The 56,880-nt window shown below is 55.7% G+C and carries 55 protein-coding genes, 1 pseudogene and 1 riboswitch (1 of these 57 running past the window's edge); of the genes and pseudogenes, 28 read left to right on the top strand and 28 right to left on the bottom strand.

Annotation, left to right across the window (positions count from 1 at the left end; all coding sequences use genetic code 11):
• The first annotated feature begins 118 nt into the window (after positions 1-118).
• The 3 genes from EYR88_RS15335 to EYR88_RS15325 all read left to right on the top strand — a co-directional run bounded on the left by EYR88_RS15335 (position 119) and on the right by EYR88_RS15325 (position 1,264).
• Positions 119-376, top strand: a complete 258-nt coding sequence (locus tag EYR88_RS15335; protein ID WP_131090628.1) for a hypothetical protein — start codon at positions 119-121, stop codon at positions 374-376.
• A 295-nt stretch (positions 377-671) separates the two neighbouring features.
• On the top strand, positions 672-968 hold the full coding sequence (locus EYR88_RS15330) for a hypothetical protein (RefSeq protein WP_131090627.1): 297 nt from the start codon (positions 672-674) through the stop codon (positions 966-968).
• Positions 965-1,264: a hypothetical protein gene (locus EYR88_RS15325; protein ID WP_131090626.1), complete on the top strand. Its 300-nt coding sequence runs from the start codon at positions 965-967 to the stop codon at positions 1,262-1,264. The genes EYR88_RS15330 and EYR88_RS15325 overlap by 4 nt, the downstream gene beginning before the upstream one ends.
• A gap of 16 nt (positions 1,265-1,280) precedes the next feature.
• Here EYR88_RS15325 and EYR88_RS15320 read toward each other — a convergent pair.
• Positions 1,281-2,051, bottom strand: a pseudogene (locus EYR88_RS15320) (ISL3 family transposase); the annotation flags it as partial.
• A 6-nt stretch (positions 2,052-2,057) separates the two neighbouring features.
• Positions 2,058-3,365 carry an ISL3 family transposase gene (locus EYR88_RS15315; RefSeq protein WP_131090625.1) on the bottom strand — a complete coding sequence of 436 codons (1,308 nt, stop codon included), beginning with the start codon at positions 3,363-3,365 and terminating at the stop codon, positions 2,058-2,060.
• 248 nt (positions 3,366-3,613) lie between these two features.
• On the opposite strand from EYR88_RS15315, the gene EYR88_RS15310 reads away from it, so the two are divergent.
• The 4 genes from EYR88_RS15310 (at position 3,614) to EYR88_RS15300 (ending at position 6,689) form a co-directional block, all read left to right on the top strand.
• Positions 3,614-4,027: a hypothetical protein gene (locus tag EYR88_RS15310; protein WP_131090624.1), complete on the top strand. Its 414-nt coding sequence runs from the start codon at positions 3,614-3,616 to the stop codon at positions 4,025-4,027.
• Between the two features lie 181 nt (positions 4,028-4,208).
• Positions 4,209-4,358 (top strand): hypothetical protein, encoded by a 150-nt coding sequence (locus EYR88_RS16105; RefSeq protein WP_165477399.1) that lies wholly within the window; start codon positions 4,209-4,211, stop codon positions 4,356-4,358.
• Between the two features lie 832 nt (positions 4,359-5,190).
• Positions 5,191-5,871, top strand: a complete 681-nt coding sequence (locus EYR88_RS15305; RefSeq protein WP_131090623.1) for a DUF4956 domain-containing protein — start codon at positions 5,191-5,193, stop codon at positions 5,869-5,871.
• Entirely contained in the window at positions 5,871-6,689 is an 819-nt protein-coding gene (locus EYR88_RS15300) for a polyphosphate polymerase domain-containing protein (RefSeq protein ID WP_131090622.1), read from the top strand. The genes EYR88_RS15305 and EYR88_RS15300 overlap by 1 nt, the downstream gene beginning before the upstream one ends.
• 15 nt (positions 6,690-6,704) lie before the next feature.
• On the opposite strand, the gene EYR88_RS15295 is transcribed toward EYR88_RS15300, so the two are convergent.
• From EYR88_RS15295 to EYR88_RS15280, 4 genes are all read right to left on the bottom strand, one after another.
• A complete protein-coding gene (locus EYR88_RS15295; RefSeq protein ID WP_131090621.1) occupies positions 6,705-7,373 on the bottom strand; it encodes a response regulator transcription factor in 669 nt (222 codons plus the stop codon).
• Positions 7,370-8,818 (bottom strand): HAMP domain-containing sensor histidine kinase, encoded by a 1,449-nt coding sequence (locus EYR88_RS15290; RefSeq protein ID WP_242632614.1) that lies wholly within the window; start codon positions 8,816-8,818, stop codon positions 7,370-7,372. Before EYR88_RS15290 ends, EYR88_RS15295 begins: the two co-directional genes overlap by 4 nt.
• Positions 8,811-9,263 carry a hypothetical protein gene (locus EYR88_RS16100; protein ID WP_165477398.1) on the bottom strand — a complete coding sequence of 151 codons (453 nt, stop codon included), beginning with the start codon at positions 9,261-9,263 and terminating at the stop codon, positions 8,811-8,813. The genes EYR88_RS15290 and EYR88_RS16100 overlap by 8 nt, the downstream gene beginning before the upstream one ends.
• Positions 9,264-9,332: 69 nt before the next feature.
• The gene (locus EYR88_RS15280) at positions 9,333-9,818 is read right to left on the bottom strand and encodes an Lrp/AsnC family transcriptional regulator (protein ID WP_242632613.1); all 486 of its coding nucleotides are present in this window, start codon (positions 9,816-9,818) and stop codon (positions 9,333-9,335) included.
• Positions 9,819-9,922: 104 nt separating this feature from the next.
• On the opposite strand from EYR88_RS15280, the gene kynU reads away from it, so the two are divergent.
• From kynU to EYR88_RS15265, 3 genes are all read left to right on the top strand, one after another.
• The gene (kynU, locus tag EYR88_RS15275; RefSeq protein ID WP_131090619.1) at positions 9,923-11,203 is read left to right on the top strand and encodes a kynureninase; all 1,281 of its coding nucleotides are present in this window, start codon (positions 9,923-9,925) and stop codon (positions 11,201-11,203) included.
• Between the two features lie 125 nt (positions 11,204-11,328).
• The gene (locus EYR88_RS15270) at positions 11,329-12,711 is read left to right on the top strand and encodes an amino acid permease (protein ID WP_131090618.1); all 1,383 of its coding nucleotides are present in this window, start codon (positions 11,329-11,331) and stop codon (positions 12,709-12,711) included.
• Between the two features lie 150 nt (positions 12,712-12,861).
• Positions 12,862-13,485, top strand: a complete 624-nt coding sequence (locus tag EYR88_RS15265) for a thymidine kinase (protein ID WP_131090617.1) — start codon at positions 12,862-12,864, stop codon at positions 13,483-13,485.
• 151 nt (positions 13,486-13,636) lie between these two features.
• On the opposite strand, the gene EYR88_RS15260 is transcribed toward EYR88_RS15265, so the two are convergent.
• Entirely contained in the window at positions 13,637-14,170 is a 534-nt protein-coding gene (locus EYR88_RS15260) for a TetR family transcriptional regulator (protein ID WP_131090616.1), read from the bottom strand.
• A 40-nt stretch (positions 14,171-14,210) separates the two neighbouring features.
• The gene (locus EYR88_RS15255) at positions 14,211-14,957 is read right to left on the bottom strand and encodes a gamma-glutamyl-gamma-aminobutyrate hydrolase family protein (protein ID WP_165477396.1); all 747 of its coding nucleotides are present in this window, start codon (positions 14,955-14,957) and stop codon (positions 14,211-14,213) included.
• A gap of 377 nt (positions 14,958-15,334) precedes the next feature.
• Between EYR88_RS15255 and EYR88_RS15250 the strand changes: the two genes are divergently transcribed.
• Genes EYR88_RS15250 through EYR88_RS15240 form a run of 3 tightly spaced genes read left to right on the top strand, consistent with a single transcriptional unit; the run spans position 15,335 to position 18,116 of the window.
• The gene (locus EYR88_RS15250; RefSeq protein WP_131090614.1) at positions 15,335-16,573 is read left to right on the top strand and encodes an ammonium transporter; all 1,239 of its coding nucleotides are present in this window, start codon (positions 15,335-15,337) and stop codon (positions 16,571-16,573) included.
• A 24-nt stretch (positions 16,574-16,597) separates the two neighbouring features.
• Positions 16,598-16,945, top strand: a complete 348-nt coding sequence (locus EYR88_RS15245) for a P-II family nitrogen regulator (RefSeq protein WP_131090613.1) — start codon at positions 16,598-16,600, stop codon at positions 16,943-16,945.
• Positions 16,946-16,985: 40 nt separating this feature from the next.
• The gene (locus EYR88_RS15240) at positions 16,986-18,116 is read left to right on the top strand and encodes a tyramine oxidase subunit B (protein WP_131090612.1); all 1,131 of its coding nucleotides are present in this window, start codon (positions 16,986-16,988) and stop codon (positions 18,114-18,116) included.
• 437 nt (positions 18,117-18,553) lie between these two features.
• On the opposite strand, the gene EYR88_RS15235 is transcribed toward EYR88_RS15240, so the two are convergent.
• The 3 genes from EYR88_RS15235 to EYR88_RS15225 all read right to left on the bottom strand — a co-directional run bounded on the left by EYR88_RS15235 (position 18,554) and on the right by EYR88_RS15225 (position 22,047).
• Positions 18,554-19,057: a hypothetical protein gene (locus EYR88_RS15235; RefSeq protein ID WP_131090611.1), complete on the bottom strand. Its 504-nt coding sequence runs from the start codon at positions 19,055-19,057 to the stop codon at positions 18,554-18,556.
• A 551-nt stretch (positions 19,058-19,608) separates the two neighbouring features.
• On the bottom strand, positions 19,609-20,838 hold the full coding sequence (locus EYR88_RS15230; RefSeq protein ID WP_278184791.1) for an allantoate amidohydrolase: 1,230 nt from the start codon (positions 20,836-20,838) through the stop codon (positions 19,609-19,611).
• 42 nt (positions 20,839-20,880) lie between these two features.
• Positions 20,881-22,047, bottom strand: a complete 1,167-nt coding sequence (locus EYR88_RS15225; RefSeq protein WP_061952768.1) for an FAD-dependent oxidoreductase — start codon at positions 22,045-22,047, stop codon at positions 20,881-20,883.
• A 117-nt stretch (positions 22,048-22,164) separates the two neighbouring features.
• Here EYR88_RS15225 and EYR88_RS15220 point away from each other — a divergent pair, with 117 nt between their 5' ends.
• A complete protein-coding gene (locus tag EYR88_RS15220; protein ID WP_061952770.1) occupies positions 22,165-23,040 on the top strand; it encodes a LysR family transcriptional regulator in 876 nt (291 codons plus the stop codon).
• Between the two features lie 54 nt (positions 23,041-23,094).
• Complete coding sequence (locus tag EYR88_RS15215; protein WP_131090610.1) at positions 23,095-23,658, top strand: hypothetical protein; 564 nt, start codon at positions 23,095-23,097, stop codon at positions 23,656-23,658.
• Between the two features lie 84 nt (positions 23,659-23,742).
• Here EYR88_RS15215 and EYR88_RS15210 read toward each other — a convergent pair whose 3' ends face one another.
• The 3 genes from EYR88_RS15210 to xylA are packed head-to-tail and all read right to left on the bottom strand — an operon-like array spanning position 23,743 to position 27,674.
• Positions 23,743-25,011, bottom strand: a complete 1,269-nt coding sequence (locus EYR88_RS15210; protein WP_131090609.1) for an FAD-binding protein — start codon at positions 25,009-25,011, stop codon at positions 23,743-23,745.
• 9 nt (positions 25,012-25,020) lie between these two features.
• Positions 25,021-26,448, bottom strand: a complete 1,428-nt coding sequence (xylB, locus tag EYR88_RS15205) for a xylulokinase (protein WP_131090608.1) — start codon at positions 26,446-26,448, stop codon at positions 25,021-25,023.
• Positions 26,449-26,486: 38 nt separating this feature from the next.
• Complete coding sequence (gene xylA, locus EYR88_RS15200) at positions 26,487-27,674, bottom strand: xylose isomerase (protein WP_131090607.1); 1,188 nt, start codon at positions 27,672-27,674, stop codon at positions 26,487-26,489.
• A 132-nt stretch (positions 27,675-27,806) separates the two neighbouring features.
• Here xylA and EYR88_RS15195 point away from each other — a divergent pair, with 132 nt between their 5' ends.
• Complete coding sequence (locus EYR88_RS15195) at positions 27,807-29,042, top strand: ROK family transcriptional regulator (RefSeq protein WP_131090606.1); 1,236 nt, start codon at positions 27,807-27,809, stop codon at positions 29,040-29,042.
• Here the strand turns inward: EYR88_RS15195 and EYR88_RS15190 are convergent.
• Both EYR88_RS15190 and EYR88_RS15185 read right to left on the bottom strand, forming a co-directional pair.
• Entirely contained in the window at positions 29,039-29,836 is a 798-nt protein-coding gene (locus EYR88_RS15190; RefSeq protein WP_131090605.1) for a MerR family transcriptional regulator, read from the bottom strand. The genes EYR88_RS15195 and EYR88_RS15190 overlap by 4 nt on opposite strands.
• A 505-nt stretch (positions 29,837-30,341) precedes the next feature.
• Positions 30,342-31,361 carry a hypothetical protein gene (locus EYR88_RS15185; protein ID WP_131090604.1) on the bottom strand — a complete coding sequence of 340 codons (1,020 nt, stop codon included), beginning with the start codon at positions 31,359-31,361 and terminating at the stop codon, positions 30,342-30,344.
• A 432-nt stretch (positions 31,362-31,793) separates the two neighbouring features.
• On the opposite strand from EYR88_RS15185, the gene EYR88_RS15180 reads away from it, so the two are divergent.
• From EYR88_RS15180 to EYR88_RS16430, 5 genes are all read left to right on the top strand, one after another.
• Positions 31,794-32,447, top strand: coding sequence for a Pr6Pr family membrane protein (locus EYR88_RS15180; RefSeq protein ID WP_131090603.1), 654 nt, complete (start codon positions 31,794-31,796; stop codon positions 32,445-32,447).
• Between the two features lie 155 nt (positions 32,448-32,602).
• Entirely contained in the window at positions 32,603-33,892 is a 1,290-nt protein-coding gene (locus EYR88_RS15175; RefSeq protein WP_131090602.1) for an adenylosuccinate synthase, read from the top strand.
• A 169-nt stretch (positions 33,893-34,061) separates the two neighbouring features.
• Positions 34,062-34,610, top strand: coding sequence for a hypothetical protein (locus EYR88_RS15170; RefSeq protein WP_131090601.1), 549 nt, complete (start codon positions 34,062-34,064; stop codon positions 34,608-34,610).
• A gap of 140 nt (positions 34,611-34,750) precedes the next feature.
• Entirely contained in the window at positions 34,751-35,269 is a 519-nt protein-coding gene (locus EYR88_RS15165; RefSeq protein ID WP_131090600.1) for a hypothetical protein, read from the top strand.
• Between the two features lie 132 nt (positions 35,270-35,401).
• Positions 35,402-36,382: a TIGR00730 family Rossman fold protein gene (locus EYR88_RS16430; protein WP_131090598.1), complete on the top strand. Its 981-nt coding sequence runs from the start codon at positions 35,402-35,404 to the stop codon at positions 36,380-36,382.
• 93 nt (positions 36,383-36,475) lie between these two features.
• Here the strand turns inward: EYR88_RS16430 and EYR88_RS15150 are convergent, their stop codons facing one another.
• Positions 36,476-38,005 (bottom strand): sodium:solute symporter, encoded by a 1,530-nt coding sequence (locus EYR88_RS15150; protein WP_131090597.1) that lies wholly within the window; start codon positions 38,003-38,005, stop codon positions 36,476-36,478.
• A 359-nt stretch (positions 38,006-38,364) separates the two neighbouring features.
• Here EYR88_RS15150 and EYR88_RS15145 point away from each other — a divergent pair, with 359 nt between their 5' ends.
• From EYR88_RS15145 to EYR88_RS15135, 3 genes are all read left to right on the top strand, one after another.
• On the top strand, positions 38,365-40,020 hold the full coding sequence (locus tag EYR88_RS15145; RefSeq protein ID WP_131090596.1) for a thiamine pyrophosphate-dependent enzyme: 1,656 nt from the start codon (positions 38,365-38,367) through the stop codon (positions 40,018-40,020).
• Between the two features lie 616 nt (positions 40,021-40,636).
• Complete coding sequence (locus EYR88_RS15140; RefSeq protein ID WP_131090595.1) at positions 40,637-41,041, top strand: hypothetical protein; 405 nt, start codon at positions 40,637-40,639, stop codon at positions 41,039-41,041.
• A 114-nt stretch (positions 41,042-41,155) separates the two neighbouring features.
• Positions 41,156-41,587, top strand: a complete 432-nt coding sequence (locus tag EYR88_RS15135) for an SRPBCC family protein (protein WP_131090594.1) — start codon at positions 41,156-41,158, stop codon at positions 41,585-41,587.
• Between the two features lie 23 nt (positions 41,588-41,610).
• On the opposite strand, the gene EYR88_RS16095 is transcribed toward EYR88_RS15135, so the two are convergent.
• The 9 genes from EYR88_RS16095 to EYR88_RS15090 form a co-directional block, all read right to left on the bottom strand.
• On the bottom strand, positions 41,611-42,207 hold the full coding sequence (locus EYR88_RS16095) for a polysaccharide deacetylase family protein (protein ID WP_165477395.1): 597 nt from the start codon (positions 42,205-42,207) through the stop codon (positions 41,611-41,613).
• A gap of 286 nt (positions 42,208-42,493) precedes the next feature.
• Entirely contained in the window at positions 42,494-43,798 is a 1,305-nt protein-coding gene (locus EYR88_RS15125) for an MFS transporter (protein ID WP_131090592.1), read from the bottom strand.
• 125 nt (positions 43,799-43,923) lie between these two features.
• On the bottom strand, positions 43,924-44,202 hold the full coding sequence (locus EYR88_RS15120; protein ID WP_131090591.1) for an HPr family phosphocarrier protein: 279 nt from the start codon (positions 44,200-44,202) through the stop codon (positions 43,924-43,926).
• A 52-nt stretch (positions 44,203-44,254) separates the two neighbouring features.
• Entirely contained in the window at positions 44,255-45,937 is a 1,683-nt protein-coding gene (gene ptsP, locus EYR88_RS15115; RefSeq protein ID WP_131090590.1) for a phosphoenolpyruvate--protein phosphotransferase, read from the bottom strand.
• Positions 45,934-47,940, bottom strand: a complete 2,007-nt coding sequence (locus EYR88_RS15110) for a fructose-specific PTS transporter subunit EIIC (RefSeq protein WP_131090589.1) — start codon at positions 47,938-47,940, stop codon at positions 45,934-45,936. Before EYR88_RS15110 ends, ptsP begins: the two co-directional genes overlap by 4 nt.
• Complete coding sequence (locus EYR88_RS15105) at positions 47,937-48,917, bottom strand: 1-phosphofructokinase family hexose kinase (protein WP_131090588.1); 981 nt, start codon at positions 48,915-48,917, stop codon at positions 47,937-47,939. Before EYR88_RS15105 ends, EYR88_RS15110 begins: the two co-directional genes overlap by 4 nt.
• Positions 48,914-49,690: a DeoR/GlpR family DNA-binding transcription regulator gene (locus EYR88_RS15100; protein WP_131090587.1), complete on the bottom strand. Its 777-nt coding sequence runs from the start codon at positions 49,688-49,690 to the stop codon at positions 48,914-48,916. Before EYR88_RS15100 ends, EYR88_RS15105 begins: the two co-directional genes overlap by 4 nt.
• Before the next feature lie 343 nt (positions 49,691-50,033).
• Positions 50,034-50,528, bottom strand: coding sequence for a CoA-binding protein (locus EYR88_RS15095; protein WP_131090586.1), 495 nt, complete (start codon positions 50,526-50,528; stop codon positions 50,034-50,036).
• Positions 50,528-51,901, bottom strand: coding sequence for an O-acetylhomoserine aminocarboxypropyltransferase/cysteine synthase family protein (locus tag EYR88_RS15090; RefSeq protein WP_131090585.1), 1,374 nt, complete (start codon positions 51,899-51,901; stop codon positions 50,528-50,530). Before EYR88_RS15090 ends, EYR88_RS15095 begins: the two co-directional genes overlap by 1 nt.
• Before the next feature lie 118 nt (positions 51,902-52,019).
• A riboswitch (SAM riboswitch) is annotated at positions 52,020-52,114 on the bottom strand.
• A gap of 111 nt (positions 52,115-52,225) precedes the next feature.
• Between EYR88_RS15090 and EYR88_RS15085 the strand changes: the two genes are divergently transcribed.
• The 3 genes from EYR88_RS15085 (at position 52,226) to EYR88_RS15075 (ending at position 54,005) form a co-directional block, all read left to right on the top strand.
• Positions 52,226-52,786: a histidine phosphatase family protein gene (locus EYR88_RS15085; protein ID WP_131090584.1), complete on the top strand. Its 561-nt coding sequence runs from the start codon at positions 52,226-52,228 to the stop codon at positions 52,784-52,786.
• A gap of 95 nt (positions 52,787-52,881) precedes the next feature.
• Entirely contained in the window at positions 52,882-53,379 is a 498-nt protein-coding gene (locus EYR88_RS15080; protein WP_131090583.1) for a sigma-70 family RNA polymerase sigma factor, read from the top strand.
• A 71-nt stretch (positions 53,380-53,450) separates the two neighbouring features.
• Complete coding sequence (locus EYR88_RS15075; protein WP_242632623.1) at positions 53,451-54,005, top strand: methylated-DNA--[protein]-cysteine S-methyltransferase; 555 nt, start codon at positions 53,451-53,453, stop codon at positions 54,003-54,005.
• Between the two features lie 14 nt (positions 54,006-54,019).
• On the opposite strand, the gene EYR88_RS15070 is transcribed toward EYR88_RS15075, so the two are convergent.
• The gene (locus tag EYR88_RS15070) at positions 54,020-54,856 is read right to left on the bottom strand and encodes a shikimate dehydrogenase (protein ID WP_131090581.1); all 837 of its coding nucleotides are present in this window, start codon (positions 54,854-54,856) and stop codon (positions 54,020-54,022) included.
• 174 nt (positions 54,857-55,030) lie between these two features.
• On the opposite strand from EYR88_RS15070, the gene EYR88_RS15065 reads away from it, so the two are divergent.
• The gene (locus tag EYR88_RS15065; protein WP_131090580.1) at positions 55,031-56,368 is read left to right on the top strand and encodes an MFS transporter; all 1,338 of its coding nucleotides are present in this window, start codon (positions 55,031-55,033) and stop codon (positions 56,366-56,368) included.
• A 95-nt stretch (positions 56,369-56,463) separates the two neighbouring features.
• Here the strand turns inward: EYR88_RS15065 and katG are convergent, their stop codons facing one another.
• Positions 56,464-56,880, bottom strand: partial view of a catalase/peroxidase HPI gene (gene katG / locus EYR88_RS15060; RefSeq protein ID WP_131090579.1) — the 3' end only. Its footprint extends 1,764 nt past the window's final position; the window shows 417 of its 2,181 coding nt (coding positions 1,765-2,181); its start codon lies beyond the right edge, outside the window; its stop codon occupies positions 56,464-56,466.

The following is a 56,880-nucleotide window of genomic DNA, read 5'->3' as shown; positions in this document are numbered from 1 at the left end:
CTGGTCACGGTGGCCTGTATGTTCGAAGTGCTGTTTTCCAGTGAGGCGTTAGCCGTAGCCGTAACCTATGAGTGAACGGAGATTGCGGATGCGATCACTGGCCTCGAAGGTCTCGCGAATGGCTGCTTCGTTCTATTCCTGGTGGGTTGGCGTGTGGCAAGCAAAAGGTGTCACCATCTCCTTTACCCTTTTTGCATTGATGGCGCTTTCTGGTGGCATGTCCGTTGCCAGCCAAGAGCTCACCACTGGTTCAGTTGACTTGAAGACGGCAGCAAAGGGCGCTCTTGTCGGTGCCCTCTCTGGTGGGCTGGGGTGCCGGCTCCGGGGCTTTCATTGCAACAAAAACGGCTGGAAAGACATTGAACCTAGGCGCTAGGGCGACTATCGGTGCCGGCAGTGGCGCCGCTGAAGGTGCAACATCTAGCACTGTGGAACAACTGGTTAAGAATGATGGCGACTTTAGTCTGAGTGAACTGGGCGGCACAACCCTTGCTGGTGCGCTGCCAGGTGGTATGACAGCGTATAAACCTAAATGATTAGGTAAAGACGTGACTAGAAATTTCACGGGCAAGCTATACCGATCGGGATACACGAAACAGGGCGAGACCCTGTTCCGAGCAGGAGACTCCAAAGGGTTTAGATACGGCGGGTACTGGTCCCATGACCGCCCGGTGGACGAGCTGACGATACGTCATAGCAAAGCAGTTCCGTATCATTGGCCGGGTGACAACGGAGAGCCACTGCCCCGTAATACTCTAGATATTGGTCTCGAAGGTCGCTGGGAGGCGGGAGCCGCAAAATATACCGGCTTGGTGGCGCCACAGAAGGATGCGAAGACAGGTGAACTATTTGAAGGCGGCGGTGGACAAGTACACATCCCTAGACTTTATGGACACCCTGAACGAAAAGAATGGCGCATCAATCAGAAAAAATTAGTCGAAATTAGCGAACCTTGGAACTTGGAATGAACTTAGATAAAAAGTCACATGAAGCCTTCGAGGTGGTTATTGGTGTATTACTTGAGATCAATAAACCCGAGTGGTCGAGATCTTTGAAAGCATTAAAAAAGGGGATAGAAGGTACATCTGATTCTCTTGAGGTTCTGCGCCTAAAGAAGCAGGTGGGCGGACTTGTTCGCGCAGGATGGGGAGGTGTCGACGATATGTCCATTCCATACGACGAGGACAAGGATCAAGCTTTCTTCGCGTCAATTATAATTTTGAGAAAATTTGCTCGAACTAATTTAATGGCTCTTAAAAGTTAAGCGTGGCGCAGGATGCTCAGCACGGCCGTAGCCCCGCCCTATACAAGAGTATCCGCACCCGGTAATGATCATGATTCCGGTACCCTCGACCAATACGTTTCAGGTTCTTCGCCGTCAGATTCGCCGCCTCACTCCTAGCGTTGGTCAACCTCGTACGCACGAACACCAACAGTTCCCTTCGCCAAGCCGTGAGCGTGCGGAATAAGGACTTCGCTTCCACCATTTTCGTGGCCTTCACGGATTTCTCCACCACCGCCCACCGGGCCTGGAACTCATGGACATCCGTGGCATTCAACAACTGCCTGACGTGTTCTTTAATCCCGTAAATCACACCCAGTTCAGGATCGGATTCCAGGATCAACTTCAACCGTTCCACTTGCTTGATGGATAGGTTCTCCAGGTTGCAGGTCAATAATTTCCGATACTTATACGCCGGATCAGACACCCGGCCGCGACGGTCAAAGACTTCGTGGGACCTGCGTCGGCGCACCTGAGTAATCATCAGATTCGCACGCTGGATCACATGGAAATGATCCACGCTGATCTTCGCCCTCGGCAGATTCTCTCGCACCGCTTTACGAAACTCTGATGACATGTCGATAGCAACGTATTGGACGCGTTGACGCCAATACCTTGGCCTGGATTTCAACCACTTCTTCACTGCTGCGCCGCGGCGTCCGTCCACGATGTCCAGGATCTTGCCGGTATCCAGGTCCGTAAACACAATCGACCATGGCTCAATGCGAACGACTTTTCCCCTCCGACCTCGGGCGTAGCGGACTTTGCGGGCTCTTCACAAATGAGGGTGTAAAACCTTCCTAAATCCACCGGTCTCCAACAATGACCGTGCGACATAGTGCGTCAAATTTCGGAACCCCAAAGCGATACCCCGCAAATGCTCCAACCGCCCATTCAACGCCTCAGTAGGACCGTTCGAACAGCCAACATGGTCAAAATACGCCAGAATATCGCTCTTCCTACGCCGCAGAGTTCCACCGACCTTCTTCAACTCCGGCAAACCCTTGGGCACCTTCGTTCCTATCTCCTCAATCAACTGCCCCATAGCCCACCGACCGACTTCTGGTTTCGATTGCCGGTACGCATCAACCATCTTCTGATAAACACTCCACACCAGTTCAACCGGCTCATACTCAGGTTTCTTGAACAACGCTTCAACCTTGGCTTTCTGCTTCTCCGTAGCCAATGACAGCCCGGTAGTCAGGGTCCGCCGGCACTGATACAGCGGATCATCTTTGCGCCCTCGATGACCGTGCTGCACCCGTTGAACCCGCTGCCTTGTCTGGTCCAACGCGTCAGATCCGAGCTTGACCACATGAAAAGGATCCAAAACTTCCACGGCTTGAGGTAGCACTTCAGCGGCAGCGGTTTTGAAGCCTGTGAAACCATCCATCGCGACCACTTCAATACCGTTTTTCCATGCTTCATCGCGTTCAGCAAGCCAGGTCTTAAACACGGCCTTGGAACGGCCGGGAATCATGTCTAATAAACGGGATGCTCCGGTGTCTTCCATGACGGGCGTGAGGTCCACGATGACCGTTACGTATTTATCCCCGTCGCGGGTATGACGCCACACGTGTTCGTCAACGCCAAGGACTTTGACCCCGTCAAAGCGGGTGGAATCATTGATCAGTAACCGTTCACCCTCGGCCAACACCGCGTCATTGGCCGTATTCCACGAAACGCCTAATCCTTCAGCAATCCGTGAGATTGAAAGGTGTTGGTTGACCAGGCCATAGAGCGCCCAACGCAAACCAGTTTTACTGATTTTCTGTCGTGGTGATACAGCTTGGGTGAGGTCTTCACGCCAGACATGGTGGCATTGCGTGCACCGGTACCTGCGGTGACGGATAGCTAGGGCGGTGGGCCGCCAGCTGAACGGTGCGTGCGCGATACGTCTGATGACGGTATCGCGTGGTATTCCTTGGGCTCCGCAGGATTGGCACCATGGGTTTGGGGTGGTGACTTCGCAGAGAATCTCAGCCCTGGCTGAGGTTATGTGTTGAGCGATAGCCGTTAGTCCTAGACTGTCGAGGCCGGTGAAAGTCGTCAGATCCGCTGGGGAATAGATAGAATGGTGCACAGTCGAGGTCTTTCAAGAATCGTTAGTGTGGTAACTTCCATTCTCGTGAAGGCCTCGACTTTTTATTGATTTATGACATGCCTGTGAGCTGTGGTGTTGGGTTTAGGTATCTACACTCTGAATTCGGAAGAGCCTCTTTCGTTGATCGAATATGGGGGAGCTATGGCTTCGACACAAAAATGGTTAGCGTCAATATCGACGGTGCTAGGTTCGTAATTGAACAAACGATAGAGCAGGATGACTGAGCAATGAACGACGAGGATGCGCCAACGACGAAGAAGAAGCTCCAGTTAAATGGACCTGAATCTGAGAGAAACGGAATCCTTGTATCCAGAATCATGCTGGCATCCGCGATTATATCTTCAATTATTGGTGTCGCAGGAATGATACTTATTCCGTTTGACACTGTGCTCGAAAATGTAGGTCGACAAGGCGCTAACATCGGCCCATATGCATTTATCTTATTACCGATTGGTGCATTTATGATCTATAAACAGTTAAGAAAAGGGGTTATAGAGAACAGAGCGAAAAATGACGATGCGAAGACTTCGATCGCAATGCTGAACACGGGAACAGTGTTTGCTTGCTTGTTCGCTTCGCCATTCGTTCTAGGTCAACTTGCTTTCTTGCATGGCTTTGCAGTTGTTGCGGGTCTTTGGTGATTCGTTTTTGCGAACCAAAAGTCACAAATTGAATCTCGTCTGATTTTGCCGGGAACGAATTCGACGTGGACCTGGAGAGCTGTCAATCATACAGGGCGATATACCTGATAATTATCTGAGTAATATGCTCGTGCTTCCACCTTTGAATCGTCTCAGGTTTGTGCCATTTTCTTTTCAAAGAATGGGTAGCAAGCCCACACAGTACACCTCTGAAGTTGAGATCCGCGCAGTGGCCAACGCCTTGGAATGCTTTGACCGGTATAAGTCCGTCTACGCAACCTACGCAGACATGGCACTAAAGCTGAACGTCGGCAAAGAAACCTTGTGGTGATGCGTCATTCCAATGCACTTTGCTAGACCAGCCATTTTCTGTTTGGCGGGTGGGACCGTTCAGCATTGGCCGCGACTGGGTATGTGCACCTCGTAGATACCAAGCTGAAGAGGGGCAGAATCAGGGGCTCTAATCCACTGGACGGAAAGTATTCAGAGTTGCCGAGCGGCCAAATTTCATTGAAGCATTCCTCGAGTACCAATCGGCTCCAAAGATCCATTCGCTGCCAGGGTCAAAGGACGCAGCGAGCTCTTCAGGCGTGGCAAAGCGTTGGGGCAGTCGCTCGATTAGGACCCTGCCACAGTTGGTGGTGTGCACGATAACGTAGTGGTCACTGCTGTATCGGGAAGTTCTGTGGGTACGGTCATCCGAGGCTGGCGAGGCGTACTCGACTTTGCACCTAATATCTTGACGGTCCAAATTATTGAGAAAAAGATTCCCTACTAGATCACCCATGACGAGTATCAAGCACACAACACCAAGGCATGCGCCAACTACCTTAATCCCATGGCCTTTTGCTTCCCAGAATTTGGTCCACCACTTGTGCAGCGATCTGAGCATTTCTAGGACTTTTGTCTTCATGCTTTGCGTTGGCCACCAAATCAATTTTGAGATTGCTACTGCCAGTAAGCCTATCGGTTGGTTTCCATATCATCTGTTGAAAGCCATCAAGGGCCAGTCTGGCTCGACAGACAGTCAACCGAAACATCAGGTCAAGTCTCATTCAGAAATATGAGGGCATTCTCATCCAGTTCTACTTTTGTCTTCATTCTGTTCACCTACAGTTCACCTAGAAGAGATCATCGCCTCACGCTTTTTGAAAGGGATAAGAATGTTGTCTTTCTGGACAGGACTAGCTTCAAACGTCATTGGTATTACCGTGCTGGTGTACTTCGTATACTTCCGCCGCCACTTCCGCCGAGACCTTGTTCTTGCGTACATCGCGTTGAGCATGGGCATCTTTGCGGTCACCTTGCTACTTTCAGGCAGCGGGGCAGGCATGGGACTAGGCCTAGGCCTCTTCGGCATCCTTTCAATCATTCGCCTGCGGTCTGACACCCTGACCCAGGAAGAAGTTGCTTACTACTTCATTTCGCTGGCTATCGGTTTGGTCAACGGACTACACCCAGACCCAGCCTGGCTTGCTCCGTCTGCCACCGCGGCTCTTGTACTGGTGATGTTTGTAGCTGATCACCCGAGCTTTGCCCCGCGCACCGAACGCCAAACCGTCACCTTAGAAAAGGCCTACCCGAAAAAGGCCGAACTACAGGCGGCGCTTGAGCAGCTATTAGATGCCAAGGTTTTGCGCACCGTAGTTATTGAGCTGGATATGGTTCGAGATCTGACCATCGTTGACGTCCGGTTCCGTACTAACGCTGGCGCCTCAGCGAAGACGGCGGACCATCCTGGAAATGCAGAGTCCTTCCCCGGAACTTACGAACTGGCCAAGGGGCAGACGCCGTCCTCGGCTTCCTCCGTACAGAACGGAGCCAAGCAGGAGACGTGGTCCTAATGACTGTGCTTGATAGTCGCAGCCACACAGCAAGGGCAACAACGGCCCGTGCTGCACTGGAAGAAGCCGTTGCCTACCGAGAACCAATCAGCTTGGACGAAGTGGTGTCCGAGGCTGCTTTGCAGACCCGTGTTGATAAGAAATTTCTGCTCACCCCTGAGCAGTTCACCGCTTTGTCAGAGCATCTAGGTGAGAAGTTCAAGATCATGCAGATTGATGGTTTGCGTACCTTCCGGTACGAATCCGTGTACTTCGATACCGAGGACTTTGACCAGTATCGGGCTCACCGCCAAGGGCGGCGCAGGCGTTATAAGGTTCGTTCGCGAACCTACGCTGACACCGGACTGTCGATGTTTGAGATCAAGACCAAGGGCTTGCGCGGGGCAACGGTGAAACATCGGATCCAGCAGGATCTGGATCAGGCCGGAGCGCTGACCGAAGATAACCTGCAGTTCCTGGAATTCGTGCTGGAGAGCGAATACGGTCAGCAAGTCCCTGAACTGCAACCGGTGCTGGACAGTTCTTATACCCGGGCGACCTTCGTGAACCCGGTGGATTCTGAACGCCTGACCTGCGATGTCGAATTGGAATACGCCAATTCGGGTAGGAAGATCAACGGACCGGATTTGATCGTGGTTGAGACCAAATCTGCTGATGGACGTGGGGCTTCTGACCGTGCGCTTGCAGGGTTGGGCATTAGAGAAGTATCCATGTCCAAATACTGCATCGGCGTGGCTCTACTGAATCCGCATCTTCCGGCCAACCGGTGGAGCAGATTATTGCAGCAGAACTTTGTCCCGGACCCGACCCTTCGCTAGGCCGCGCACCGCGAGCTATTTTGAGGTGGCTAGCCGGTAGCCAAAACCTCGCACGGTTTCAAAGCGTGTTGAGCCGAGCTTATTGCGAAGGTACCGCACATATACATCAACCACGTTGGAACCGGGATCAAAATCGTAGCCCCAGACTCGGGAGAGCAGCTGCTCACGGCTGAGCACCTGACCAGGGTTGCGTAAAAAGGCCTCGGCCAGAGCAAATTCGCGAGCAGAAAGATCCACTTCCGTTGAGTTCACGGTGACCCGTCGGCGCAGCAGATCCATGTGCAGATTTTCATGGCTCAGTGAAGAGACTTCAGGAGCATTGTCTTCGGTCCGCAAGCGTAAGCGGACCCGGGCTAATAGCTCATCAAAGTGGAACGGCTTGGCCATATAGTCATCGGCACCATTTTGCAGTCCGGCTACGGTATCTTCGACACTTCCGCGCGCGGTCAGGATGATTACCGGGGTAGAGATCTGCGCTGCGCGCAGTCGTCGTAGGACCGAGAAGCCATCTTCATCTGGTAGGCCTAAATCCAAGATGATCAACTCGTGCTCACCATCGAGCGCTTGAGTGAATCCCTCGTGCCCGGTCTCAGCGATGGAAGAGGTCAGCCCAGCAGCCCGTAGTCCCTTGGCCACAAAAGAACTGATGCGCGGTTCATCTTCAACGATCAATATTTGGCTCATGATTCCTTATTTCCAGTCGACAGCGGCAGATCAATGTAGAACGTGGAACCCTTGTTTGGCTCCGAACTTACCCAGACTCGTCCACCGTGAGTTTCGGCGATGGCTTGCACAATATTTAGCCCCAAACCGGATCCGGAAGAGCGGGCAGAATTCTGTCCACGTCCGAAGCGTTCAAAGATTCGTTCCAGATCATCGGGGTGAATGCCAAGGCCAGCATCGGAGACCCACCAACGCAAGGTAGTTTCACCCTGCCCGTTGCGCAGGATCTCGTTGCCTAACGCAATACGGCTATCGTCCTTGGAGAATTTCACTGCGTTAGCGCATAACTGCAGCATGGCCTGGGTCAGGCGTATCGGGTCCAGCCTGACCGTGGCCTCGGTGCGGTAGTCGATACGCCACTGGCGTTGGCCCAACCCACGAGCCTTATCCAGAATGTCATCAAGAAGCTTGCCCACCTGGACCGGCTCAATCTGCAGGAAGTCCGTACGGTTGGATTTGGCCAAGGTCACCAGATCATTGATCAGCAACGACATTCGGCCCAGCTCATCCATGGCAATATCGCGGCTCTGTTTTACATCCTGTGGGTCCGCAGGATCCATGAGCTCTAGATGTCCATTGATGATGGTCACCGGGGTGCGAAGCTCATGTCCCACATCGTCCAGTAGCTGGCGTTGGGCTTTGAGCGCACCTTCAAGACGGTCAAGCATTTCATTAACGGTGACGGTCAAGTCCGCAAATTCGTCATTGCCGGAGACCTCAATGCGCTGGGAAACATCGGTTTCGGAGATCTGCTGAGCGGTTGTTTGCAATCTTCGAATCGGCTCCAGCATCCGGCCCACAAGCAACCAAGCGGCTAAAGCAGCAACAAGTATGACCGAAGCACCCACGGCACTGTAGATCATGAAATTCCGGTCATTGGCAATGGCTTCGGCCGAGTAGTCGTAGGCCAAAACAAAAGAACCGTATTCGTGGTCCGCCGGCAAGCTGACCGGAACAACAACCGCACGATAGGTGGCGATATCCGTTTTTACCGTACCCAGCCGGATGTGGTTGCTTTCTTGTACCTGGAAGGCCCATTCCAGGAATTCGGGGTCATCTTCCAACCGGGTGCCCACGATATCCGGTGCCGTCCAGCGAACCTCTTTACCAACGAGGGAGACCATTCCCTGTTTAGGCGAGGGCAGGGTGCGCTGCATGGCGATATAGAGCAGGTCTTCGGCGTGCTCAAAACGTTTCATGGTTCGCGGGTCCACGCCGGTTTCGGTCAGGACACCGAATTCTTTGACTGACCGGGAGAGTGATTCATCCAGACGTTCATTAAGTTCGTGGCGTTGCACGGCGAAGCTCGCCGCTCCGGCGGCCACAAGCGCCAAGCCGACCAAGAGCAACATGCCGGTGAGCACACGAGCGCGAATGGACCATCGGCGTTCGGGCGCTTTAGTCATCGTCATCTACGTCGTCGGCCTCATCGTCATCATCATCAGACTCGTAATCGTCATCATCGTCGTCGTCATCGTAGTTTTGGTTGCCTGATGGAGGCAAAGGTGTGACGGTTTTTTTAGGCGGAGCGGGAGTCACAGGTTTTGGTTTGGGCTTTGGCGTCGCGGTGGGCTTGGGCGAAGGTTTCTTGGTAGAGCTACTTGGCTTGGGGGTAGGGCTAGGCGTTGGTGTTGGTTTGGCCGTTTTGGACTCTGCTGGAGTGGATGAGGGGGTTGGTTCTCGGGGTGCATCGGTGGTGGGGGACGGCGAATCTTCCTTGAAGATAAACCCTTCGCCTAGATCCTGATCGGAGGGGCCACCTAGTGCACGGCTGATTCCAAATGCTCCTAGACAGATGAGCGCTACAACAGCGATTGAAGCCACGACGCGGCGCAATGTTTCCTTTCCCATGCCACTCATTGTTCCGGACGCAAATGAGATCTAGATGAGAGATGCCACGCGACGACGCTGAGGGCAGGATTAGCGTAGATGCTCAAAGATGATCACTGTTTGGGTTGAAGAAAACGCTCTGTTTGATCCCAGATGCGTAGCGACAAAAGTACGCAGATCATCGATGCTCCGGGTGGCTACTCGAACCAGTAGATCGGGGGAGCCACCTAGGACAAAGACTTCTTTAACTTCAGGCAGTTCTTGCAGGGACTTCGCCGAAGAAAGCAGCCGGTCCCGGGCGGCTGGAGAAACGAGTACAGAGATCATCGCATTGACCGTGACACCAAGGAGTTTTTCGTTGATCGCTGCGTGGTATCCGGTGATGATGCCAGCGGAGGATAAGGCTTTGACCCGGCCCAAGCAGGTAGAAGGAGCCACACCAACCTTGGCAGCGAGAATGTTGTTGGCAATCCGGGCGTCTTTGCTCAGTTCCGAGAGGATCGCTAGGTCGGTGGCATCAACGCGAACAGGATTCGGAACGGCATCACCTTGCACCGTCCAGAGGGAATTATCCACGGGTATCTCATCTCATTCTTTATCAAAGTTCGAATTTGGTCGCATGATCTCGTGTTTGATTCTACGATGTCTACAGCGTAGAGAACTGAAATCTTAGGAGCACAATGCCTGCCGAGCTGACCCGCCAATCTTTAGCCCAGCTGGATGAGGCGGATCCCTTAACCGCTTTTGGGGATCGTTTCATCTTGCCTGAGGACACCATCTATCTGGATGGAAACTCGTTGGGTGCCCTTCCCAAGGGGGCATCAGAACGAGCAGCCCAAGTGGTCAGCGAAGAATGGGGCCAGGGGCTGATCCGTTCGTGGAATACTGCTGGCTGGTTCGATTTGCCACTCAAATTAGGCGACAAGCTAGGCAGCCTACTTGGTGCAAAGCCAAATGAAACTGCCATCACGGATACGACTACGTTGAACCTGTTTAAGGCGTTGGCCTCAGCCTTGCGCACGCAAAAAGCTGACGCTCCTGAGCGCCGGGTGATTCTGACCGAACGAGATAATTTCCCCACCGATATCTACATCGCCGAAGGTCTGGCTGACCTGGTCAACTCGCTGTCGCAGGAGACTGGTGTCGCTTATGAAGTGAAGCTGATTGATGACGAGGCTTCACTGCGTGCCGCATTGGACGATACCGTGGTAGTAGTAGCGCTGTCGCACGTCAATTACCGCACCGGTGCCATGTGGAACATGGATGAAATCACTGCGGCGGTTCATGCTGCTGGTTCGCTGGTTATCTGGGATCTGGCCCATGCCGCCGGTGCGGTACCGGTAGATCTGAACGCAGCAGACGCTGACTACGCGGTGGGTTGCACCTACAAATACCTCAATGGTGGACCAGGCTCACCGGCCTTCATCTGGGTTAATGCCCGCCACCATGAACGTTTCTGGCAGCCACTGTCGGGTTGGTGGTCCCACAACAGGCCGTTCGAAATGTCCCAAAGCTACACCCCTGCCAATGACATCCGCCGATTCATGTGCGGTACCCAGCCAATGACCTCACTGGCCATGGTTGAAGTAGGGCTCGATATTGCCATAGAAGCAGATATGGCTCAGCTGCGTGCCAAGTCGCTGGAGCTCGTGGACCTGTTCATCAACCTAGTTGAGACGCGATGCGCTGGCTACGGACTGGAACTGGTGACCCCACGAGAGCATGCCGCACGTGGTAGCCACGTGAGCTTCCGCCACGAACACGGTTATGAAATCATTGCGGCGCTCATCGACCAAGGAGTGATCGGGGACTACCGCGAGCCTGAGGTCCTGCGCTTTGGCATTACCCCGCTGTACCTAACGCGCACCAATATTTGGGATGCCGTGGAGAAACTGCGTGAAATTCTGCACACCGACTCGTGGCAGCGCGAAGAGTACGCCGTACGAAATGCCGTGACCTAACCGGGAAAGCGGTAGCCACTACTTTGGGGGCTCTAGACTCTGGCCAGCAATGGCCAGAGTACGCTTATACGCAGCACGGTATGTTCTGATGCCGTGCTGTTTGTATGAGATTTGAAGGAGCATTGTTGGGCAAGCAGCCGGTACGCGCCACTGACATCGGGTCGGGGCTGAAAAAATCACTGACCCCTGCGCAGATGTCCATGATCGCCCTGGGCAGTGCCATTGGCACCGGACTTTTTGCTGGCAGCAAGTTGGCCATCATGATGGCTGGCCCGTCGGTAATCCTCAGCTACGTGATCGGTGGTGTGGTTGCCTTGCTGGTCATGGGTGCGCTCGCCGAAATGACGGTCAAGCAGCCGGTGGCTGGATCCTTCGGCGTTTACGCTGAACGCTATCTGGGTCGATTTGCCGGATACCTGACCAAATATTTGTATTGGTCTGCACTGATCTTTGCGGTAGGCACCGAGGTCAGCGCAGTAGGCGAGTATATGCAGTACTGGTTCCCACAGATTCCCGGACTGTGGTGGGTGGCCATTTTCTCCGCCGTTCTTTTGGCGGTGAACTTCTCCAGCGTGAAGATCTTCGGAACCACCGAATACTGGTTCTCGGCAATTAAAGTTTTTGCCGTCCTTGCCTTCATCATCATTGCCCTGTGGCTGGTCTTCCATAATTCTCAAGATCAGTTTGGGGTGCATAACTACAGCGCTGAAGGTGGATTCTTCGCCAACGGATTGTTTGGCACCTGGAGCGCGGTGATTGTTGCGATCTTCTCTTATATGGGAATTGAAGCCATCTCGATTGCCGCAGCCGAGGCCCACAATCCAAAGATTGCGGTGCGCAAATCCTTCAAGGTTTCCTTCCTCAGGCTCTTGCTGTTCTACGTATTCACCATGGCCCTGATCCTGGCGGTGGCACCAACCAGCGAACTGATTTCCGGTGGCTCACCCTTTGTCACGGTGATGTCCCAAGTTGGTATTCCCTTTGCTGATTCCGTGCTGAATTTTGTATTGATCATTGCTGCACTGTCGGCCATGAACGCACAGCTTTATGCCGCCACACGGATGTTGCATTCTCTAGCTGACTCGGGCCACGCGCCACGCATGGCTTTTCGGACTAACCGTTCCGGGGCGCCGATTCATGCGGTGTGGATGTCTGCCGGCGGCATTGGAGTCGCAGCTATTGTTTATGCACTGGTCCCGGATGGAGGGTTTGGCATCATGCTGTCCTTGGCCACCTTTGGTGCCTTGGCTACGTGGTTCATGATTCTGATAACCCATGTTTCCTTCCGGCGCAGGGTGAAGAAGGAGCAGGTGGTTTTGGAGTACAAATTGCTTGGATATCCAGCTGCATCCATCTTGGGTGCGCTGCTGTTGGCGGCGCTGCTGGCGACTTCCTTCTTTGTTCCTCAGTTCAAGTACACCTTGATCTTCGGCGTGCCATTTGTTGTGGTGATGTCAGTCTTGTATTGGGTGGTCTTTGCTAGAAAGCCAAAGCGGGACACCCTCTAGATTTCGGTAACTCGAACTTCCAACGCCAGCTGTGAGTTGAGTTGGATTGGGCGCTGCACCGAGTGTAACTACCGGTGAATAACGGAGCTGGCACTAAGATCGTAGGATGCCCGCTAGTTGGTAGGCGCAACGATTCTTCAAGGAGCGATAGTGGCCAAGTTGTATTTCCGCTACGGAGCAATGAATTCTGGCAAGTCCACGAGTTTGCTTCAGGCTGCTTTCAACTATGAAGAACGTGGCCAGCGCATCCTGCTGGCCAAACCGGGTGTTGATACCAAGGGTGAGAACTCCATCGTTTCGCGTTTGGGGATCAAGCGCATCACGGACTTCACCATTGGGCCAGAGGATAACGTCCGGGAGCAGTTCGCAGCCCAAAGTTCAGGGGACGACCCAGATGCATTGCTCACCCATGTAGATGCTCCACCCGTGGCCTGCCTTTTGGTGGATGAAGCGCAGTTCTTGTCGAGCGAGCAGGTTGATGACTTGTTGCGTATCGCGGTGCTGGATAACGTACCGGTCTTGGCTTACGGCATTCGCACTGACTTCCGCACCCATGCATTCCCTGGGTCGGCACGCTTGATGGAGCTTGCCCACTCTTTGGAAGAGCTGAAGACCATTTGCCGTTGTGGACGCAAGGCCATGTTTAACACCCGACGGGTCGGCGAAGCTGTGGTCTTTGACGGGGATCAGGTAGCCATCGACGGCGAAGACGTTTGGTACGAATCGCTGTGCGCCTCGTGCTACCTCGAAGCCTCCGGCGGGAAACTCAGCTAACACTCGATGCGATGGGCTTCTTGCAAACTATGTAAGTGAAGAAGCTCCCTTTTGCCGCAGCAGAGTCCGGGAGCCCGCAACATTTACAAAGCCAGAGGCCGGTGCCAGTTGCGTTTCTTCAGAATTCAGTATAAAGCTATTTTCCCAGCGGTCAGCTAATCAATCCCGCAACAGCCCGTTGCAGTCCCCAATCGAACCCATCCGCTAATGGTGCATCAACGTCCAATTGCACGAGGTTCTGTCGGAAGGCAACAGACCCCAGGATGTGGTTGAGCAGTAATTGTTGTCCGTGGCGGGCCTGCTCGGTGGAAAGCCCTGAAGATTCCAAAAGGTCACGCAACTGCAATACTGGCGCCAATTCGGTGACTTGCATCGCGGTGGCAACTTCGATGACTTCAGGGCTGTCTTGTATCGGCAATAACGCGAGATAAAGGCGGCGCGAGAGTTGAAGAATCGCATCTGCAGGAGCGCTAAAATCTTCAGCATTAACCGAGAGCTGCGGGGTATTAAGCAGCTTGGCAGCCACCTGAGCTAGCAGTTCCTGCTTGTTCTTCACATGCCAGTAGAGAGCCCCAACTTGAACATCCAGCTCTTTGGCCAAACGACGCATCGACAAGTCAGCTAACCCGAATTGCTGCAGGATAGTGACTGCGGTGTCCACCACCGTATTTTGGGTCAATGCCATAATTCCAAGTCTAGCCTCCGGAACCCTTTGACTCTGGAGGTTAGCTGTTGATGAGCTCTGGAAGTATGCCGGAAACTTGCTCGTGCTGCGTAGCTAGGCGCTGAATCAACATGCGGAGCTGGGTGGAGGCAGTCTGCGGATGTTCCGGGTGCCATTGCACGGCGGTCACTGGCGCTGACTCATGAATGACGGCTTCAATAATGTCATCGGTGGACATGGCAGCGATTTGCAGACCTGTGCCCAATTCGTGAATGGCTTGATGGTGCGTGCACTTGTGGCTGGTCTTGGAAGATAGATCTTCCTGAAGCTCAGTGCTGATCGAGTCCAGGCGGGTATCAACAAATGGATCGCTGCCGGTGCTGCGGTGAGCATCTGCGTTCTCCAGATGTTGAATCAAAGTGCCACCCAAAGCAACGTTTAATAACTGCAACCCTCGGCAGATTCCCAACAGTGGGGTCTTGGTAGTGATGGCATGCTGGATAGCTGCGATCTGGTTCCGATCCGCTGCAAGCTCATGATAACCACCGCCCGGGTAAGCAGAGCTGCGACCATACAGCGAAGGTTCAACATCTTCACCACCCATGATGATCACGGCGTCAGAAGCATCAACAATCTGCAGCATCTGCTCGACGCTCAGATCATTACAGGGCACTAAGGACGCATTGTGTCCGGCATCGATGATCTGACCTACAGTGTTTTCGTTGAGCTCATCAAGTTCCGTTTGGAATTGCGGGTTGTGGGGACGAGACTCACGAATGTGCAGGACCGAAAAATTCAAAGGTGCCAAGACTAGCTCCAACTATTGCGTTTAGGGCCAATGAAGCTGGCCCGTAAAGGTTGATACAACCCACGCTACAAGTTGCGGATTTCGCAGTGGAATCAGAGGTGTTTCCTACGCGTTTCCACAAGTTCATCTATAGCGACTGACTAATAAAGCCACGTCGGAGCCTAATAATTGCCATTCAGAATATCTTTGACGTGGCCTGCGACCAAAAAGAAGTCAGTAGATGACCACGCTTTTACAAAGAATTCACACCCTTGATATTTGATCCGTGAAACGAAACATTGTGTTGCTTATTAGAAACGGATTCGAAAGCGAAGCGGAACCTGGCCTCGATAGTTTGAAGTTGCTCGCAAACACAAACTTCGAAAGGGGCGCCCATCATGGAAGCCGCTGACATGGCATGGCTCCTGGCGGCATTCGCCATGGTTCTGCTGATGTTCCCAGGACTGGCAATGCTTTACGGTGGCATGCTCAACGGACGCAATGTCCTGAACATGATGCTGATGGTGCTCAGTGCATTGGCGGTGACCGGCGTTGTTTACGTGGTTATCGGCCATGGGCTGGTTCTAGGTGATTCGCTTGGGGGCGCAGGAATCATCGGGAATCCTTTCGAATACACCTTCTTCTCTGACTTTATGACCGACGATGAGGCTGGCGGCACTTTCTGGGGTGCGTTCTACATTCTCTTTGCCGCCATCTCCGTAGCTCTGGTCGCTTCCGGCGCTGCCGGACGAATGAAGTTCGGCGCATGGTTGGTCTTCGTGGCCTTGTGGGTCATCTTGGTCTACTGCCCGCTAGGACACTGGGTCTTTGCGCTGGATAACCCAGAAACTGGGGCCGTCGGTGGATGGATGCGCAACAAGCTGGGCTTCCACGATTTTGCTGGTGGCACCGCGGTGCACATGAACGCTGGTGCCGCAGGTCTGGCCCTGGCTGTGGTTTTGGGCAAGCGCAAAATGGGCCCGGGACGACCACATAACTTGCCGCTCATGTTGATCGGCGTGGGTTTGATCGCTACTGGCTGGATGGGGTTCAACGGCGGCACCGCCGGCGGAGCGAACTTCATGGCTCAGTACGTCATTCTCACCACTTTGCTGGCCCTGTGTGGTGGCATGCTGGGGTTCATCACGATTGAACGTGTTCGTGATGGGCATGCCACCATGCTGGGTTTGGGTACCGGCGCCATTGCCGGAATGGTCGGCATCACCCCGGTGGCCGACGCTGTGGGACCAATTGGTGCCATCATGGTGGGTTTCCTCGCCGCAGCAGCTGCCGCGTGGGCCATTACCTGGAAACGCCGCCACCAGATTGATGACTCATTGGATGTCTTTGCGGTGCACGGCATTGCCGGTATCACCGGTTCGCTGTTTGCAACCTTCTTCGCTAACCCCAAAGCACCCGGAGAAATGGCAGGGATCTTCTTCGGCGGCCACTTCAGCGAGCTGGGCCACGAGCTGATCGCGATTGCCGCCACCTTGGTTTACAGCTTCGTCATGACCTTCGCTATCGCTTGGGTGATGAATAAGATTTCGCCAATCCGCGTCAGCGAGGCCGAAGAGGAAGCTGGTTTGGATAACTCCATCCATGCTGAATCCGCCTATGACAGCCGTCAGCTCTAGCCGCCTGCACAGAAAGGCTCTGCCATGAAACTTATCACCGCAGTGATCAAGCCCATCCGGCTTGAATCCATTTGTTCCGAATTGGAAAAGGCCGGCTTCTCCGGAGTGACCGCTACCGAAGTCCAGGGCCGTGGCGCCCAGGGCGGGCGCACCGAGTACTACCGAGGACAAGAATTCTCGGTGATGTTCCGGAACAAGATCCGTCTTGAACTGCTGGTCTCAGATCCTGATCTGGAACGCGCGCTGGAGATCATCGTCAACACCGCCAAGACCGGTGAAAACGGCGAGATCGGTGACGGGAAAGTCTGGGTCACCTCCTTGGAACAGATCATCCGCGTGCGTACCGGTGAAACCGGCGAAGCAGCCATCTAACTTTTGAACCTCTAGAAAATTCCAGCAAGGGAGCTCCCGAATGACTACTATCAACTTCCGCTACCTCAGCGAGCAGGACATGATCGCCGCAGGTGTCACCGATATCGCTCGTTGCACCGACGTGATGGAAGAAGCGTTGATCCTGCTTCGCAACGGGGACTACCGGATGGCCGGAGAAAACGGCAACTCGCACGGCGCCATGATCACCTTCCCGCAGAACCCAGTCCACGAAGGTATGCCAAGTGATGGCCCGGACCGCCGCTTCATGGCTATGCCGGCTTACCTCGGCGGACGTTTCGGAACTACCGGCGTGAAGTGGTACGGCTCAAACACTGAAAACCGTGCCAAGGGTCAGCCACGGTCCATTCACCTATTCACTCTGAACGACACCGATACCGGTGCGCCGATGGCCGTGATGAGCGCAAACCTGCTCAGCGCCTACCGCACCGGAGCGGTTCCGGGTGTGGGAGTGAAGCACCTGGCCAAGCAGGACGCCAAGGTCGCCGCCGTGGTTGGTCCCGGCGTGATTGCCAAGTCCGTCATTGACGCGACCCTGTCGCTGCGCCCGAGCATTCACACCGTGACCGTCAAGGGCCGCTCGGCTGCTGGCGTGGAGTCCTTCGCTCAGTACATCCGTGAAAACTTCCCTCAGGTGACCTCGATTGTGGCCGCTGAAACCATTGAAGAAGCCATCAAGGACGCGGACGTCATCATGGCGACCACCAGCACCGACATTAAGGGTTCTGATGCCTTCCCTTACTTCCCAACTGAGGCCATCAAGCCTGGCGCGCTCCTGTTGCTACCAGCGGCTGCACGATTTGATGATGACTTCATCATCAACGATGCCCGTCTGATCCTGGACGCCCGTGGTCTGTATGACGCATGGGCTGAGGAATATGGAACTCAGGCCTATCAGCTGCTGGGCATTCCAGGTACTCACTTCCACGATTTGATGCGTGATGGCAAGCTGCCAGAATCAAAGCTTGAAGAGATTGCAGACGTTGCCACCGGCAAAATTCCAGCTCGCCGCAATGATGAGGAAATCATCCTTTACTCGGTCGGTGGCATGCCGATTGAAGACGTCGCCTGGGCTACCGATTTGTACCAGTCGGCCGAGGAGAAAAACATCGGCCAGGTGCTGAACTTGTGGGAGACTCCGGTCCTCGCCTAAAGATTTAGGTCCGTAGTCGGACCTTGATAAACGTAGATCCCCGAAAAGCGGAGTGTGGCCGCTTCTCGGGGATCTGCCATATCCGGGACAGAATTTATCTGCCGTGGAAGGGATGCCGTGGTCGCTGCAGTTTGCCCGACGGACCCCGGCGGGTCGATCCACCTCGCGTCCAGCTCGCTCAGTCTCGACGTCGAGTATCTAGGGGAGTTCTATTACCGGTGTGATGAACTCATACGTTTGGGAGGCAAAACACCTGCTCGCTTTCGTACTGCCGCCGGCCTAGCAAGACATGAATCTATCTCAACCCTGCGGTGCTATCGGTTTCCGAAGCTCTCAGAAGTTCTGCCTATTTTCCTCCGCGTTACACCGCTCCGTCCGCAGGGGAATCGCCCAACGTCGACTAGAGAGATAATGCGTAAAGGTCAGGCACCGGATTATCAATCGTTATGTTGCTTCGGTCTGAAAACGGTATTTGAAAGCGGTGCATAGGCATACCATCCAGTGCTTTCTCCCCGACGGGTAGCTTCCCTTGCACGCGATACTTCCTCTTCAAAATCTTTAACCTCAACGGCCAAGGAATCGAACACTGCGGCAGCTTCAGGGTTGAGGGCTGGTCCCCTCCCTTGAAATTTGCGTTTTGGTGAGCCTTCCAAGGACGTGACTAATTCGATTTCGAATTTATCGCCAAGTTCATCAGCCACACGTTGCGCTAATCGTTCACCCTCTGCAGCGAATCTGCGAGCCACACCTGCGGATTTCCACTCATAGTCATGGTTCAATCCGTCATAGTACGACTGTTCCCACTGCGAGAGTTCGTGTGTCAAAGTACCGGACAGCTTGGCAGTGTCGTACTCGATTGGTTCGTTAAACCAAAGCACCGTGTTTGCATAATCCGGAAACAGGCGCACCGTTGACGGCGCGGACTCCTGTGAAGAATTCATACCGCGATCATACCGACGCAGACCAGTAAGGCGCATCCTCATAATTGCCACCCCTTGGGGACGGTAAAGCGACGGAAAAGACTACCCGGCAGATCCACTTCGCGTGCTATTGCTCCATTCCCGTAAGTCGAACGCTCTACGGGACAGTCGGCGCACTAATCAAGTGGATCGTGGCACGACCGATGCGTAGTGCCACGCAAGAACGGCGTTTCTATCGTTCGTACAGGCGTCCGGTATCCCGTACCCGTGTAACGTCACTCTGACTCAAGTTTGCGCGAACTCCTATTGCCCGGGCGGATGTGCCATGGGGTCTCCTGCAGGAATGGGAATCACTTAGTTCTGTATTCCCACACACCACGGAAAGCGGGAATACAGAGATCGGGGATTCCCAGTTGCTATTCCAGTAATTCGGACAGTTCTTCTCAGACCACGGCAATGGCCACCGGTGGCATCCACCCTCTGCGATTTTGAAGTCGGGTCCGGAATTTGCGCACGGCAGCTTGGCTTCGGGCAAAATCTGCCCGAATTCAGGTGAGGAGATCCAACCCCGGCTACTGAAGCAACGATGCTAAGGCATCGGCCAAAGCTGCCGCGCCAAGTTCCGCGTCAGCGTCTTCTACATATTCTTCAGGGGAGTGGGAGATGCCGTTGGGGTTGCGAACAAAAATCATGGCACTCGGTACGTGTCCGGCGAGTACACCAGCATCATGCCCCGCACCGGTATCGAGTACCGGAGTGTTGGGCAGCGCCAGTCCAAGCTGCCCCGAAAGCTTTGCATCAAAACTTACCGTTGGACTCAATGATTCTTGGGAGAAATCGAGGCTGCAGCCCTCTTCAGCTGCAATAACCTGCGCCGACTCGTGAATCTCTTGGACAACACCGGCCGTAACCGCATCATCTGGATGGCGCACGTCCAGCCAGTAGTCCACCCGCGAGGCAATGACATTAGTTCCGCCAGGAACCGGTTGCAGCCGGCCCACTGTAGCTCGCGCTTTATCCCGTGTGCGGGCAATCTGCTGCACCGCGGCAATGCTGCGGGCAGCAGCCACCATCGGATCCTTGCGGTCAGACATCAGCGTGGTTCCTGCGTGGTTACCTTGTCCCCGCATGCTCAACTTCCAACGTCCGTGGCCGAGGATGGATCCGCCGATGGCCACCGGGTGATCCAGATCCGCCAGCCCGAGTCCCTGTTCCACATGCAACTCGACAAAGACACCAATCTGTCCCAAGAGGCGGCGGTCTGGGCCGATGAAACGTGGATCTAGCCCATTGCTGGATGCTATGTCGGCAAAACTATTGCCGTCAGGATCCCTCAGATTCAACGCCTTGTTTCGGTCAATGGCTCCGGTGAGCAGACGCGAGCCCAAGCAAGCCACACCAAAGCGGGAACCTTCCTCTTCCGGGAACACCACGATAGCCATGGCACGAGTGCACACAAGATTCCGTGCCTGCATCAGATCAAAGGCAATCAGCGCGCTGGCTACGCCAAGCGGCCCGTCAAAGGGTCCGCCACCCGGGACCGAGTCGAGGTGGCTGCCGGTGACAACTGCATTGGCGCGGATTCCTGTGGGCAGATCCCACCAGGCCCAGAGCGCGCCGTTTCCGTCTTCCTCAACGCTTAGCTGCCGTCTGGTGGCTTGTTCAATGAACCACGTGCGCAGGTCGATTTCAGCACTGGAATACACCGGGCGGGAATAGCCTCCGCGCAATGGGTCTTGCCCGGTGCCGGCGATGCCAGCCATGACCTCGGCGACCGTCGCAGTGGGAAGGTGTAGCGGGATGTTGAACAAGGGATTCTCCAAAATAGCTTGCTGCTGGGACTTCTAGACCATGGCTTTGGCGTGGGATGCGAGGCGGAAAAGCTCAGGGGTTTCCCGCACCCCGGTCGCCAAGTCCGCGGCAAGCTCGCCGAGCAGCGGGCCGAACTTGGCTCCATGCCCCGAGCAGGGCGAGAAGATGGTGATGCCGTCAACTTCATCCACGATGAAATCCTCAGTGGGGGTTGCGCTGAAAATGCAGGTGGTTTCGGCGTAGGGCGTTGGTTCCAGTCCGGGAAGGTACTTTTTGACGTACTCGATCACGCGTTCGCGGTTGGCTGGATCAATCTGGCCGTTTTGCTGGCTGGCAGTATCCAGCTGGCGTCCGGCCATATATTCGGCAACCTTTTGTCCGCGGAAGTTGGCGTCACGTCCGCCGGGCAGGCCATAGGACTTAAAAGCAGGGTCCTTGTGGATGTAGGTTGGCCATGCTTGGCGTGCTTCGGGATCCTGGTCGCGGTAAGGGAAGTGGAAGGCATTCTCTTGATATACAACCATCTTGGGAACGCTGCGTACAAAGCCTGATGGCAGAGGGAGATTTCCCAGCAATTCTGGCAACCAGCCGCCTGCGGCCACGATGATTTTGGATGCCAAGTAGGTGCGTCCATCTGCGGACGTGAGTTTGTATCCGTTAGTTGTTGCCTCGACGGAAGCGACTGGCCACTGGGTTTCCACCTGGGCGCCATAAGCCTTGGCTTGAGCCACCATTGCCTGAACCGAGCGTTCGGCGTCCAGCACTCCGGCACCTGGGTGCCAAAGGACTTCGGTATCAAAATTGATTCCGTTGAAACGGTTGCGGGCCTCGGCAGCGGAGAGCAATTCATGTTCCACCCCGGCGTTGGCGAGAATCCCGGCGAGCATACGTGGATTGCGCAGGGGTCCGTAGTCCGCTGAACCGCAGGGGTTGATCAGCTGGCTGCCGCTGGCCTCTTCGAGCTCATCCCAGGCTTTGCGCGCTTGAACAACAAGGTCCGTGTAGAGCTGGTTGGGGTAGCCATAACGGAAGATGCGTGCTGAGCCGTGCGAACTGGCATCGTCAGCGGCGGGCACTTTGCGCTCCAGCAGGGCAACTTCATGGCCTCGCTGAGCCAACCTCCATGCTGCCGAGGAGCCGGCGAGGCCTGCTCCGATGACAACGTATTCTGCAGAGGGCGACTGGGACGAGGTGCTCATGGCTTGCTCCTGATCTGGGCATCTTTGTTGTTATACCTCTAGTAACCCACGAATATTATTAGGGCGTCCAATACATTTTTCCTAGACATTATTAGTTTTTGTGCAAAAATTGAGTGCATGGAACTCCGCCACCTCCACTACTTCCTCGTTGTTGCAGAACATTTGCACTTTGGCCGCGCAGCCGAAGAACTTCGCATGTCTCAACCACCGCTGACCGTCGCGGTGAAAAAGCTGGAACAAGAGCTGGGCGTGCAGCTCTTTGACCGCACCACTCGCAGCGTGATTCTCACGCCCGCGGGGCGGATGTATCTGGACCGCATCAAGCCATTGCTGGCGGATCTGGATAAAGCCAATCAAGAACTGACCGAGGCAGGACTGGGGCTGCGCGGACGGCTCAATGTCGGATTTGTCAGCTCTGCCAGTTATGCCACCATGCCTTCGGCGCTGCGCAGGTTCCGCGAACTGCGGCCCAATGTTGAGCTGGTGCTGCACCCGCTCACTACCGACGAGCAGATTGAAAAGCTGCTAGAAAATAGTCTTGATCTCGGAATTCTGCGTGACCCAACAAGAGTGCCCGGCGTCGAATTGCAGGAGATCCATTCGGAGCCACTGGTGGTGGCGCTTCCGGCGGGCCATCGTTTGGGTGCCAATGAGCAGATCAAGGCAGAGGATCTCGCCGATGAAGACTTTGTCCTTTTCCCCTACAAGTACATGAGTGGTTTCTACTCGCTGGTGCATTCATTATTCGATGGTCGTACGCCGCCTCGAATTGTCGAGCGAGCCATTCATCAGGAGACCATTCTTGGGCTGGTCGCTGCCGGGCTGGGAGTCTCAATCCTGCCTGCATCGGTGTCGCGCTTCCAGATGCCTGAAGTCTCGTTCCACCCGTTGGTCGGTGAGCCAAAGACGCGGCTCTATGCGGGTACGGGTACTCCGAATCCTGCGGCACAGGCTTTTCAGAAGTGCTTGCTTGAGGCTGACCGCGAAGGCTGAGTAAGTACGTGGCGCGAATGGGGTGGGCTACGAGTTTTCGATAGCATGCTGAATATGTCTGGTCTTGAATCTGAACCATCGGTGGAGAATCCTCCTGCTTTTTCACGTTTTCTGCCCGGAGGCATCCCACTCACGGGGGCATTTGCCAGGTTTGGCGGAAAGCTCTATGAATGTGGGTCAGCAAAGCTGCCATCTGGTGAGTATGACCATGGCATGCTCGTGCTCTCCTCCATCGAGGAACGGCCCGGGCCGGAGTGGCAACTAACCTGGCGGTCTCAACTTGGTCCGCTTGCCGGATTTACTGAGTGGAGCAGAGTCGTTCATCGGAGTCAGGCCGAAGAGACATTCTGGTGCCGCAATTACCTAGTGTGGCAAGGTATAGGATTCTCAGGGTCGACCAACGTTCATGAAGAAAAGTATGTCGGGATGTTTTGGGAGCACTCGCGCAACATTCCCGAAGAGAAACTTCGCACCCTCAAGAAATACGAGCGCCTTGATGCCGTCGAGTGGTTCGCGCTAGTGCCACTCGACGACCTTGAGACGCTTAAGATTTATCGCGAGCAGTGGCCCGAGAGTCCGAAAAAACCGAAGAAATCTTTTTGGAGATTATTCCGATAGCCGGATATCCACTAGGCGATAGTTCCTTCAAGTTGGCAACTAGACCGATCGACACAAATTGGGTGTGCTCCATTGCCCTAGAACCTAAGCACCAAAGAGATTGCGATTCAGGAATTCGTTGCGGAATTTGCCCGCAGAATCCAAGCGCTGAGCCAACTCGATAAAGTCATTGAACTTCGGGTACAGCTTCTGCAGATCGGTTGACGTTGCTGCAAAGAGCTTGCCCCAATGCGGACGAGCCGCAAAAGGCGCGAGAGCTGATTCGACGTGCGGCAGGATTGTCTCCACTTCCTGCTGCTGCGGCTTCCACGTAAAGTGCAGGGCAATACCGTCGCGGCCGTAGTTGCCGCTGAGCCACAACTCATCGGCGGCAATGGTCCGCACCTCAGCCACCAGCAATAACGGGGTGATCACCGAGGACAGCTCGCGCATCGCGGTAATGGCTTGAACAGCGTATTCACGCGGAACCAAATATTCGGTCTGCAACTCATCACCGGCACTGGGCATGAAGTCCATGCGGAAATGGGAGAGCCGATCGGACCAAGGCCCGGCCACCCCGAGCTGTTCGCTGCAGATCGCGCCATCGGCTCCGGGCAATGGGTGCATCGGAGCGATCGCCGCCAGACCGCCAAATTTTCCCTGATCAATATCATCGAGAAGGGCATCACCAACACGACGCTTGAGCCATGTTTGGCCCACCAAGTCCCCGCTCCAATCGGTGAACAGGCTGACGCTGTAGGCGGAAGCCTGGATTCCATCAAAGTTGTCCAGAACTTTGTCCCAGGACAGCTGCTCATACACGGTCTGTTGCACATCAAAGCTCGGAACGATATCCAAGGTCAGATGAGTGATCACGCCTAGCGCACCAAGGGACACTACATAGCCGTTGAATTCCGGATCGTTTCGATTGACCGAGAGCTGCGAGCCATCGGCCAGCACGAGCTCGACTGCGCTGACTGCGGTTGCCAGGTTGCCGTGGGCTTCGCCCGAGCCATGGGTGCCAGTGGATACCGCGCCGGCCACCGAAATATGCGGCAGGGAAGCCAGATTGTGTAGCGCAAAACCGGCGGCGTGCAGCGCATCGGCCAGCGCGCCATAGGTGATTCCGCCACTGACGCGCACGTTCATGGCCTGCGCATCGATATCAATGACTTGGGGCATCTTGGCCAGTGAGATCATGGTTTCGCTGGTATCGGCAATGTCATTAAATGAATGGCGGGAACCGAGCACGCGCACCTTGCTGGCGGCGCGAACCTGTTCCTGCAGTTGCTCAATGCTGGTGGGGTACAGCAGTTCGCTGGCCCGGTACTCAAGGTTTCCAGCCCAGTTGAGTTCCTTGGTCTCTAGCTCCACGGCAGATCCTTACTTCTCTAGCCACTGGCTGGAAACCAGCGAACGGTAGCGTTCCAAAACATGCGGTGTTGCTTCTGTCGCAGGGACTTCGGTGGAGTCCTGGGTCCACTGCGGGAATGCTCCGGCCAGCACACCGGCAGCTTGCCGTGCCGCGCCATCAGCCACATACTCGCCAGGGGCCGGAATGATAATCGGCAGGCCCAGCACCTGGGCTGCAATCTGCTGCACCGCTGTGGACTGCGCTCCGCCGCCCACCAAGATGATGCGCTGGGCTTGAACCCCTTGGGCCTCAAGCGCGCGCAGCCCATCGGCTAGCGAGCAGATGATTGCTTCCACCGCGCTGCGAGCCAAGTTGGGTGCAGTGTAATTCGCACGGGTGATTCCGTGCAGCGAACCCGTGGCATCTGGCAGGTTCGGGGTGCGCTCGCCGTCGAAGTAAGGGAGCAGGGTCAGGCCATTGGAGCCCGGGTTGGCTGACAGGGCGAGGTCATTGAGCTCTGTCAGGCTCACCTGCAACAGGTTGGCGGTGGCATCAAAAATTCGGGTGGCGTTTAGCGTGCACACCAGTGGGAGGTAGTTTCCGGTGGCATCGGCAAACCCGGCCACCAGCCCGCTGGTGTCTGCAGATGGGGCATCGGCAACCGCGAAGACCGTGCCGGAAGTGCCCAGGGACATCACTACATCACCAACGGTGGCGCCAACCCCCAGTCCGGCGGCGGCGTTATCACCCGCGCCGGGACCGATCAGCGCGCCGGTGGCGGTGCGGCCGATGGATTCCAGCGGTCCCGCCACCGCAGGCAAAATCGGGGCGTGCCCCAGATGCTGCTCCAAGGCTTTGAGGTCATAGGATTTTTCGGCAGCCCGGTAGTACCCGGTGCCCGAGGCATCGGAGCGGTCGGTGCCTAGAGCGGCCAAGCCTTCGACACCGCTGCCCGGGCCATAACCGGCAAGACGCCAGGACAGCCAGTCGTGGGGCAGACAGACCGCGGCGACCTTGGCCGCGTTGTCCGGTTCATGGTCCTTGAGCCAACGTAGTTTGGCCAGGGTGATCGAGGAGACCGGAAGGGTGCCGGTACGCTGCGCCCAGTAGGCGGCGCCAGCCTCGCTGTCACCGTCGCCGGCCTCGGTGATGATGTCGCGGGCCGCCTGCGCGCTGCGGGTATCGTTCCACAGCAGCGCAGGGCGGATCACCGCACCGGTGGCATCCAGCACGACCATGCCGTGCTGTTGCCCGCCCACCGAGATCGCAGCCACATCGTCCAGGCCGCCGGCCTGGGCGATGGCTTCTTGCAGGGCGGCGAACCAGAACTCCGGGTCCACTTCGGTGCCTTCCGGGTGGCTGGCGCGTCCGGAGCGGATCAACGCTCCGGTGTCAGCGTCGCGGATGACAACCTTGCAGGACTGGGTGGAGGAGTCGATGCCGGCTACAAGCGTCATTGAGTGTGGCTGCTTTCTACGGTGGGTTCTGGCGGGGTTTAGCGCGAGCCGAGCAGGTGCTCGATGGCCAGCTGGTTCAGGCGGATGAAGGCGAAGTTGCGCTGCGCGGCAGCATCGGCGTCAAAGCCTGCGAAGCTCGCCGAATCGCTCATCAGATCCGCTGCGCTTTCTCCGGCGTTCAGGGTGGTTTCGCCCAGTTCGAAGACACCCGAGGTCTTCATGGCTTCCTGTACTTCTGGATCCGCGCGGAAGGCCAGGGCGCGTTCCTTGAGCAGCAGGTACATGGACATATTGGCCTTGGCTGAGTCCCACACGCCGTCGTAGCCGTCGGTGCGCGATGGCTTGTAGTCGAAGTGGCGTGGGCCGGTGTACTTTGGCCCGCCGTTGGGGAAGCCGTTCTCCAGCAGGTCAACGGTGAAGAATGCGCTGGTCAGATCGCCGTGGCCGAAGACCAGGTCCTGGTCGTATTTGATGCCGCGCTGGCCGTTGAGGTCAATGTGGAACAGCTTTTCGGCCCACAGCGCCTGGGCGATGCCGTGGGTGAAGTTCAGGCCAGCCATCTGCTCGTGGCCGGTTTCCGGGTTCAGGCCGACGATGTCGCCGTGTTCCAGCTGCTCGATGAACGCCAGGCCGTGGCCGACGGTTGGCAGGAAGATGTCGCCGCGTGGTTCGTTCGGCTTTGGCTCCAGTGCGATGCGCAGGTTGTAGCCCTTGTCCTTGATGTAGCCAGCTGCCGTGTCCACGCCTTCGCGCATGCGGTTCAGTGCTGCGGCCAAGTCCTTGGAGCCGTCGTATTCGCTGCCTTCGCGCCCGCCCCACATGACGAAGGTTTCGGCGCCCATCTCGGCGGCAAGATCGATGTTATGCAGGACCTTGGCCAGTGCGAAACGGCGGATCGAGCGGTCGTTGGAGGTGAAGCCGCCGTCCTTGAATACCGGGTGGCTGAACAGGTTGGTGGTCACCATCGGGACCTTCAAGCCGGTTTCTTCCAGGGCTGCGCGGAAGTCAGACAGGATCTTTTCGCGTTCAGCCTCGGTGGCGTCAAAAGGAATCAAGTCATTGTCGTGGAAGGTGATGCCGTAGGCGCCGAATTCAGCGAGCTTGTGCACGGCTTCTACCGGGTCCAGGTTCTTGCGGGTGGCGACACCGAATGGGTCGGCGCCGGTCCATCCCACGGTCCAGAGGCCAAAGGTGAAGTGGTCTTCAGGGGTCGGGGTAACGCTCATCGTGATACATCCTTGGATCGAGAGGGTTGGCTTTCACCATTTAGTTTATGTCCTGAACTATATGGTCGCTCATGCGCTAGAGTCAATAGCGAGCAATGAACGATTCACCCAAAAAATTCTTTAGGAGAAGGCATGCGCCAACCAGCGACTACTGCCCGAGCTACCACTTCTGGTGCGCCGGGCAACGTTGCAGATGTGCGCAAAGCCAACCTAGCTAGGGTCTTGTCGGTGATCGCAGCTGCAGGGGAGGACGAGCGGTTATCCCGCGCCGATATCGCGCAACTCAGCCAACTCACCAAGGCCTCGGTTTCCAGCCTGGTCACCGACCTACTGGCTGCCGGGTTGGTCACCGAAATTGGCGTGCACCGCGACGGGGAGCGTGGCCGACCCTCGGTAGGTCTGGTCCTGAACCCCGCGCGCTGCGTGCTTGGCATGGAAATTAACGTTGACTACATTGCCGCCGGTCTGGTGGACCTCAGTGGCAAACTGCTGGCTCACGAAGTACTGCCCCGCGCTAATCACAGCTCAACAGCAAGCGAAGTACTTGCTGCGCTCGGAGAGTTGAGCCAGAGGCTCCAAGCTGCTGCCCAGGCCCAGGGTCTGATGATCCTCGGCGGAGGATTAGCCGTTCCCGGTTTGGTCAACGAAGAACATTTCACCGTCCTGCAGGCACCAAACCTTGGCTGGGTTCAGCAGGAACTCGACGTGGCAGCATTGCTGCCCGAACCCAAAACCCGCTTCCGGCTCTTTAACGAAGCCAACGCCTCAGCACTGGCCCAACAGCAATTGATGGATGCCCAAGAGAACGACTTCCTCTTTGTCTCCGGGGAAGTGGGCATTGGTGGCGGATTGATCATCGACGCTGAACTTTTTGTCGGACCCCAGGGCCACGCCGGCGAACTCGGCCATGTGGTGATCGCACCCGATGGCAAAACCTGCAGCTGCGGCGGACGCGGTTGCTTGGAAACCGTTGCCGGGCAGGAAGCCATTTTGGCCGCCGCCAACCTCGGCGCGGGCGTCGACAGCGCGCCGCGTCAAGAGCGAATCAGCCAGCTCTACCAAGCGCTGGAGGCTGGCGAAGAGCCAGCGTTGAGCGCGGTATCCGAGGCCGGAAAATCCTTGGGGATCGCGGTGGCCTCGGCCCTGCGACTCTACAACGTTTCCACCGTCGTCTTTGGTGGTCACTTCGCCGCACTAGAACAATGGATGCGTCCTGCAATGGAAGCTAGCCTCCAAGTGCACGCGCCGAGCATCGCCGGTCAAGCGCGGTTGCTGTGCTCGACGTTGGGCCAAACAGGTGCGCTGGTTGGAGCCGCGCGCAGCGTGGTGGGGGACTTATTGGAAGCTCCTTACCAGCTGGTGGATTAGGGAGTGCCGACGGGCTGCTGAAGTTCGGTCACCCAATCTGCTTGGTCTTCGGATACAGCGCGCACGTAGACTTCGCGGCACGGGCCGGTCGGCACCAAACCTCGGGTCAAGACTTCCTCATGAACGGCCTGCCAGCTTTCATGAATAGTGTCCATTGAGCCAAGGTGCACTCCGCAAATTGCTTCAGGCACGGCGGGAAGCTCGATGATCTCGACACCGGCTAGGCTCTGGGCGCTAGTGGCATACCCGGCAATGACCTCTACGCCATCCTCGGTACCGTTGTACTGCGCAACGGGTGTGGCAAGGCTTTGGCCCTGAATGGACTGCGCGATCTTGTCGAAGAGTGGGCCGATGCGGCCGGCGATTTCAGGTTGCTCGGCCACGGTGAAGCGGCCGGCCGCCAAACGCACTGCGGGCAATGGCTTGTGAATGATTTCAATGCGTGACATGAGCTTCTCCTTGGAGATCAGTTGTAGACGTCGTTGCACTTCACGTAGGCGCTGCATGGCTAGCTGGTGTTCAGTCTCTACTTGCGCCTGACGAATGAGCAAAAGTTCGGAGATCTTTCCAGCAGTTGCTCCCTGAGCCAGACTTAAAGAGATCTCTTCGAGCCCAAATCCCAAATCGCGCAGAGCAACAATCTGATGCAAGCGCTGTAGCTGGGACGGATCATAGGAACGATAACCGCTGAACGGGTCCACATGGGCAGGGGTGAGCAGACCGGACGTATCCCAATGCCGCAACATGCGGTGGGTGACCTGACCAATCTGCGCAAACATCCCGATGGATAACATTCTTCAGTTCTCCGCCCTCACACTGTGTCAGAGTCAAGTCTGCGCGAGAATGTCATTGATATCCATGTTTAAGCTCGACTTAGTGACGTGTACTCAGTCGCACATCGTTGAAACCCGAGGAAGCCAACTTGGTATGGCAAATGAAAACTTCGGAGAAGTGAGGTTTGCATCATTAAGGCGCATAGATCGTACTGCGATGACGATTCATGCTGTGTGTTTCTGCTGACGGGTTACTACGTGACACAAGGATCGCTTGGGGCTCTTGGCTTCGAACTGGATGGAATGTTTGCCGAGGTCATGACGTTGCTAGCAGCGTCACATAGCGTTGCTGTGGATAATTAGTTTCATCAAAAGCCCTACAAAGAGCCTTGAAAATCGCGTGAAGATTCAGCAAAGGTATCAAGAACTCGATATCAAAGAGTTCCGTGGGTAAAAAGTAAGCATCTACCCGATCAGCCAGATGCTTACTTTTGATGAAAATCTATCTAGAGCCAGCCTGGTGAAATTACCAGTTGCATGCCTTAGCAGCGTTTCCCTTGATGACACTGGTAGCTATCCCCTTGCGCCAACCAGGCCAGCTTTTACGCTTACTTTCTAAGTCGATATTTATCGTTCCTGCAAGCCCCACAACATGACAGTTCCATTGTTGCGCCATCGTAGCTTTTGCCATGGAACGAGGATGATGTTGACGTAGATCGTCTAGACCCATTTTGTAAACGTAGCTTGGGTTGAAAGGTTGGTACCAACGCGCGAGCGCAGTAACTGTCAACCTGATCTCCCATCCACCGTTTTTCCATCGTTCCCACTTGACCTGTTTGATAATCCCTTTTGAGTAGGCAGGATCCGCAACTACTGGATACGTGAGATTCTCAACAGAATGATGGTCAACGACTTGAACTATGGCGTTTCCTTCAATCTCGTAGCGCGTATGAACTTCTAATCCGTTAGCATCCTTAGCCCAAGGAGGAGCAAACCCGCCTATCAGGTCTCCATTTTTAGATTCAATCAGTACACCACCCTCTACTTCGCGCATTGTGGCATCATCGGGAAGGTCTAAGTGGTATTCAAAACGCTCAGTAGATCTTGGATCGTTGATGACAGTAGCGATTTGAACGTCGCCGCTATCTTTGACAGATGTGACGGTGGAGAAGTCTGCGCCTTCATTCGAAATCACACCAGGGGCTAGGGCCATAGCTGATGCTTGATTTTCAGAGGGGCGAAGGATTTCGATGCTCTCTGAACCAGTGCCAATTCTTATGGGCTTCCCAGGCTCTCTTGGAACAACGATTGCAGTTTCAGCGACATGAAGATCAAACACGTTGGAGGCTTTAGAAGCTGCAATGTCTGCGGAGGTTCCTAAAACGTCATGTGAAGTGTCATCTGAAACAGCAGCGAGGTTTTCAAGTGCCGCGGTGGTGCTTTTAGAAACTGGCTCTTGGGGCTGTGCGAAGACGACGGTTGGCGCGCAGACAAGCGCGCCAACTATAGACAGGGCGAAAAATTTAGCACGGATATTTTGGGACAAAGCATCTCCGAGAACGGAATGGAAGGTGGACCGGATAGATGGTATGAATTAACATATGAAAGCACAGGATAAGAAGTTTTTCATCATTTCATTGATAATCATCATACTAGTAGTTATAGGTATATTCTTATTTATTACATCCGGCGTTCTGGCTAATTTCCTTGACCCTGACCCTGAGGCGGGGCTGGTCATAAGCAAAATATCTGAACTCTAAACCGCTAACCTCGAAGTTTCGTGGCGGTCCACTGCTGAATACGGGTAGCGTGAAATCTCGGTACATCGTAGAAACTGAAACTCATAGCTTCGAAGACAGCGGATCTCATTACTATGTATGTCCTGTCTCGTCACTTTGTGGACACACGAACTGACGAATCTTCAAGTCGCTACGCTTAAATCTTTGGAAGCGGTAGCTGCTAGTTATAGTCTTCGAGAGTGAAGACCGCTCAAAACTCATTGCGCTATGTGAACCTAGTCCGAATGCTCTGGGCGCTTATCACTCTAAGTGCCATCGTAGCCACCTATGTGGACACCGCGTCACGAGGACCGGTATTGCCGATGAACTTCTTTGGGTACTTCACTATCCAGTCGAATCTTGTGGTCGTGGTGGTCGGACTTATTGCCGGGGGAATAGGCCTAGCCAAGGGTGCTTCGGTACCTCGCTGGGTTGTGGGCCTGCGTGCTTTAGCAAGTGTGTGCATGGTGGTGGTCGGTCTGATTTACCTCACCTTGTTGGCACCCTTAGGTGCTGCGGGCGGGGTGCCGCTGCCCTGGGCGAATTGGGTGATGCATATTATCGGTCCACTGGTGGTCATTGCCGATTGGCTCTTGGCGCGGGACCGTAGATTTTTGTCCTACGCGGTAGTGCCACTGTTACTGGTGTACCCGTTGCTCTGGACCGGGGTAGTTCTAGTTCGTGGAGCCACCGATGGCTGGGTTCCCTACCCATTCCTGAGCCCAGAGCAGGGCTACGCAACGGTTGCCTTGTATGTCTTTTGCATTGCTGTGCTCTTCGCTGGAATCGCGTTTCTTGTGCTCGCCTATGGACGTCGCGGGCGACACCGTGACGTACAACTCGAGATTCACTAATCGTTTCGGTAAACTTTGGTCGTAAGAGCCCCTAACTCTTGCAGCGAACCTTCGGGTTTTAGTGAGCAGGACAGGGGCATATTTTTTGCCCGGCACCGTGCCGGGACGGCGTGAAGCACGCCGCAACCGCTGCTTTATGCAAGGGGGAGGATCCCATGCCAGCAATCGTGATCGTCGGAGCACAGTGGGGCGACGAAGGTAAAGGTAAGGCCACCGATCTACTCGGTGGACTGGTCGACTACGTAGTGAAGCCCAATGGTGGTAACAACGCAGGGCACACCGTGGTCGTTGGTGGCGAGAAGTACGAGCTTAAGCTCCTTCCAGCCGGCATCCTTTCGCCGAATGCCACTCCGATTATCGGCAACGGCTGCGTGGTGAATCTTGAGGCCCTCTTCGAAGAAATTGATGGTCTTGAATCCCGTGGCGCCGATACCTCGAAGCTACGCGTTTCAGCTAACGCGCACCTGGTGGCTCCGTACCACCAGACCATGGATAAGGTCACCGAACGCTTCCTGGGCAAGCGTGCCATCGGCACCACCGGACGCGGCATCGGCCCGGCCTACATGGATAAGGTCGGACGCCTCGGCATCCGCGTGCAGGACGTCTTTGACGAGTCGATCCTGCGCCAGAAGGTTGAAGGCGCACTGCGCCAGAAGAACGAACTACTGGTTAAGATCTACAACCGCCGCAGCGTTGAGGTTGAGGAAATTGTTTCGTACTTCCTCTCCTACGCTGAGCGTCTGCGCCCGCTGGTTATCGACTCGACCTACGAGTTGAACAAGGCACTAGATGAGGACAAGGTTGTTCTGATGGAAGGCGGCCAGGCTACGTTCTTGGACGTGGACCACGGAACCTACCCATTCGTGACCTCATCGAACCCAACTGCCGGTGGCGCATCGGTTGGTTCAGGTATTGGCCCAACCCGCATCACCCGTTCCATTGGCATTATCAAGGCGTACACCACCCGTGTGGGTGCCGGTCCTTTCCCAACTGAGTTGTTTGATGAAATGGGTGTCTACCTGCAGAAGACCGGTGGTGAGTTCGGTGTGAACACTGGCCGCCCACGTCGTTGCGGTTGGTATGACGCAGTTTTGGCTCGCCACGCTTCGCGCGTGAACGGCTTTACCGACTACTTCGTGACCAAGCTGGATGTGCTTAGCAACATTGAGCAGATCCCAGTGTGTGTTGCTTATGACGTAGACGGCGTGCGCCACGATGAGATGCCAATGACGCAGACCGATTTCCACCACGCGAAGCCGATCTTTGAGTACTTCCCGGGCTGGACCGAGGATATCTCGGGCGCCAAGACCATGGAAGATCTTCCGGAGAACGCCCGGAACTACATTCTGGCTCTGGAAAAGATCTCCGGTACCCGGATCTCTGCTATTGGCGTGGGTCCGGACCGTGACCAGACCATCGTGCGTCATGATCTGATCCAGGACTAGTTCCTAGATATTAGGGAGCTATCGCAGTTCATTCATTGAATGAACTGCGATAGCTCCTTTTTCGTGCGCTCGACTCCTTTGACGACGATGGTGGTTTATCCACAAGATTCTTTGCGCTCTTCAAACGCTTACTATCAAGGCATAGAATATAAGTGCCTAAGGATGAGTGATGAGTACAGCGCCACTAGAAGAACGTAAGGTCGAAGATCTTGCCCACGCTCTTGGTCTCCCAACCGGGGAGATGGACCTCCGGGTCTTGCGTGACGCCCTTCCGAAGATTCGTGTGCTTGTAAATCAGGAAATCAAAGCACAAGAACCAAAGACCAAAAGACGTTTAGCGATCGACGAACGTTTCGGAACCTTTTATGGCACGGAACGAGTCATGACGGAGCTAGCTGTTCGAACACCCCAGCAGTTAAGCGATAGGATTCGTCGTCATACGCTCTTGCGGGTCAAATTAGAAGACGGGAAAGTCAATGCCTATCCGGCCTTCCAATTTAAGAACCATGAAGTAGTTCCCGGCGTAAAAAAGGTTCTGCAGGTACTTCTGCCCGTTGCGGCGACCAATTGGAGCGTCGCGCGATGGATGACACTGTCCATGCCACAGTTGCAGGGTATGCGTCCCATTGATGTCTTGCGCGGTGAAGCCGAAACTGAGATTTCAGCTGATCTGGTATTCGAGGAGGCTCTGAGCACCAGGCGGGACTGGACTCGATGAGCCGGGCCCGAGCCCACCGAGTCTCCGCGGTAGTTTTGTCTGCTCAGGAAGTTGGCGAACTTACAGTTCGGAAGCTACCTCGGGGCACGCACATTTTTCGTTGTCATTCTAGGTACGCACGTCAACGATCTGGCGATCTCGTGAAACTAGGCGCATGGTTCTTCTCTAGTTCAAACGGTCGGTTTGACTTAGAAGCACCACGCGGCACTTTGAACGTTGCCCAGGCGATGGTGGGTGCGGTCTGCGAATCATTAGGTGTGCTCACACTGGATTCGCAGATCTCGGAGCAAGAAGTCCTCGCACGAAGATTGGTTCCCTTGGCTCTAAAAGAACGGGTAGATCTGGTGGACTTTACCGATCGTAAAGCGGCACAAGCTGCGAAGATTCTTGCTGGCGAAATGACGGGTGCTGCCAAGAACTATGCAGAATTTCAATCCCTTGCAAAGTCGGTTGACGCGGTTGGTAGGGGAGGTATCTGTTCGTTCTTGCGCTTTAGCAGTCCGGAAAGAGGCCGGGGATATTTCATCTTTGGCGATTCTGGTCCACGGCTATGGGAAACAGGCGAAGAGATTTCAATTGTTCCCGTGCTCAATTCTTTAGGTTACGAGATCATCAATGACGAACTTATGCCAGTGTCGGACGTGGATTTTAGGGCTTAGCTACGTGTACGAAGCTGTCTGAACAAGCAAAGATTTCGCACCGTTTCGCAGGAAGTCCTACGATTGAGTGGCGTCTGGTTGTCGTGACGAGCAGGCGCAACCAGCGTGTAGATGGACCAAGAAAGAACTCGAATGTCAGAACAGATCACTGTCAGTGCCGTCATTATCAGAAACGATGCGGGACAGGTTCTGACAGTTCGCAAACGAGGTACAACTTCGTTCATGTTCCCCGGTGGCAAGCCAGAGCTAGGGGAGTCGCCCATCGACGCGGCGGTGCGAGAAGTGAGTGAAGAGCTGGGAGCCAGTTTGGACCCAGCATTGCTGAGTATCATCGGCACCTTCACGGCCCCGGCGGCCAATGAAGCGGGGCATAACGTTCAAGCCACTGTATTTGAGCATCCTTTGGTACCGATTGGTGAACCACTGGCTGAAATCGAGCAGTTGCGGTGGATCGACCCTTCGGCGGAAGTAGATGAGCTCGCCCCTTTGCTCAAGGACGTAGTCTTCCCAGCTTTGCTCGCTGGGTCACGAAAGATTCAGAGCTTGGCAGTTTTCACCGGCTCAGCTTTAGGTAAGTCACCTATTTATGAGCAAACGGCCGAAAACTTCGCACGTACAGTTGCCGGCTCGGGCCGGGCCATCGTCTATGGCGGTGGACGCGTGGGCCTGATGGGAACGATCGCTGATGCGGCGCGAGCGGCCGGCGGAGAAGTTTTCGGAGTTATGCCGCAGGTTCTGGTTGATGGCGAACTGGCGCACCCAGGACTAACAAGCCTAGAAGTTGTTCCAGACATGCATGCACGAAAGCACCGCATGTCGGAACTGGCTGATGGCTTTGTCGCACTGCCCGGTGGTGCCGGAACGTTGGAAGAGCTCTTTGAAGTGTGGACCTGGCAACAGCTTGGCATCCATGCGAAACCAGTAGCGCTGTTGAATGTCGACGGATTCTGGCAGCCGTTGCTGAAGATGCTGGATCACATGACTAATCAGGGTTTCCTCGCCCCGCAGTTCCGCGACTCACTGGTCGTCGCCAGCGAACCGAATGCGCTTTTGGATGCTCTATCCTCGTGGAAAGCCCCGGCGGCCAAATGGGGCGCAAGTTCCAAGAACTAGAGCACGAAGAACAAAACGAGCCTTGTGCTCAGCGGTTTGCATCGCTGAGCACAAGGCTCGAATTTATTTGCCCGACCGGGTATTTCTAACGGACTAAAGCGTAGGTTCCTGCACGCCAGCAGCCACCGGAGCATCTTGCACCTTGCCGGCAACGCGCAGATTCCAGTGCTCAATGACCTGGCGGTCAGTGGACTTGGTGACCAGCGAAACGACGATGAACGCTACTGCTGAAGCAATCAAACCGTAGTAGATTGGCTCGTTGGCATAGACGCCGTCGAACTTGTTCTCGGCCTGAATCTCCAAGATGATCATTGTGCCCAGGGTGACTATGGAACCGGCAGCCATGGACGCGGTAGCGCCAACACCGTTGCCGCGCTTCCAGAGCAGGCCACCAATGATGGCTACCAAGAGGCCACCAACCAAGATGTCGTAGGCGATGGTCAGTGCTGCAACCACGTCGTCTACCAGAATTGCCAACGTCACCGTGACTACACCTAGAGCCATCACCCAGATTCGGTTAGCGCGTACGTCGTGCTCAGGGTTCTCATTCGAGTTGACCTGAATCTGCTTGCCGAACCAGCTGGCCACAAACGGAGTGACGTCGGTACGAGCCACGGTTGCGGCAGCGATCAATGCACCGGAAGCGGTAGACATCATGGCGGCCACGGCTGCAGCCATCACTAGGCCACCGACAGCTACGGGAAGTAGCTGCGTGGCAACTTCCGCGTAGACGACGTCCTTATTATCCGCAGCACCGGCGATATTTGGCAGGGCTACCTTGGCGGCCATACCAATCAGTGCGCCAGCGGCGCCGTAGAAGATGCAGTAGATGCCTGCGGTCATTCCGCCCCAGCGTGCAACCTTCGGAGTCTTGGCGGTGAAAACGCGCTGCCAGATGTCCTGGCCGATGAGCAGACCCAAGGTGTAGACAACAAAGTAGGTGATGATCGACTGCAGGCCGATGCCGGTGAAGCTGAAGAACTCTGCATCAACACGTTCGCGGATGCCGTCTAGGCCGCCTGCTGCGTTCAAGGAGAACGGAAGCATCAAAGCGAAGATGCCAATGGTCTTGATGACAAACTGCACTTGGTCGGCCAGCGTAATTGACCACATGCCGCCAATGGTCGAGTAGACCACCACGATGGCGCCGCCGATGGCGATAGCCACCCACTTTTCCCAGCCGAAGAGCACCACGAAGATGGTGGCGTAAGCGCTGGTGGAGGTAGCGCAGAGCATCAGCGTGTAGGCCAGCATGACAATGCCGGAACTGTTAGTTGCTGCGGCACTGCCGTAACGCAGGCTGAGCATCTGCGAGACGGTAAAGACCTTGAGCTTCTGCAGGGTTGGTGCAAAGCACAAAGAAAGCAGGACTACGCCGGCACCGATTGCCACGACGAGCCACATGCCTGAGATGCCCCATTTGTATCCCAGACCAACACCGCCCACGGTGGAGGCGCCGCCGAGCACGACTGCGGCCATGGTCCCGGTGTAGAGCAGTGGACCAAGACGCCGTCCGGCGACGAGATAATCACTGCTGTTTTTGGTGCGGGACTTGCCCCACCATCCGAAGGCGAGCATTGCGGCAAGATAAACCGCGACAATGGCCCCATTGATGAATTCCATGGACTACCCCGATGCGAGTGAGTGAAGAATGCTTACTGGAAGTAAACATTTATTGCTCAATAGGCTACTTGTGTGACCTGCGACCAGTCAACGCTAAACGGCTTTATGTCTGTGAACTGGACCGCTTGGGGGTGTGATTAACCTTACTGTCTCTGTTGACGAAAAATTATAGACAATTTGTACAGAAATATGCATGAAGGCAAGCATCGTGTCATACTCGCGTAGTATTGCGCATTCACGGTGCACAGTTGCTGGTTCTTTAGTACTGTTTCTCGACGACGCAACGTTGCTTCACCGGCTTTAACGCCATCTTTTTCGTTGCGTCAGAAGATTTCTCGCAACCAGAAAGACGCCTAAAGATGAGTGAAAATGCTCAAGGTCTGACAAAGAAGTCAGCCGGACATGTCATTGTCGATACACTTGCCGCGCACGGCGTTGAACGAGCCTACGTAGTCCCGGGCGAAAGCTACTTGGACGTCCTTGATGGCCTGCACAACTCACCCATTGAGACTGTCGTATGTCGCCACGAAGGCGGAGCCACGTACATGGCGGAAGCCGAAGGAAAAATGCATCAGCGCCCCGGCATCGCTATGGTGACCCGCGGGCCCGGTGCGGCTAACGCGCACGTTGGTTTGCACACCGCTTGGCAGGATTCCACCCCACTGGTTCTCTTTGTCGGGCTGATTCCTTTTGAACACCGCGAAAAGGAAGCCTTCCAAGAATTTGATCCGAAAGCCTGGTTTGGCACCGGTGCCAAGCGTGTAATGATTTTGGATCACGCAGAACGCGCCAGCGAAGTGGTCGCAGAAGCGATGTTTGCGGCCATGTCTGGACGTCCAGGCCCCGTGGTTGTTGGCCTTCCAGAAGACGTGATCCGCAATGAAATTTCGGCTGAGCTACACCCAGTAATCCCTGTGGCCACTGGCGGCATGACAGTGACGGACTGGAAAGCGCTGAATACCGCACTGCAAGAAGCAGACAAGCCACTGTTTATTTTTGGTGGCAACGATTGGTCGGCGAAGGGCGCTGCCGATTTCACTCGATGGCTAGAAGAGCATGACCTGCCCGCTGCAGCCGAATGGCGTTGTGAAGGTACCGTACCATTCAACTCACCTTCCTATGTCGGGCCCATTGGTTACGGACGTCCTAAGCCGACCTACAACCTACTAGAAGAAACCGATCTTTTGATCTTCGTGGGCACCGTTCCGGGGGACGTGATCACCGACGGGTTTAACATCCGCCAAAATTGGGAAAAGAAAAACTTCCTCGTCACCATCGACCCATCGCTACGTGGGCGCTCCGGCCCCGTTTCGCATCAGATCGTGGCTAAGCCTGATGTATTTGTCCGCGACTTGTTGCTGATGGATCTGCCGGTCAAAGATTCATGGAAAGAGTGGACTGCGCGGATGCGAAGTGAGCAGGAAAAGTTTGCTGAACTGCCATCGGCTGTCCCAGCTGATGGACCAGCAAAAATGGCGACGCTGATGTCCAACCTAGTCTCCGGACTTCCTTCGGATGCCATGGTCACCTTTGGTGCCGGTGAGCACACCAACTGGGCGCACCGTTACTTCCCGACCAATGGGTATGCCTCGATGCTCTCAGCTCGAAACGGTTCCATGGGTTACTCGATTCCATCGGCTGTGGCAGCATCGCTGAACTACCCGGGGCGCCGCGTAGTTACGGTTGCCGGTGACGGTGAGTTCCTCATGAACGGACAAGAGCTGGCCACCGCCACGCAGTACGGGGCAACTCCGTTGGTGATCATCATGGACAACCAGCAGTACGGAACCATCCGTACCCACCAGGAACACCAGTACCCGGACCGTGTTTCGGGCACGCAGCTGAAAAATCCTGATTTCGCTTTGATGGCGCAGTCTTTTGGCGGTTTCGGAGTCCGGGTTGAGCAGGACTCTGAAGTCCCAGCAGCAGTGGAAGCGGCTGTGAAGGCTATCGACGAGGACAAGACCTTTGCGCTGATCCACCTGATCGTAGAACAAGGTGTCAAGGCGTACTAAGCAAGACAGTACTATGGTCGGGCCGAGTCGAACTGGTTCCGCAGCGAAGCTCAAAGCACACAGATAATTCCAGCGGGTACCGTTTATGCGGTACCCGCTGGATGCCTTAAGTGGCACAGTAATTAGATGAAGTTTGCCAGCAAGAACTTGCAATAGCGGAACATAGAGACCTGAATGATCCTCTGATTGATAGCCTCATGCGCCGTTGAAACCCTGACGCGTATCGATATCGTGGTCCAATAGATCCCGGCGATACGGCAGCTTTGCAATTGCTCGGCCAGGTTAGTGCGGCGCTACTTGGCAACGTTGCCCCCACAGTGGCCCCAGCATCAGAGCCAGAAAAGCCGCAGCGCACCGAACAACCTGACTTTGATTGGGATGCAGTAAGACCTTGATGGCTCGCGCGGTGGCTGGTGAGCACCTCAGTTAAATTTGAGGGCTTCGCCCTGTCCCGCCCGAATCTTGGGAGGGTTGTATTTCATCGGATTGCATTTGGTGCTCGGATTCATTGCTTTCGCCGCGGCGCTTTGCTCAATTGCAAATATCACAATCCATCTGTGCTTTCTGTCTTGGCATGCTCGCCTTGAAGAAATAAGATGAATTGCTACCGAACTACGTGAAGCAAACCCCCGACCACGAGGTGGATAAACAGATGGCGATGATGAGCGAAGAGCTCATTGAGCAGTGGGCTGATGCAACTGCTGAAATCTACAATGAGTCCTTGACCGGCATCAATCTGAGCCGTCTGCCCGAGGCAGTGGCTCAGTACGTGGACCTATTCGCACGCAGTGAGAATCTGACGTTTAACGAAAGCTCCAACCCAACAGACTACTTTGAACATCATCCGTTCACGGCGGTGAGCGCAGTGCTCAACAGCCCCGAAGCCCTTGAGGTTTTGGACGATGATGCGCAGGACGCGCTGGATGCGATGTCTGACTTTACCGAAGCCTGGTATCACTTCGACCTTGAGCAGGAACCGGAGTTGGGTATTTCCGAGGCAGACGTTGACGAAGACTGGTAAACACCAGTAATTACGTACGCCGGCATCACGCAGAATCTGCATGATGCCGGCTTTGTCATATCCAAAGCCCTGATTGCTATTCCCAAAGAGCGCCGAGAGTGCAACGATGCGTGTATGAGCCAGTTCAGTGTTTTTGAGAGCACCGTTCTCATTCATCTTCCGGTGCACCGAGTCTGGGAATTGCTGACCGATTGGGCAGCTGCTCCCTTGTGGATCCATGGAATTGGTTCCATGCATTCCGATGATCCAGAACTAAAGGTTGGCACCAGCCTGGTCTATCGGGTCGCCGGCCATGAACGGGTTTATCACGTCCATGAACTCATCGAAAACCGATTGCTGATTCTGCATACTTCAGAAAACCCAGATGGACTGTCCTATCGGTACGACTTGAAGGACGACGCAGGGTACACCGAAGTGGTGTTGCAGGTGGCAATCATTAATCCTGATCTAAGCGTTGAACAATGTGAAGAACTTGCCACGAACGTTCGCGAAAGCGAGGGGGACAAGTTGGATCAATTGCGCCTCTACGCCGAGCAAGCTCCGTAGGCCTTTGGCTTTAAGTAGAGCTGTTAGCGTTGCACCCCAGCATGAGGTGCAAAGGAATAGGCAACAGAGTTTTGCAGTTTGCCGTCCAACAACTGATCTACGGTAACCGGGGTATAGCCCTGAGCCTTTAGCCTTGAGATCAATTCTGGAACGGCTTTCACGGTAGTGGCGTGCACGTCATGCATGAGGATGATTGATCCGGGCTGGACATTATCCATGGCGATGCTCATTGTCTGTTGTGGATCATGATGTCGACCGTCACGAGTATTGATATCCCACAGCACCAGCGGCAGCGGGATCAACTTGTCAATGGCAGGATTGTGGCGTCCCATCGGTGGTCTGAAGACTGACGGTTTGTCTCCGGTTATCTTCTCGATAGCTGTGCTGGTCCAAGCAACTTTTTGCTTGATTTGTTTATCGCTCAGCGTGGTGAGATCTGAATGGTCCCATGTGTGGTTGCCCAGCTGATGCCCCGCGTTGGCCATACGTTGTACTGTCTTTGGATACTTCTGAACTTGCCTACCGATCAAGAAAAACGTGGCTGGAGTATCAGATTTATCCAATTCATCAAGCAGGCTATTGGTGGACCGTCCCGGACCATCATCAAAAGTTAGTGCCACGCATTTATCCACCGCGCAATCGACTGGCTGACGTTGGTATTGCTCTGAAGCCTGCGGTGGTGCCGGGGCATCGGGCGGAGAAGTGCAGGCAGAAACTGAGCACACCAAAGCCAGTAGCGTGAGATACCGCAGAGGCAAGACAAAAAATCGTCGGCGCATCCTTCTAGTTTTGTAGCTGAGCACTGGTTTGGTGCAGAACGCCACAGTGAATGAGTCGAAAATTTCGCTGCTTTTTAGCAAACGTTGGGCACGGCCGTACGGCCGTGCCCAGGGTGAAATACGGAAACTACCGGAGCTCACCTTCGGCCACCGACGCTGGCTCATCAATCAGTGGATGCTCCACTTCGTCGCGAGCAAATTTTCCGGCCCACCACGCGATGGCGCCAAATACTGGTGACGCAAGGCCGGCAATGATGAAGATCGACTGCAGGCTCAGAACGTGGGTCAGCGGCCCCGCGACCGCCATGGATAGCGGCATCAAGGCAAGTGAAACGAAAAAGTCCAGACTGGAGATTCGTCCCAACAAGTGACTGGGCACCCTGCGTTGTAGCAATGTTCCCCAAATGACCATGCCCACGGCATCGGTGATGCCGAATGCCAGCAGGATGGCACAGAGCATCCAAGCTTGTTCAACATAGCCCACCAGAGCTAAAGGCAAAGTACCAAGGCACCAGCAAGCAGTCATGAGGCTCAAGTAGCGACGCGGGAATTTTGCCGAGGCAATCAGTAGTGAACCTACCGCGGAGCCGACGCCGAAGAAGGCGAGCGCAAAACTAAAGAGTTTTGCATCGCCATGCAGGTGATCACTGACGATAAACGGCAACAGCACTTCGAAGGGGCCGATAAAGGTGAATACGGAGATCACCGAAAACAGCAAGGTCCATAGCAGCCAGCGGGTGCGTACCGTATAGCCAACGCCCTCACGCAGTTGGCGGATGATCCCAGGCTTCGCCTGGCCTGCTTCCAGTGCTATCGCGTTGTAGGCGTCCTTTTTCGGAATCCTGCGCAGCATCATCAAAGCGAGCAAATGCACCAGCGCGACACCGATGATGGCGTGAGCTGGCGACAAAGCGGCCACCATGAAACCGGCGGTCATTGGGCCCAGAGCGGTATGCACCACGGGGCGGATGGTTCCTTCGAGGCCGTTGGCAGCCAGGAGCTGGTCTGCTGGCAACATCTTGGGCAACAACGCGGAGTAGGCCGGGTAGAAAAATGCTGAACCGGCACCCACAAAAAAGCCCGCCAGCATCAGGTGCCACAATTCCAACGCACCGCTGATGGCGAGCACCGCGGTGAGGGTCATCAATACGAAGGAAAAGCTCTCCACCAGCACAACAATGCGCCGGCAGGAATGCCGGTCCGCCATGATGCCGCCAAAGAGGACAAAGCACAGCAGACCTACGGCGTTGACAGTGGCGACCATGGACAGTTCCACCGGCCCGCCGTCTAAGCGGCGCACCTGATAGACCATGGCCACGGTCCACATGCCAGCGGCAAAGGTAGATAAAACAAGGGCGCTGGCCAGCAAGGCATAGTCGCGGATGGCGAAGGGCTTGATGAGGCGCAGTGCGGAGGTTTTGAGCGCGCTCATTGGTACTCCTGCGTTAGTGCGTAAGTCTCATCATCCGCTAAGTGATTGAATTTTGTCAATCGGTATTTTGGGCATAAAAACGGGGAACAGGCCATGGCCTGTTCCCCGGATCTATTCAGCTGAAATTACTCAGCGTCGTGGTCGGTCTCCAAGATGGTGACCAGCTGATCAAGAGCAGCTTCTGCGCCTTCGCCTTCGGCACGCAGCACAACGCTGGTTCCGTGCTCGGCACCAAGGCCCATCAGCGAAAGGATGCTTGAAGCGTCCATTGCCTCATCTGCTGGTTCGCCTTCCAGAGCGATGGTGACCTCTACTGGAAGTTCTGCTGCAGCTTCAGCAAAAATAGCTGCTGGGCGTGCGTGCAGGCCGACGCGGCTGCCGATGATTGCGGTACGTTCTGCCATGATGGCTCCTTCAGGATCAGTTGAAAGGTTGTTTAGGATAAATTCTAGTGGCCTACAGGCCGAAGCGGTCCAGTTCGCTCAGCTCGGCGCGTACTGCGCTACGAGCCAACTCGGCAGACGGTGCATCCAGAGCCAACTTGGCCAGGCGCTGCGCCTTGGCAAAGTCCACGGTACGCAATACGGCCGAAACTGGAGCCAAAGCGCGCTTGTTCATGGACAGGGTGGTGACACCCAAACCAACCAGTACTACCGCCAAGGCAGGATCCGCAGCAGCTTCACCACACACGCCCACTGACTTGTCACCGGCGCTGTGTGCACCTGCGGTAGTTGCAGCAACCATATGCAGCACTGCTGGCTGCCAAGGATCGTTCAGATCCGCAAGGGTGCCTAGCTGACGGTCTGCAGCCATGGTGTACTGAGTCAGGTCATTGGTGCCAATGGAAACAAAGTCACAACGCTGCAGGATCTGGCCCGCCAGCACTGCAGCTGAGGGGACCTCAATCATGGTGCCGGCGATGGCCAAGCCAGTGGCCTTCGCCATGGTGGCGAAGTCTTGCGCTTCAGCTGGAGTGGAGATCATCGGAGCCATCACCCAAACATCAGCCTCATGCTCGCTGGCAGCTTGGGCAATAGCCTTCAGCTGACGCTCGAGCACACCTGGGCTGGTCAAGTCGGTGCGGTAGCCGCGCACACCCAGTGCCGGGTTTGGCTCACTGGAATCGGTCAAGAATGGCAATGGCTTATCCGCTCCTGCATCCAGGGTGCGAACCACTACCTTCTTGTGTGGAAAGGCAGCAAAGACTGCACCATAGGCAGAAACCTGCTCTTCATGGGTAGGCTCTTTTTCCTTGCCCAAGAAGCAGAACTCGGTGCGCAACAGGCCAACACCTTCGGCACCTGCGCTCGCAGCTAGCTGTGCGTCGCCGCCGCTACCCACGTTGGAGAGCAACGGAACACGGTAACCATCGGCGAGTTCTCCGGTGCCGGAGAAATCTGGCAGGACCTCGCGGTTAGCGTAGGTGGAGGCCAGGTGCTCTTCGGCTTCCGTCGGATCGGTGATGACCTGTCCATCGATGCCGTCGACAAAGACGTAGTCACCGTCGGCCAGCTCAATGGTTTCCGGTGCGGCAACAATGGCCGGCAGGCCCAGCGAGCGGGCGATAATCGCGGTGTGTGACTGCGGTCCCCCATCGGAGGTGACCAAAGCCAGCACCTTAGCTGGATCCAGGGTCGCGGTGTCAGCAGGTGCCAAATCCACGGCAGCAAGGATAAATGGTTCATTCGAGTCCGGGATGCCTGGGGCAGGCACTCCGCGCAGTTCGGCAACAATGCGGGCGCGAACGTCCAACACGTCGCCAGCACGTTCGGCCATGTAGCCGCCCAGCGCGGTCAGCTGGGTGGCTACCGCGTCGGCAGCTTCCCAGATGGCCGACTCGGCGCACGTTCCACCAGCAACCAGCTTGGTCGCCGACTTGATCAGCGAGCGGTCGCTAGCCATCAACGCGGTGGCCTTCAGCACGGCCTGAGCGTCCCCGGTAGCCAGTGTTGCGCGCTCCTTGAGCCCGGTTGCAACCGCCTTGGAGGCATCAGCCAGGCGCTGAGTTTCTTCTTCAGCGCTGACACCCTGAGGCAGTGGTGCACCGTCGGCCGGTGCGAGGATTGGTTCAGGCATGCGACGTACGCGTCCAATGACGCGTCCGGCGCTGACGCCTACTCCAGTGTATTTCTTGCTCATGCTGCGACCTTTGCCGGCTCAGCGGCTCCAACTGGAGCCTTGCGTACGTACTTCTTCAAAACTATAACCAGTACTGCTGAGATTACCGCACCGATCAAGGTAGCCAACAGGAATAGTGGCCAGGTGTTATTCATAGCGAAGAAGACGAAGATACCACCGTGTGGTGCCTGGCTGATGACGTTGAAGGTCATGATCAGCGAACCGGTTACACCAGCACCAACCATGGAGGCTGGGATCACGCGCAGTGGGTCGGTGGCAGCAAAAGGAATGGCACCTTCAGAGATGAAGGCTGCACCTAGCAACCAGGCGGCCTTACCGTTTTCACGTTCGCCTTCGCTGAACAGCTTCGGCTGGACGGTCGTGGCCAAAGCCAGGGCCAGAGGTGGAACCATGCCGGCAGCCATAACGGCGGCCATGATCATCATTGGTGCAGGGTTATCTGCCAGTGAAGCGGTGCCCAGACCGGCTACTGCGAAGGAGTAGGCCACCTTGTTCACTGGCCCGCCAAGATCTACGGCCATCATCAGACCAAGAATCAGACCAAGCACTGCTGCAGCGGTACCGGACATGCCCGAGAGCCAGCTATTCAAAGCTTCGGTCAGCTTAGCGATAGGGCCACCAAGGAACAGGAACATCAGACCCGAGGCAATAATCGAACCCAACAGTGGGGTGATCACTACCGGCATCAAACCGCGCATCCAGCGTGGCACGTTCCAGGAGCCGATCCAGCGGCAGGCCAGACCTGCGATCAAACCACCGACGATACCGCCGATGAAGCCTGCGCCCATGAAGCCTGCCACCGCACCTGCGGTGAAGCCTGGGGCGATACCCGGACGGTCAGCGTAGGCGTACGCAATGTAGCCGGCTAGCGCGGGGACCAGGAAGCCCATGGAGAGGCTACCGATCTTGAACGCCACTGCACCGATGTAGGACATGAAGCCAGCATCAGGCAGGTTGAACAGGGTGTTCTCGGTCAGGTACTTGTCTGCAACGCCGGTGATGTCGTAACCGCCGAACAGGAAGCCCAAGGCGATCAGCAAACCGCCACCGGCGACAAAAGGAATCATGTAGGAGACACCGGTCAGCAGCGCACGCTTCAGGCCAGCGCCGAAGGACTCATTGTCCTTGTTCTCTTCGGTGCTGGTGGCAGCACCGGCAGGAACACGGCGGGCCGATGGATCCTCGGAAGCAGCAATGGCGTCGTTGATCAGCTTTTCTGGCTCATCAATACCGCGCTTGACTGGAACCTGGATCACTGGCTTGCCAGCGAAGCGTGAACGGTCACGCACGTCAACGTCCACCGCAAAAATTACCGCGTCAGCGGCGGCAATGACGGCTGGATCTAGTGGGGTGGAACCCGAGGAACCCTGGGTTTCTACGGCGAAGTCCACGCCCATTTCCTCGGCGGTCTGTGCCAAGGAATCGGCGGCCATGTAGGTGTGCGCAATACCGGTAGGACAAGCGGTCACAGCAACGATGGACTTCTTCTTTGGTGCATCACTAGCTACGGCAGCCGCTGGTGCAGCCGGCGCAGCAGCAGCTGGAGCTGGGGCATCTGAGGTCACAGCGCGAACCAGTTCCACAATTTCAGCTGGGCTGGTTGCTTCACGCAAGGAGGCGGTGAAGGACTTCTTCACCAGTGCGCGAGCGAGCTTGGACAGCAACTTCAGGTGCGCCTGGTCGGCGCCATCTGGGGCAGCAATGAAGAACACCAGGTCAGCTTCGCCGTCCTTGGCACCGAAGTTGACCTTCGGGTTCAGCCGGGCCATGGCCAAGGTTGGCTCGGTCACCGCGGCGGAGCGGCAGTGCGGAATAGCGATGCCGCCGGGAACACCGGTAGCGGTTTTGGCTTCGCGAGCCTTACCGTCGGCAGCCAGCGAGGCTGCGTCGGTGGCGCGGCCCTGGTTGGCAACCAGCAACGCCAGCTGATCGATGACTTCCGTGGTGCTACTGCCGAGGTCGGCATCGAGCAACACGAGCTCTTCTGTGATTAGTTCACTCATGACTCGGTTCCTTGGGTTGAAAAAAGTTCGTTGACACTGACCGCGTCAACGGTGAGATCTGCTTGGGTGGGGATGCTGGACCCGGGCAACTGTGTGGCAGCAGCCCCGTAGGCCACTGCGTTTTTCAGTCGATCCGGGGCGCTGGCCCCGGCAACATCTGCCAATAGGTAGCCGGCCAGCGAGGAATCGCCGGCTCCGACGGTACTGCGTGGGGTGATCGGGGTATGCGATCCGTACCATACTCCCTGCTTGGTCACCAGCAGTGCACCCTTGGAGCCTAGGGTGGCCAAAACTGCGCCGATCCCCTTCTCCAGTAGTTTGGTGGCGCACTCGGTAGCTAGTTGCGTGGAGCCTTCCAGCGCTTCTTCATCGCAGTCGCCCACTAATTCAGCCAGCTCTTCAGCGTTGGGCTTGATTAGATCCGGGATGTGCTGCTCAGAGTGCGCAAAAAGTTCGATCAGCGGAGCACCGGAGGTATCCACTGCGATCTTCGGGCACTTTTCACCCAGTGAGGCGCGAAGCTGTGCGGTGAGCTGTGCGTAGAAGTCGGCGGGGACTCCCGGCGGCAGCGAACCGGCCAAGACCAGCCACTGTGCACCGGCTGCGGCGTCGGCCACCAACTGGCTGAGTGCCTCAAGTTGTGCGGCGTCCAGTGTCGGGCCCGGCTCGTTGATCTTGGTGGTGGTGCCATCAGGATCGGTCAGGGTGATATTGGTGCGCAGTGGTTCGTCGATAGACAAGCTACGGTGCGCCAGCTGATCAAGAGCCAGTGCGGTGATCAATGGATCGGTGCTCGCCCCGGGCAACACGGCCAGGGTCTGAACACCGGCTGCGGCAATGGCGCGCGAAACGTTAACACCTTTACCAGCGGCTTGCACGTGGCTTGCCTTGGCGCGCTGCACGGACCCGTGGGACAGTGGCTCACCAAGTTCAATGGTCTTATCCAGTGCCGGGTTGACGGTCAGGGTCACAATCATGCGATCACCACTTCTACGTCAGCAGCGTCCAAGGTGGCGGCGAGTTCATCGCCGGGCTGCTGGTCAGTGACCAGAGTGTCGATGGAATCCAGGCCGGCAAAGCAGACCAGGGTTTCCTGATCAAACTTGGAGCTGTCGGCCAAGAGAACCACGCGGCGGGCACTGGCTACCAAGGCACGCTTGACGGCTGCTTCCAGTGGATCTGGGGTGCTCAGCCCGAAGCTGGCGTGCAGACCGTTGGTGCCAACAAAGGCGATGTCTGCGCGGTGACGGGAGTATTCTTCGACGGTCTGTGCTCCGGAGGTGGCACCGGTGAGTCCACGTACGCGGCCACCGATCAGTTCCAGGATGACACTTGGGCTCTGGACCAGTACCGAGGCGATGGGCAAAGCGTGGGTGATGACCACCAGTCCGGCGCTTGCGTTGGTGCGCAGCATGCGTTCGGCGAGGAATTCGGTGGTCGTTCCGGCATCAATGATGACCGAGGCATCCGAGACTGGCAGCAGGCTCAAGGCGCGCTGCGCAATCCGAGATTTGGCGTCTGCGTGAATTGCGGTGCGCACTAGGTGGCTTTCTTCGCGAGTGCTGGCTTCAGTGATGGTCACTGCTCCGCCGTGGACACGGCGTAAGAAGTTCTCTGATTCCAGTTGGGCCAGGTCGCGGCGCACCGTTTCCCGGGTGATATCAAAGCGTTCGGCGAGCTGAGCGACGGAGACTTTTCCGTCCTTCTCAAGCTGCTCGACGATCAGCCGGTGTCGTTCTTCGGCGAACATTTATTGCCTCCGCAATTCTTCATGACATGCACCACATGAATCTGTGTTTCCATGACTTTATGCCCGAATGAGTGGGAACGTCAAGTGAACTGTGAGGGAAAATTAACCATTCGGACATCTGAAGGTGGTTATAGTTGGCATTTTGCCGAGTGGGGAGCCAGTTGCCCGAAAAAATCGGTCTTAAAACTTTGATCTGCACGGGTCTTGGTGGGCACGTTTACCTCGTGAGTTCTAGAACCTAGGACCAGAAAAATCTGGGTATGCTGAACCGCAATAGACAGCTAACGCCGCTGGCGGGCAACCAAAAGGTTGCCCGCCAGCGGCGTTAGCTGATCAGGACTGTTTACGCGAGAACCTGACGCTTCGAAGAAATTACACCGGTATTAAAGCCGGCCAAGCGCAGTCCGCCATGGAAACGCGCGTGCTCAATCTTCACGCAGCGATCCATTACTACGTTCATGCCGGCCGCTTCGGCCCGGCGGGCCACGTCTTCATGCCATGAACCTAACTGGAGCCACAGGGTCTTTGCGCCAACGGCCAATGCCTCATCTAAAACTGACGGCATGTCATCGTGCTTGCGGAAGACCTCCACCAGATCTGGAGTCTCTGGCAGATCTGCCAGCGACTTGTAGACCGGCTGGCCCAGGATCTCATCGAGTACCGGGTTGATGAAGTACACCTTGTACTTAGACGAAGAAAGTAAATAGGTCGCCACGAAGTAGCTGGCCCGTGAAGGCTTATTGGATGCGCCAACAATGGCAACGGTCTTGGTATCGCGCAGGATGGTCAGGCGCTGCGCAGCTCCCGGACCTTCCCAGGTGCGTTCGGTGGTGCTCATTAGTTAGCTCCCTTCGGTGCTGCGTTAATGGTGCAAGCCGCACCATCATAGGTCGGTTCTGCAAAATCATCGGCGGAAGAAGCGACTGCTTCTTGCGAAGCGGTTAATGCCTGATCCAGATCCCAGAGGATGTCTTCAACATCTTCTAGGCCCACCGATAAACGGATCAGATCTTCAGGAACGCCGGCCGCATTCAATTGCTCTGGGCTCAACTGCTGGTGCGTGGTGGAGGCAGGGTGCAGCACCAAGGTGCGGGCATCGCCGATATTGGCAAGGTGGCTTGCCAGCTGCAAGGCCTCGATGAACTTGGTGCCGGCTTTGCGTCCGCCTTTCACGCCGAAGCTGAACACTGAACCCACTCCCATGGGCAACAGTTCCTTGGCGTGAGCAAACTGCGGGTGGGATTCCAGACCGGCGTAGTTCACGTAGGTAACGCGGGGATCTGCTTCGAGCCAAGCAGCAACCTGCTTGGCGTTGGCCAAGTGGTTGTCCATGCGCTGTGGCAAAGTTTCTAGGCCCTGCAAAAGCTGGAAAGCTGACTGGGCCGGCAGTGCCGGGCCGAAGTCGCGCAGCTGCTCGCTGCGCAGTTTGGTCAGGAACCCGTATTCACCGAAGTTGGCCCACCAGGAAACATTGCCGTAGCTGGCCACCGGTTCGGTCATGGCAGGGAACTTGCCGTTGCCCCAGTCGAACTTTCCGGACTCAATAACAACGCCACCCAGGGTGGTGCCGTGGCCGCCAATGAACTTGGTTGCCGAATGGATGACAATATCGGCACCGTGCTCAAGGGGACGCAGGATGTATGGGGGAGTAAGCGTGGAATCAACTACCAGTGGGATTTGGTGGCGGTGTGCCACTTCGGCCAAGCCCTTCACATCGGCAATGTCACCGGATGGGTTGGCTATCACCTCGGTATATACGGCCTTGGTGTTCTCCTGGATCGCGGCGTCAAAGTCGGCTGGATCATTGGAATCAATGAAGGTGGTGTTAATGCCAAATCGACGCAAGGAAACATCCAGCTGGGTGATGGTGCCACCGTAGAGCTTGGAGGAAGCGACAATGTGGTCGCCAGCTTGGGCGAGAGCTGCGAAGGTGACAAATTCGGCAGCCATGCCAGAACCGGTAGCTACTGCGCCGATGCCACCTTCCAAGGAGGCCATGCGTTCTTCAAAGGCCGCGACGGTTGGGTTGCCAATACGTGAGTAGGTAGTGCCGTACTTCTGCAGCGCAAAAAGGTTCGCTGCATCGTCGGTGTCTTTAAAGACAAATGAAGTGCTTTGGTAAATGGGTACTGCTCGGGCGCCGTGCTCGGCGTCGGGGGTGCCACCGGCGTGCAATGCGCGGGTGCGGAATCCAAATTTATGATCTGCCATGATGGCTTACGACTCCTTGTCGATTGGGTTTTCGCGTTTCACCGCTCAGCGGTGGTGCGATCGAGGCAGGAATCCCGGAATCAATGTCGCTTCTTGTTGTGATTAAACAAGAAAAGCGGCTGCATCGTTTCTGGCGGTAGCACCGTAACCACCGGATGTGGCAGGTTGCTGCGGCTTCATCGAACCAGATCTCTCAGCCGCTCGGGATGGTGTAATAATCTTCGCAACATGACCGATCGTGACCTAACTATGAGTCGTAACGTTGCGTATTAGACGTAATATCGGAGATTCTTCGATATCTATGCACCCCGGTACGCTTGAGTCATGGATACTGCGTTGGCGTTGATCAGACACGGACTGACAGATTGGAATCTGGCGGGACGCCTCCAAGGCCGTACCGACATTCCGCTGAACGACATCGGACGCGAACAAGCCCGCGAAGTTGGACGTGAACTTCAAGGCGCCGGATGGTCACTTTTCCTTGCCTCCCGGTTGGGGCGTGCGCAGGAAACTGCTGCCCTCATTGCCCAGGAAGCGGGAGCGGAAGTAGGCCCACCTGTACCTGAACTAATTGAACGTAGCTTCGGGCCTTTAGAAGGCCGGATCATGGCTGAGGTCAGTGACGAAGAATCGGCAGCAGCCCAGCCTGAGCTGGAACCAATTGAGCAGATCCTACGCCGTGCCATTCCAGCTTTGCTTCACTTAACGGTCAAGTACGCCGGACAGAAGATTGCGGTGGTGAGCCACGGAGCGACAATGCGCGTGATCCGTGATGCACTGACCGGGATTAAGGCACCGTACGGAGTAGAAAACGGTGAACTGATCCACATTGATCTGGATCGGCTCCAGGCCTTAGCCCGCGAACTAGATCTGGTCTCCCTCTAAAGCTGAAAAGTTTTTCCTTTGACCTGCTCACACTTTTGCCGCGCACAACGTTTACATGGTGAAAGCCCTTAAAGGTGCCAATTCTCAGGAGAGCCATGCAAGTGCCGTTTGAGCGGATAGTCCAAGATTATGGGCTGAACGTATTACGTGTTTGCCGTGCCTTGTTGGACGAACACCGTGCCCAGGACGCATGGTCTGAGACATTTTTATCTGCACTGAGCGCCTATCCAAAACTTCCTGAAGAAGCCAATGTTCTAGCGTGGCTGGTGCGTATCGCAAGAAATAAGGCTATTGACGAGCTGCGCAAGAATAAGCCAGAAATTCTCGATGATCTTCAATCCTGGGAACAGGTTGATGATGGCCAGCAATCCGAAGCGCAGCTAGAGAATCTAGTGCTGTGGCAAGAAGTCGGACGGTTGCCGCACAAGCAACGCTTGGTTGTCGCCTACAGGTACTTGGGAGGACTGAACTATGCGCAAATCGCAGACATCCTTTCTGGAACGGAAGCGGCAGCGCGTCGGGCAGGTGCTGATGGGATCAAAAATCTTCGACGAATGCTCGAGGATGACACACTGTGGCAGGAGCAGTCATGACTGATGCAACATCTACTTCCCAAGCGACCAACGAAGAAGCTGCGCTTTTGGGGCAGCTGGGCGGACAACTGATGATTAAGGCCCGTGCTAAAGACTTGATTGATGTGTCCTACCGCGTGGTTGATTCTCCGGTGGGTTCACTGCTTTTGGCCAGCACCCCGGCGGGACTGGTTCGGGTGGCTTTTGAATCTGAAGATCACGATAAAATACTGTCTTTGCTCGCTACGAAACTTAGTCCACGAATCCTCAAAGATGCCTCGCGTTTAGATGCGGTGGCCCGGCAGCTTGATGAATACTTTGCTGGTGCCCGGCACAGTTTTGATGTGCCTTTGGACTTGAAGCTCTCAACAACTTTCCGCCGCCAAGTGCAGGAAGAACTGGCTGCGATTGATTACGGACAAACCTGGAGCTATTCGCAGATGGCTGAGCGGATTGGTAATCCCAAGGCCGTTCGTGCGGTGGGTTCGGCCTGCGCGACCAACCCGATCCCCATCGTTTTACCCTGCCACCGAGTGCTGCGCACCGACGGTTCGCTGGGCGGCTATCTGGGTGGATTGGATGCAAAGACGCAGCTGCTGAAGCTAGAGAATCCTGCGTTTGGAAGTTCAGCGCAGCGATTGTTCTAGGTTCAGAAACCTGCCTACTGATTTTCTCGAATGCCACTGAGCGATTCACGCAGTTCTGCGACGGTTTGTTCAGGAAGTTCAAGAAGCGGAACCATTGCCGCTGCCTGAAGTAAGAGATGCTCCCAACCGTCGGTATATTCAAGGCCTTGTGCGATCGCGGCCTTGATGGTTCCGGTGGTGTGCTCAGCGTAAACAAAATCGTAAACGTAACTCCCCGGGGAGAGGGTTGTGGTTCCCCACGCGGCGCCGTCCTCTGGGTACTTCCCGATGGGTGTGGCATTGATGATCAGTGAAGCTTTGGTAGCAACCTGCGAAGCCGCAGACCAGTCGACGACGGTTCCGGAAATTCCCATGCGGGTTGCAAGATCTAATAGCTGCTGAGCCACTTCGATGTCTTGATCGGTGATGGTTACCTCGGTGATGTGCTCCTTGAGGGCAATCAGGGCTGCGCGTGCCGCGCCGCCTGCACCGAGGAGTAGTACGTGTTGATGGGTTTTGGTGGCTAGCTTTTCTTCCACCGCGCTGATGTCGGTGTTGTAGGCATCAAGCTGACCGTTGTTGCGGATCAGTAGGTTCGCAGCCCCGCTGAGGGCGACCTGTTCAGTGCATGTATCGGCGGCGCTGGCAGCCCATTGTTTATGGGGCATGGTCACATTGGCTGCTATGACCGTGGGATCCAAAAGACCATCACGCGTAGGCTGCATTTCACTTCCAGCAGGAACATCCCACGGTTGATAGTTCCAACCGTTTCCCAAGGCTTCGAACACTGGGTTCCAAAGATTTGGAGACATTGTGGTCGAGGCGTGAGAACCAATGATAAAAAGTTGCGTGGTCTTCTCTGGGCGGTTCATAGTTTCCTTTCGGCGTAAACGAGTGCAGCGGTCAATTGATTGCTTCATATGTCTTGTGACGCGCCTCACCTTGCTGTATTTTATTCATTGTCACATATCGCACGATAGTGCGCATACCGCACAAAAGGTTTAGTGCATGAGCGAAACATCCCCGCCGTCGTGGAAGGACAACCCATGGGTAAGACCATCACCAATACGGGAGTCAGCATTGACTCCGAACAAGAACGCAAGTTGAAACGGGCTAAAAAAGCTGCGCTCGCTGGTTTTCTTGGTGGCGCATTGGAGTACTACGACTTCTTTATCTATGCGACGGCTGCATCTTTGGTCTTCTCAAAGATTTTCTTCCCTACTGGAGATGCGACCATTGCGATGCTTGCTTCCTTCGCGACTTTTGGTGTCGCCTACATTGCCCGCCCTTTCGGTGCAGTGTTCTTCGGGCACCTTGGCGACAAGCTTGGACGTAAAGCCACTTTGGTGATGACTCTGGTGCTAATGGGCTCAGCCACCTTCCTTATTGGTGTCCTGCCCGATTTCCGTACGGTGGGATACTGGGCCCCAGCACTGTTGGTGGTCTTGCGACTGATGCAGGGTCTATCGGCCGGCGCTGAAACCGCAGGTGCTTCTGCACTATCTACGGAAGAGGCTCCGGAAGGGCGAAGAGGATTCTTCGCAAGCTTTGCCATGAGCGGGATTTCTTTTGGCATCGTCCTAGCTTCGCTGGCCTTCCTGCCGGTGGCAGCAATGGACGAGTCGGCACGCTTGGCGTGGGGTTGGCGTATCCCGTTCTGGCTTTCGCTTCTGGTCTTGCTGGCTGCTTACCTAGTTCGCCGTTCCTTGGATGAGCCAGAAATCTTTGAAGAAAAGCAGGAAAGCGACGGACTGGTCAAGCTTCCGTTTACCAATATGATCTCCACTCACCCTGCTCAGTTCTTCCAAGTCGCCTTGATGTCCTTCCAGGTGGTCACCAATACCTTCATGCAGTCATTCGGTCTGGCCTATGCGGTCTCCGTGGGAGTCTCGGCATCCACAATGTTGTGGGTGAGTATCGCTGGAAATATCATCGCTATCGCCAGCCAGCCATTCTTTGCTCGACTCTCGGATTCCTTTGGGCGAAAGAAGGTCTTTGTTTCAGGTGTAGTGGGATCCGGGGTCATGATCTTTGTGTACTTCATGACGATTTCCACGGGAAATCTGGCGATGATATTTGTTTCAAGCATGATGATTACCGCTGGAACCTACGCTGCCTCAAACTCGGTGTACCCGGCCTGGTTCTCGGAGCTGTTCAATGTCAAGGTGCGCTATTCAGGAATGGCTATCGGATTGCAGGTCGGCATCCTTTGCGCAGGCTTTACCCCGATGCTCGCCACTGCATTGGTTGGCGGGGTCTCCGCGAACTGGGGTCCCGCAGCGTGGATCGTTGCCGGTTCATCTGTTCTGGCAGTCATCGGTGCGCTGTGGGCGCGCGAAACTAACAAGACCGAACTGCGGGAGCTAGGAAACCCTGTTCCGTAAGCGCGCTGTTTCAGGTCTACCTGCTTAAACGACTGCGGCCGCCACCTTCCGAATGATTCGGAAAGTGGCGGCCACAGTTATGTGCCTAGGACCGCTTACTTACGCAGTTCGAAGCGATCTGCATCCATGAGCTTGGCCCACGCTGCAGCGAAGTCCTTGACGAACTTGGTCTTGGCATCATCCGAAGCGTAAACCTCGGCCAGTGCGCGCAGCTCAGAGTTCGAGCCGAAGACTAGATCTACGCGGCTGCCGACCCAGCGGCCGTCAGTGGTTGCGTAGGTCTTCTCTTCTGCATCTGGGGTCCACTCAAGGCCCAGTTCCAGCAGGTTAGCGAAGAAGTCGTTGGTCAGTGCACCTGGGGTCTCGGTGAACACGCCGGTGTTCGAGCCATCCCAGTTGTTGCCCAGTACGCGCAGGCCACCAAGCAGTACAGCGGTTTCCGGTGCGGTCAGACCCAGCAGGTTAGCGCGATCCAACAGCAGGTACTCGGAAGGCAGGTTCAAGAAGCCTGA

The organism is Arthrobacter sp. S41 (assembly GCF_004320535.1).
Taxonomy (GTDB): Bacteria; Actinomycetota; Actinomycetes; order Actinomycetales; family Micrococcaceae; genus Glutamicibacter.
Note: the sequence above shows the minus strand (reverse complement) of the source record. Positions and strands in the feature narration are given on the sequence as shown.

Coding starts and splice junctions, on each gene's coding strand:
- EYR88_RS15235 (WP_131090611.1), bottom strand. CDS start 19,057: ATGAATTCTTCACAGGAGTCCGCGCCGTCAACGGTGCGCCTGTTTCCG.
- EYR88_RS15250 (WP_131090614.1), top strand. CDS start 15,335: ATGGAAGCCGCTGACATGGCATGGCTCCTGGCGGCATTCGCCATGGTT.
- EYR88_RS15090 (WP_131090585.1), bottom strand. CDS start 51,901: ATGGCAGATCATAAATTTGGATTCCGCACCCGCGCATTGCACGCCGGT.
- EYR88_RS15080 (WP_131090583.1), top strand. CDS start 52,882: ATGCAAGTGCCGTTTGAGCGGATAGTCCAAGATTATGGGCTGAACGTA.
- EYR88_RS15145 (WP_131090596.1), top strand. CDS start 38,365: ATGAGTGAAAATGCTCAAGGTCTGACAAAGAAGTCAGCCGGACATGTC.
- EYR88_RS15310 (WP_131090624.1), top strand. CDS start 3,614: ATGAACGACGAGGATGCGCCAACGACGAAGAAGAAGCTCCAGTTAAAT.
- xylA (WP_131090607.1), bottom strand. CDS start 27,674: ATGAGCGTTACCCCGACCCCTGAAGACCACTTCACCTTTGGCCTCTGG.
- EYR88_RS15215 (WP_131090610.1), top strand. CDS start 23,095: ATGTCTGGTCTTGAATCTGAACCATCGGTGGAGAATCCTCCTGCTTTT.
- EYR88_RS15125 (WP_131090592.1), bottom strand. CDS start 43,798: ATGAGCGCGCTCAAAACCTCCGCACTGCGCCTCATCAAGCCCTTCGCC.
- EYR88_RS15120 (WP_131090591.1), bottom strand. CDS start 44,202: ATGGCAGAACGTACCGCAATCATCGGCAGCCGCGTCGGCCTGCACGCA.
- EYR88_RS15065 (WP_131090580.1), top strand. CDS start 55,031: ATGGGTAAGACCATCACCAATACGGGAGTCAGCATTGACTCCGAACAA.
- EYR88_RS15225 (WP_061952768.1), bottom strand. CDS start 22,047: ATGAGCACCTCGTCCCAGTCGCCCTCTGCAGAATACGTTGTCATCGGA.
- EYR88_RS15260 (WP_131090616.1), bottom strand. CDS start 14,170: ATGGCATTGACCCAAAATACGGTGGTGGACACCGCAGTCACTATCCTG.
- kynU (WP_131090619.1), top strand. CDS start 9,923: ATGCCTGCCGAGCTGACCCGCCAATCTTTAGCCCAGCTGGATGAGGCG.
- EYR88_RS15085 (WP_131090584.1), top strand. CDS start 52,226: ATGGATACTGCGTTGGCGTTGATCAGACACGGACTGACAGATTGGAAT.
- EYR88_RS15240 (WP_131090612.1), top strand. CDS start 16,986: ATGACTACTATCAACTTCCGCTACCTCAGCGAGCAGGACATGATCGCC.
- EYR88_RS15335 (WP_131090628.1), top strand. CDS start 119: ATGGCTGCTTCGTTCTATTCCTGGTGGGTTGGCGTGTGGCAAGCAAAA.
- EYR88_RS15175 (WP_131090602.1), top strand. CDS start 32,603: ATGCCAGCAATCGTGATCGTCGGAGCACAGTGGGGCGACGAAGGTAAA.
- EYR88_RS15070 (WP_131090581.1), bottom strand. CDS start 54,856: ATGAACCGCCCAGAGAAGACCACGCAACTTTTTATCATTGGTTCTCAC.
- EYR88_RS15100 (WP_131090587.1), bottom strand. CDS start 49,690: ATGTTCGCCGAAGAACGACACCGGCTGATCGTCGAGCAGCTTGAGAAG.
- EYR88_RS15220 (WP_061952770.1), top strand. CDS start 22,165: ATGGAACTCCGCCACCTCCACTACTTCCTCGTTGTTGCAGAACATTTG.
- EYR88_RS15135 (WP_131090594.1), top strand. CDS start 41,156: ATGAGCCAGTTCAGTGTTTTTGAGAGCACCGTTCTCATTCATCTTCCG.
- EYR88_RS15300 (WP_131090622.1), top strand. CDS start 5,871: ATGACTGTGCTTGATAGTCGCAGCCACACAGCAAGGGCAACAACGGCC.
- EYR88_RS15095 (WP_131090586.1), bottom strand. CDS start 50,528: ATGAGCACCACCGAACGCACCTGGGAAGGTCCGGGAGCTGCGCAGCGC.
- EYR88_RS15150 (WP_131090597.1), bottom strand. CDS start 38,005: ATGGAATTCATCAATGGGGCCATTGTCGCGGTTTATCTTGCCGCAATG.
- EYR88_RS15245 (WP_131090613.1), top strand. CDS start 16,598: ATGAAACTTATCACCGCAGTGATCAAGCCCATCCGGCTTGAATCCATT.
- EYR88_RS16100 (WP_165477398.1), bottom strand. CDS start 9,263: ATGGGAAAGGAAACATTGCGCCGCGTCGTGGCTTCAATCGCTGTTGTA.
- EYR88_RS15190 (WP_131090605.1), bottom strand. CDS start 29,836: ATGTTATCCATCGGGATGTTTGCGCAGATTGGTCAGGTCACCCACCGC.
- EYR88_RS15305 (WP_131090623.1), top strand. CDS start 5,191: ATGTTGTCTTTCTGGACAGGACTAGCTTCAAACGTCATTGGTATTACC.
- EYR88_RS16105 (WP_165477399.1), top strand. CDS start 4,209: ATGGGTAGCAAGCCCACACAGTACACCTCTGAAGTTGAGATCCGCGCA.
- EYR88_RS15075 (WP_242632623.1), top strand. CDS start 53,451: ATGATTAAGGCCCGTGCTAAAGACTTGATTGATGTGTCCTACCGCGTG.
- ptsP (WP_131090590.1), bottom strand. CDS start 45,937: ATGAGCAAGAAATACACTGGAGTAGGCGTCAGCGCCGGACGCGTCATT.
- EYR88_RS15170 (WP_131090601.1), top strand. CDS start 34,062: ATGAGTACAGCGCCACTAGAAGAACGTAAGGTCGAAGATCTTGCCCAC.
- EYR88_RS15110 (WP_131090589.1), bottom strand. CDS start 47,940: ATGAGTGAACTAATCACAGAAGAGCTCGTGTTGCTCGATGCCGACCTC.
- EYR88_RS15105 (WP_131090588.1), bottom strand. CDS start 48,917: ATGATTGTGACCCTGACCGTCAACCCGGCACTGGATAAGACCATTGAA.
- EYR88_RS16430 (WP_131090598.1), top strand. CDS start 35,402: ATGTCAGAACAGATCACTGTCAGTGCCGTCATTATCAGAAACGATGCG.
- EYR88_RS15290 (WP_242632614.1), bottom strand. CDS start 8,818: ATGACTAAAGCGCCCGAACGCCGATGGTCCATTCGCGCTCGTGTGCTC.
- EYR88_RS15325 (WP_131090626.1), top strand. CDS start 965: ATGAACTTAGATAAAAAGTCACATGAAGCCTTCGAGGTGGTTATTGGT.
- EYR88_RS15295 (WP_131090621.1), bottom strand. CDS start 7,373: ATGAGCCAAATATTGATCGTTGAAGATGAACCGCGCATCAGTTCTTTT.
- xylB (WP_131090608.1), bottom strand. CDS start 26,448: ATGACGCTTGTAGCCGGCATCGACTCCTCCACCCAGTCCTGCAAGGTT.
- EYR88_RS15195 (WP_131090606.1), top strand. CDS start 27,807: ATGCGCCAACCAGCGACTACTGCCCGAGCTACCACTTCTGGTGCGCCG.